Genomic DNA, 50,186 nt, shown 5'->3' with positions numbered 1-50,186 from the left:
CCTTCCATCAGGCGGTCCAGGAGGTCTTTATCAATGCTCATGCGGGGGCTCCTCTTCGAGCAATTTATCACCACACCGCACAAAATTCAGGATAGTCCCAATTCCCGCAGCATCGCATGGCGCTTCTGCTTGAGCGTTACATCGTAATAGGCGGTCATGCCATCAATGCCGGTAACCTCATGGCCCTCGCGCAGCAGGCGCTGGGCAACATGGAAACCGATGAATCCGGCCGTGCCGGTAACAAGAATACGCATTCTATACTCCAGAAAATTGCGGTGGCCTGACATAAGCCACCCCTGTTTGGTCCTGATGGAACAAGACGAGGCTCTCGCGCTCCCTTAACGGGAATCGCGGAGCGCGTAGAAAAGCAGAAGCGAAATGGCCCATGCGATGAACGCGCAGCCCGTCACGGTCAGCGGGGAAAACAGATAAATGGGGAAAGGTTGCCTCGCCCGCCTTGACCGGCCGGACATAGATCAGCACGTACGCATTCTGCTTGGCGGCATTCTGGCGCAGCTCACGCAATGTATTGCGGGCTTCGTCATAATGGATCTGGGCTTCTTTCATCTGGTCAAGCAAGAGGGTGTTGGTGTCAATGACAGAAGCCCACCCGCCCGCCGGAGGCGTGGTCTGATCCGCCGGAGCGCCACTGACGCGCTGCGAAATGGTATTGGCCATGCGTTCGCTCAATTGCAGCACGCCATCGGCCAGCGCATAGGAATCATTGGCGCTAAAGGCATAGGTATTGAGCATGATGATGCCTTTGGTGACATCATATTGCAGGCGCACCTTCTTGTGCCAGTCCGCCACGACATCCTCGATCTTCGCATGCGATGAAAGCCTGCTGAAAAAATCGGCCCGGGGTGATGACAGCATCACGCGCACGTTCACGCCCGTCTGGGTCAGGTCTTCGATAGCGGGCGCGGAATTGAGGTAGCTGAGCAGCCCGTATGACTGCGTGGCCGAGACCGGGCCGGTGGGCGGCCCGAATATGCCAGCCCCGCCCCCTGTTTCGCTCCCGTAGCGGTCTGACGTGCTGCGAATGGCAAATGTTGCCACTGGCAGCAGCCGGTCGTGACGATATAGAGGATCGCCTCCACGACCCGGCGCCAATCCGTACATCATGGTCTGCCCAGTCGTTTCTTCTCGGGCATCAGCGGTGCAATCAGCGCCCACTCCGCATCGCGAAGGTCGCTTGCATACTCCATACTCCAGGTCGTCCCTTTGATACTGCGCGCGGGTGAGTTCAGTCCAGGCCCTCTTGATCTCACCAGGTTCTCGCAAACCCATGAAATCACTCCACTCATTTTCGGTCAGACACTTTAGAGTTGTCGCAACTCGCTACGACAGGCTCAAATCCACATTCCTTGCCGCCATCCCATTCGCATCAATTATTATCATGTTTAACTGACGACACGCCTTAGAATTCTAGACAGATCTTGCCGAAATGCTGGTTGCTTTCCTGATAGCGGAAGGCCGCCACGATATCTTCAAGTGCAAAGCTGCGATCAAGGACCGGACGGATGCCGCTGCCCTCAAAGGCCCGCACCATAGCCTTCTGGTCTGACCGACTGCCCACCAGAACGCCCTGCAGCCGGAACTGCTTGAGCAGCATGGGCACCACTTCCAGTTGCCCCGCCACGCCAGTAAGAATGCCGATGACGGAAATATGGCCCGCCACCCGGATGGCCGCCATCGACTGCGCCAGCGTGGCTGGGCCACCAACCTCGATAATATGATCCACGCCCCTGCCGCCGGTCAGTTCCCATGCGGTGGCACCCCATTGCGGGTTTTCACGATAATTGATCACATGGTCCGCGCCAAGGGCGCGCAGGCGTTCCAGCTTCGCGGCACTTGATGAAGTGGCGATAACCGTCGCCCCCGCCATCTTGGCAAATTGCAGCGCAAAGATCGACACGCCGCCCGTGCCCTGTACCAGCACCGTATCACCGGGCTTTACAGCATCATCAACAAACAGCGCGCGCCATGCCGTCAGCCCTGCCGTGGTCAGCGTCGCCGCCTCGGCATATGACCAGCCGCGTGGCGCATGAGTAAAGGAGGTGGCTGGCGCGGTCACTTCCTCCCGCGCATAGCCATCCACTCCATCGCCCGGCACCGTGGCAAACCCGATCACCTCTGGCGCGCCCCCCAGCCAGGTGGGGAAGAATGTGCTGACAACCCGGTCACCGGGTGCGAATTCGCTCACCCCTGCCCCCACTTCCAACACTTCACCCGCGCCATCGGCCATGGGAATGCGCCGCGCCGCGGGTGCCCACATGCCGCTGACAACCGCATAATCATGATAGTTCAGCGAGGATGCATGCAGCCGGACCCTGATTTCACCCTGTCCCGGCGCGCGGATGGGCTGGTCGGACATGACAACATGATCGAAACCGCCGGGCGGCTGCACAATAACCGTTCTGGGCATCGCGGATATCTCCTCACTACAGTGAAACGCAAAATACCAGATACAGACTACGAATTCCAATATGAGCCCGTTGCAACACGCAGCCCCAGAATGCCTGCCCGAAGTAAGGGGCCGATAAAACCTGTAATCCGAACGCGGCGCGTAAGGGGGTAGTGTCATATCGTTACATACAGGTAACGTAATATTCCCCACCCACATGCTCATTCATGCATATGAAATCCGGAATATCCTTTCCCGCCCCGATAACGGGAACACGCATCCGTGCCATATTTATTTTTGTTTTATAATACCTTAGCTTTTGTTTTCGGCCTTCACTCCGCTTCAGACAGCAGATTGGTCTAAAAATTTCCCAATTATTATACTTTCATAATGAATCGGCATTTTCCTCTCATTTGAGGCGAAACAACGCGATTATGTTCTGGTTGCGGAATGTAAATTGATAGTATGCCCTTCCCGTTCTGTGGGCAGAATGTTGCAGTATCGAAAGCAAGAAACCGTCATCGGTTCGACTTCACTCCGTTTCGAACGACGCGCTCAGGGGATCGCAATGACTGATAATAAATTGTGCTCATTGGTTGGTATCCACACGACCGTCCGTACACATGACCTGTTCCGTTATCCGGCATGGTCACGATCCAGGTTCCTGTTTCTTTCCGTTGCCTCTTTCATGCTGCCTTTCATGAGCGCGGGCGCCGATGCGGCAGAAAACACCAGAACCGCCGCGTCACAACACGCCAAGACAACCACGACAACAGCCAAGCCCGCCCCGGCTGCTGCCGCCGCCGCGCCACCGCAGGCCAAGACGGAATTCATTCATGTTACCCATGGCACGCCAACATCAAACGGGGTGACGAACACCACGCCGGGCGGCGGCCTCATGCCACCACAGACCATTGCAAAGTCCCGTAGCGGGCTGACGCGCGATTTCATTGCAAAACAGAGCCCGACCTCCAACGCGGTTGCCATGATCGCCAGCCTGCCGGGCGTCGTTTATGGTGGCAATGACCCGCTGGGCACCAATGATGACCAGCAGGGACTGACCATTCGCGGCCTGAACCAGCAGGAAATCGGCTATCTGTTCGAAGGCATACCGGCAGCAGCCCCGGTTTACCTTCTGCCCTATACATCTGCTTCATCCGATAACGAAAACATTGAATCCGTTACCCTGACCCAGGGCTCACCGGATACGAAGTCCCCGCTATACAACGCCGTCGGCGGCGAAATGTCCGTGAAAATGCGTGACCCGTCACGCAAAATGGGCGGTCATGTCAATCTCAGCTATGGCTCTTTCAGCCTGCGGCGTGAGTTCGTGCGTTTCGATACCGGCGAGATCGGCCATACCGGCATCCGTGGCTTCGTGTCCTTTTCCGACCGCACGGCCGATGAATGGCGCGGCGTTGGCGCGACAAAGCGTTATCATGTCGATATGAAGTTCCTGAAAGAATGGGGTGACGGCAACCGTGCCTCCCTTGTTTTCGCCTACAACGACGCACAGCAGTACTACCTGCGCGCGCCCACCAAGGCGCAGTGGAACCAGTACGGCGTCAATTTCAATTACAACGACACGCCAGGCGGCAGCTCACCTGCGAATTACTACGGTTTTGAAGAAAACCGCATGAAGAAAATCACCATGGGCGCACCGGTCAATGTCAAGCTGGCCAAGGGCCTGACGCTGGATGTCACCCCCTACTTCACCTATTCCTGGGGTTACGACAACGGCGCTTCGACCCTGAGCCGCAACGGCTCCTATTATGGCAGCCAGCCCGCTGGCACCCTGCAGAACACGGGCGCGCAGACCGGCTCCTCCATCCTTGCCGGGTCGATCGATACCTATACCCTCGCCTATTCCGGCATCAACGCCGCACTGTCATGGACCAAGGGCCACAACACCCTGACGGGCGGTGCATGGTATTCCTACTTCGACCAGTCGGAACCGCAGAGCTACCAGGCCGCCAATGGCGATGGCACGCCATCGGGCCAGTGGGGCAGCAACGCCATCCTGACCCAGAACGGGCAGGTGCTCTCCACCTACAACATCCACCTCATCCAGCAGACCAACGCGCTGTTCATCAACGACACTTACCGCGCGCTGCATGACCGGCTGACCCTGACGGCGGGCTTCAAGGAAGTCATGGTGACGCGCAGCGAAACCAACGCCATCCCCGATGTGACATATGGCACCGGGCAGAGCGTGGCCGAACCCCTGCCGCAGTTCATGGCCAGCTACAAGATCACGCCTCATGACCAGATCTACATCAACGGCACGTCTTCCTTCCGCATGCCCGCCTCGATCATGACCTACGCGGACCGCTACAGCATTTCCAGCGGCCAGCTTTCCACCCGCCACGCCAGGGGCCTGCAGCCTGAGTTCGCCATCGGGGAAGAAATCGGCTACCGCCATACCGGCTTCGTCAACCTGTCGCTTGCCCTGTTCAACTACAACTTCACCCACCGCCAGCTCAGCACGACAACCTATTCCGGCACGCAGGCCATCTCGGAATCCATAGATGCAGGTGGCCAGACCGCGCGCGGCGCCCAGATCGAAATCGGCCTGCGCCCGTGGCATCACTTCAGCCCATACCTCTCCGCGCAGTATGAACATGCCACCATCGACAATAACCTGAAGGCCGCCGCCACCGATGGCACGACGGTCTACATGCCCACGGCAGGCAAGAACGCGGTCAATACACCCGAAGTTACGGTGGCCGTGGGCCTGAATTACGACAATGGCTCCGTCTTTGCCGGGTTCAACATGAACTATATCGGCAAACAGTATTCGACCTTCATGAACGATGAGTCGATCCCCGGCTACGAAACGTTCAACATGAACATGGGCTACCGGTTCAAGTCGTTCTGGTATGCCAAGCACCCGCAGATCCAGCTGAACCTGATCAACATTGGCAATAACGGCTATCTGTCCGGCACCAGCAGCATCAAGACCAACGGGCAGGCCATGGTGGTCAACGGGCATCAGGTCGCTGCCTCCGCGCCGCAGTATTACGTTGGCGGCGGCTTTGCTGGCGTCCTGTCCTTCACCACGGGTTTCTGATCACTACAACAGGCTGAGGAATATCATGAAGCGTTTACCCAAAGCCCTGACGTTCGATGTCGTGGGCACATTGATCGATTTTGAAACCGGCATGATGAACTTCATCCACACCCGGTGTGGTGAAGCCGGTGCGAAAGTGGAGCGCGAAGCCTTCCTGAGCGCTTACCGCGAAATGCGCGCACGCGGCGAAACCCTTAATTTTCCCGATGACCTGATGCCCATCTATGAAACCCTGGCCCCGCGCTTTGGCCTGCCTGAAGGCGCGGAGCAGGTAAAGGCCTTTGCCCAGGCTGCCCATGACTGGCCCGCCTTCCCTGATTCAGTCGATGCCCTGGCCCGCCTGGCCAAGCACTTCAAGCTCGTGGCCATGACCAACACGCAGCGCTGGGCCTTCAAGGGCATGGAAAAGACCCTGGGCATGCCTTTCCATGATTCGGTCACGGTGGATGACGCGCTGTGCGAAAAGCCGGACCCCGAGTTCTTCGCCTTCGCCCGCGGGCGCCTGAGCCGTGATGGCATCGTTAAGAACGAGATCCTGCATGTGGCGCAAAGCCAGTATCATGACATCTCGGTGGGGCGTGACCTTGGCTACACCGTGTGCTGGATCGAGCGCCGCAAGGCCGTGGGCGGGTTTGGCGGCACGATTGCCGTAGCCGAGCTGACCACGCCGGATTACCACTTCTCCACCATGAAAGAACTGGCTGACATGGCGGACCGCAACGAACTGTTCATGATTTACGACTGAGCCAGCCCGCACGCGATCCATAACGGGTCGCGTGCGTGTTTGTAACAGCACCATCATCGAAACCGAGATGTCCGTTGTGGACAGGGCCAAAACGGGGCTGCACCTGTTTATCACCGGCCCGCAGCCCCGGCACGGGGCCCCTGCGCCACCGGCGGCATATCCCGCTTACCCGCACATATCCACCAGCGATCATGAAGGATGGGACCGGCCGCGCAATGCAAGAACAACCACAGACTTCTCCCTGCCTCATCGATGATCTCAAACCCTCGGGCTTCCACCTGCGACTGGCCCTTGTCGCCGGTGGCGGTCCGTTTTGCGATGGGTACATCCTGGGCATCATCGGCATTGCCCTGCCCGTCATGGTCAAGGACTTCCACCTGTCAGGCAACATGACGGGGCTGCTGGGGGCGTCCTCACTGTTCGGCGTGCTGCTCGGCGGCCTGGGTGGCGGCATCATTTCAGATCGCCTGGGCCGCAAGCGGCTCTATACGCTCAACCTGCTCATGTTTGCGATATGCTCGTGCGCGCAGTATTTTGCAGGCAGCCTGTATGCGCTGCTGTTCTGGCGGCTGCTGATCGGCATGGCCATCGGCGCGGATTACCCCATTGCCACCGCTTACGTGACCGAGTTCATGCCCCGTGTCTGGCGTGGCCCCGTGCTGTCGGGGCTGATTACGTTCTGGTGGGTGGGATATATCGTCAGTTTTATTGCGGGCTACCTGCTTTCACTCTACTTCCCCGATAACTGGCGCATCATCCTGGGGTCGAGCCTCGTGCCCTCGGCGCTGCTCATGCTCTTTCGCATCGGCATGCCGGAATCCCCGCGCTGGCTCATGCAGGCCGGCCGCGCGGAAGAGGCCCGGGCGGTTGTGCGCGAACATCTGGGCGCGCATGTCCTGCTTGATGAACCCAAGCCGGGCGACACGCCCAGACTGTCGCTCAGACATCTATTCCAGACCCGTTACCGTGGCGCCCTGGCTTTTGTATGTGCTTTCTGGATCCTGCAAAGCGCGCCCTCCTTTGCCATCCATACCCTGCAGGCCCCGATACTCGAGCAGCTCAGGATGGGGAACTCCCTTCTGGCCTCATGCATTGTAACGAGCTTCACGTTACTGGGCTCCGTTCCTGTCTCTCTGGGGCTAATAAATGTAATGGGCCGACGCAAACTGCTGATCGGTTCATTTGCGTGGGGGGCCATCGCCTTATTTTTTGTGGGTCTCTATCCCCACCCGGCCAACTGGTTTATAATCGTTGCATTCATAATATACTCTGCGGTTGAAGCTGCGGGGAGTGGCCTACAGTTTGTTTACCCCAATGAACTCTTTCCCACCGAAATTCGTGGCACCGCCGTAGGCTTCGCCTCATCGGCCAGCAGGCTCGGGGCTGCGGTGGGCACCGTGCTGCTGCCCATGGGCACAATACAGTTCGGGGTGCACGCCATGATGCTGGTGGCCGCAATGCTTCTGACACTGGGGGCCGCCATTTCATGGCGATGGGCGCCCGAAACCGCTACCCTCAACCTGTCTGAAGCCAGTCAATCGCTTACATCCTGATCGGATACGGAGTCATTTCCAATGAAGCTGACATCTTACTGGCTGGATACCGCACCGGCCTTTACCGGCACCCCGATTGCCGCCCTGCCTGCAAAGGCGGATGTGGTGGTGATCGGCGCCGGGTTTAGCGGCCTCTCCGCCGCGCTGAAACTGGCCAAATCGGGCGCCAGCGTTGTGGTCATTGATGAAGGCCGGGTTATCGGCAAGGCGTCGGGCCGCAATGGTGGCCACGTCAATAACGGTCTGGCTGGCAATTACGGCATGGCGTGCGACAAGCTTGGCGTCGCTACGGCAGCACGGCTGTACAAGGTGCTGAACCGCGCGGTGGATACAGTCGAGCGTATTGTCACTGAAAATGAAATTGACTGCCATTTCCGCCGCTGCGGCAAACTCAAGCTGGCCAGCCGCGAAAGCCACATGGCCAGCCTGCGCGCGGACCAGGCGCGCATCGCCCTTGATGTTGACCCGGATTCCCGCCTGCTGGAAGCCGATGCGCTGGGCACTGAAATCGGCTCATCCAAATTCTCCGGCGGCGTGCTGTATCCGCATAGCGGGCAGATGCATATGGGCAAATTCGGCATCGGCCTGGCCAACAGTGTGCTCAGGGCTGGCGGCCATATCTTTGAAAACACGCCCATGACCGCCCTGCGCCGTGAGGGCCGGATCACCCGCGTTACCACCCCCCATGGCGTGATCGACGCCGGGGCGGTGCTGCTGGCCACTGGCACCAGCCGGCATGCGCCCTCCTATTTCCGCAAGCGCATCATGCCGGTCGGCAGCTTTATCGTAGCAACCGAGCCGCTTGATGACGCCACGGTCAGATCGATCATGCCCGGCCACCGCAATGTAGTCACGACGCAGAACATTCACCATTATTTCCGCATTGCCGCTGATAACCGCCTGATTTTTGGCGGACGGGCCCGTTTTTCCAAATCCCGCGAAAGCACGGATATCTCGAGCGGCGAGATGCTGCGTTCCGCGCTGCAGGCCGTTTTCCCGCAGGTGCCCGATATCCGCATCGATTACTGCTGGGGCGGCGATGTGGACATGACCATAGACCGCCTGCCGCGCGCTGGCGAATGGAACGGTGTTTTCTACACCATGGGTTATAGCGGCCATGGCACGCAGATGTCAGTGCATATGGGGCAGTGCATGGCCGATGTGATTGCGGGCAACCCGCATGCGAACCCGCTGGAAAACATGCCCTGGCCGCGCATTCCCATGTATGGGCTGGCTGAACACTTCCTGCCCGCCATTGGCATGTATTACCGCATCAAGGACAAGCTGATGTAATCGGCCTGGCCTGCCTCAGGCGAATGAATACATGACAGACGTTTCCGGGCACCGCCTTTTTTTCAAAAAGGGCGGTGTTCCGTTAAAATGTTGTCTGACAACAGATCACTGATAAAAAAGTAGGAAAGCTTTCCAGGCCCACCTTACTTCTAAAAAAGGTGATGTCTTCCGAAGTTTTCAAAAAAAGCTTCACAAGAACTGTTGTCATTTCAGAATATGATTGGGCCTGCCTTTTCAAACAGCCGCCAAACTTTCTAAAACAGGCTTCACCCTCAAAGCTTTTTATGAACCGTAGCGTATATGGACGTTACGACCGTTTAATGCCGCAACGTCAGCCATGCCAGTGTGGGTTCAGTATCCCATCGCGCGGTCAACCAGGCCAACCGGCGCTTCGTTATTGAGATAACGGCGAATGTTGTTGATAATCGTCATGCCGCCACTTTCCGCAGGCGTAGAACTGGCAATATGCGGCGTAATCAGCACATCCGGCCGGTCCCATAGCGGATGATCGGCAGGCAGGGGCTCGGGGTCCGTTACATCGAGTATGGCGGCGGCAAGCTGCCCTTCCTCAAGGGCTGCCATCAGGTCATCCATCACCATCTGCCGCCCGCGCCCGCACTGGACCAGGGCAGCGCCACGCGGCAGTTGCGCAAACAGGTCACGGTTCAGTATGCCCGTCGTCTCTACAGTCAGGGGCAACAGGCATACCAGAATATCGGTGGTGGCCAGGAATTCCATTCGTTCCGCTTCACCAGCAAAGCATTTTACGCCATCAATGTCATGGCGGGAACGTGCCCAGCCCTGCGTCACATACCCCATGCCCCGCAGGGACTGCGCCACGGGCACGCCCAGTTGCCCAAGCCCCATCACGCCCACCCGGAACTGCGATGCACTGCGCACGGGGCGCGCCTGCCACACATGCTGGCGCTGCTGGTGGATATAGCGCAGCATGTCACGCTGGATGGCCCGCACGGCAAACTGCACATAGGCCACCATGCCATCGGTCAGGCCGGTTTCAATGGTGCGCACGACCTGGATATGGGGCGGGATCCGGCTCAGGTCGAACTGATCGATGCCCGCGCCAACCGAAAACAGGATTTTCAGGTTGGGGAACTGTTCCAGCAGGTTTTCAGGCGGCACCCAGGTGGCAAGGTATTCCACCTCCGCCGGGTCGCCAATATCAGGCCAGACCCGGAAGGGCACATCGGGCAGGTACCGGGCAAACAGCCTGCCCCACACATCCGCCCGTTCAGCCGTGGATTTGAGAAGCATGGACATGACGCGTTCCTTAACCAAAAGCCTGGCTGCACAGGGCAAAGCGATGCATAGGGTTCTCCACATCATGACTGTCATGGCTATCGGTCACCATGGCAGCGACCGCATCGACCCGCAGCAGGCCGATTTCATCGAGCCAGCGTGACAGGGCGCAGTCCTGGGGAATATCGAGGCGCATGAACTGCCCGGCATGGCTGCCGATCCAATAAGCGATCATGGCCGCCGCGTATTCAAGCGATGTGGCGACAACAGGGCCAACAACCATGCCCCAGCCAAATTTGCGACAGAACGCGTAACCGGCCACCTCTCCGCCTTCATCGACAATCATGCCCTTGCCTGCCGTCAGCAGGGCGGCGATCAGGTCGCGCCGGTCCATGCCGCACGCCTGCGTGTCACACGCCACGAGGGCATCAAGATCATTATGCCCCGCAGGTCGCAGGCGCACCCCCTGTGGCAGGGCGATCAGCGGCTGTGCGGCGGCGTTGCTCTGCCGCTGCTCGACAATGCCACAGGGGCGGAAGCCCATTTTCTCGTATAACGGCACCCCCGTGGGCGTGGCGTTGAGGTGAATGATCGCACCCGGCAGGGCATTGCGGGCCTCGGTCATCAGCCGTCGACCGATCCCGTGGCCGCGCCATGCATCATCAACGATCACCATGCCCAGGGAGGCATGGGTTTTCCCATACCGCCACCACATGATCGTGCCGATGACCTCGCCCGTATCGGTCTCGGCCACCCTGCCTTCCCCCACGGAAAACATGAATTGCCAGTCTTCCAGACGATGCGGCCAGGACAATGCCTTTGACAGGCTGTAACCGGCTTCCAGATCGGCCTCGCGCATGGAGCGGATGCTGATCCGGGTCAGCAGGGCTGCATCAGTCATGGTCATATCCCATTATCATGGTTCTTGGTTTTCCGGGGTTGCGGGCTTCAGGCTTTTGGCCCGCCCATATGAAAGCTTTTGATTTCGAGGAATTCATCAATGCCGGGATGACCGCCCTCACGGCCGAGGCCTGACTGCTTCATGCCACCAAACGGCGCGGATTCCATGGAGATGGCGCCCGTATTGAGGCCAACCATGCCAAATTCAAGCGCCTCGCCCACGCGCCAGGCGCGGTCGAGATCACGGGTAAAGAAATAACTGGCCAGACCGAACGGCGTGGCGTTGGCCATGGCTACCGCATCCGCCTCCACATCAAAACGGAAGATGGGCAGCACCGGCCCGAAGGTTTCCTCGGAGGCGACGCGCATTTCGGTCGTGACATCCGTCAGCACGACGGGGCTTACGAAACAGCCATCAACCTCGATCGGGCTGCTGACATAACGCGCGCCCCTGGCCAGCGCATCCGCAACATGCTCCTTCACCTTGGCAACGGCTGCCGCGTTAATCAGCGGCCCCATGGTCATGCCGTTTGCCAGGCCATTACCCACCTTCAGTTCGGCCACCGCCTGCATGAGGCGTTCGACAAACCGGTCATGAATGGCGTTATGCACGAACACGCGGTTGGCGCAGATGCAGGTCTGCCCGGCATTGCGGAACTTGCTGGTCATCACGCCTTCAACCGCCTGCTCCACATCGGCATCATCAAACACGATGAACGGCGCATTGCCTCCGAGTTCAAGGCTGAGGCGCTTGATGGTCGCAGCGGACTGTTCCATCAGGATGGAGCCGACACGGGTCGAACCGGTAAAGGACAGCTTGCGCACCGTGACATTGGTGCTCAGCTCGATGCCAACCTGATCGGGCATGCCGGTCACGACACTGACCAGCCCTGCAGGCACGCCCGCGCGCTCACCAAGCACGGCAACCGCCAGAGCCGAGAATGGCGTCAGTTCCGATGGCTTGACCACCATGGAGCACCCGGCGGCGAGGGCGGGAGCGCATTTGCGCGTAATCATGGCCAGAGGAAAGTTCCACGGCGTGATTGCTGCCGTAACACCCACCGGCTCCTTCATGACCAGCACATGGCGGCCGGGCGTGGGGGGCGCCAGGATGGCGCCATCAATGCGGCGTGCCTCCTCCGCAAACCATTTGAAGAAGGACGCGGCATACCTGACCTCGCCCTTCGCCTCGGACAGTACCTTGCCCTGCTCGATGGTCATGATGCGGGCCAGGTCATCAACATTTTCCATGACCAGGTCATGCCATGCCATCAGGATGTCTGCCCGCTCGGCTGGCAGGCGCTTTTTCCATTCGGCCTGCGCCACTTCAGCCGCGGCAATGGCCTCAAGCGTCTGCGCCCGTGAACAGGCGGGCACATGGCCCATGACTTCGCCCGTTGCAGGATTGTCCACCGCGATACGGGCGCCATCGGTCGCATCCTGCCACTGGCCTGCAATATAGGCCTGCTGCCGGAACAGCGACGGATCAGAAAGCTGCATGTTAATCATGACATACCTCTTGAGAACTCAGGATTCACAGGAATGCGGGGACGCATCGGACGCGACGCCCCCTGGAAAGGCAAGATCCGGACACGGCCGGTAACACGCAATCCGTGCACCATCGGGCAGTGTGTGCACCGGCACGGGATCCCGGTCGCATTGACCCGGCATCCGCATGTCGCAGCGTGAAAAGAACTGGCACCCGCCGCCTGCGTCATGCTGCGCCACAGGTAACTCGTCCGCGTGCCGCAGGGCCACGGCATCGGCCAGCCAGCCCGCCCGCATTTCCGGTACGGAAGATACCAGCAGGCGCGTATAGGGATGATGCGCACCCACCGCGAGGGACTGGCTGTCGCACTGTTCAACCACATGCCCCGCATACAGCACCGCCACCTGGTCGCATACCGCGCGCACGGCATGCAGGTCATGGGTAATGAAAATATAGGAAATGCCCAGCGTTTCCTGTAATTCCACCATCAGTTCAAGAATGGCCGCAGCCACGACGGGGTCAAGCGCTGCGGTAATTTCATCGCACAGCACCAGATCAGGCCGGGCGGCCAGGGCACGGGCAAAATTGACGCGCTGCTTCTGCCCGCCCGACAGTTCAGCGGGGTAGCGCTCCAGCACGGCATGGGGCAGGCGCACCATGTCGAGCAGGCGCATCGCCTCCGCGCGGGCTTCAGCCCCCTTCATGCCATGAAAGAAGGTCAGCATCCGCTCGATCGTGGCCCCGATACGCCATGCCGGGTTGAGCACCAGATCAGCATTCTGCGCCACGATCTGCAAACGGCGGCGCTGCTCGCGCGTGCGGTCGGCCACGGCGGGTGCAAGTGCTTCGCCCCGGAACATTATCTGCCCCGCGGCCCATGGCTGCAGGCCCGATATGGTGCGCGCGAGCGTGCTTTTGCCACAGCCGGATTCCCCAATGATCCCCAACGTGCTGCCCTGCGGCACCGACAGGCTGACATGATCGAGAATACGCCGCTCCGGCAGGCCCCCGGCCGTGCGGCTGCCATAACCGACAACGACATCGGACAGGTCAAGCACCCTGTCCCTGCGCGCGGGCTCCATCGGCGCACAGGGCGTGGCGCGTGGTGGAATCCGGCATGCGGCCACCAGTTCGCGCGTGTAATCATCCTGCGGGTTGCCCAGAATATCCGCCACCGTGCCGCTTTCACGCACCTGCCCGTGACGTAGCACCACGGCATGATCGGCAATCTGCGCCACGATGGCCAGATCATGCGTTACGTACACGCCCGTAATGCCCCGGTCGGCCAGCACGGTGCGAAACGCGGCCAGGACCTCGATCTGGGTCGTGACATCAAGCGCGGTTGTCGGCTCATCGAAGACAACGATTTCGGGGTCCGTAATCAGCGCCATGGCCGCCATGAGGCGCTGAAGCTGCCCACCGGAGAGCTGATAGGGGTAACGCGCGCCGATCGTTTCAGGCTCGGGCAGCGCCAGTGCGCGGAACAGGTCGACCATCTTGCGTTCCGCCTGCTCGCGCGTCATGGCCCAGTGCACGCGCGCGGGTTCGATCACCTGCTGCGCGATGCTCAGCGCCGGATTGAACGCCGTGCCCGCATTCTGCGCCACGTAGCTGATGGTGCGCCCCCGCATGCTTCGCAATTCATGCGTGGTCATGCTGGTCACGTCATGCCCCGCAACCCTGATCTGGCCGCCGCTGATCGTGCATCCCGACCGAACATACCCCAGCAGCGACAGGGCGATGGTGGTCTTGCCCGAGCCGGATTCCCCGATCAGGGCCAGCATCTGGCCTTCGCGCACCGCCAGGCTGACATCGCGCACGATCGGCACGTCATGCCCGTCGGGGCGATGCCCGACGATATCGAGGTTCCGGACCGAGATCACATGCGCCCTGCTCATCGCCGCGACGTTCCATCGAGCACGAGGTTGATCCCTACCGTCAGCGCCCCGATCACGACTGTAGGCAGGATCACGGCGGCCGATCCATACACCAGCCCCAGCACGTTTTCGCGCACCAGTGAGCCCAGATCGACCAGCGGCGGCTGCACCCCCAGTCCGAGAAAGCTGAGATTGCTGAGCAGCAGCACCGCGTAGATGAACCGCAGCCCGACATCGGCCAGCAGCGGCCCGCGCATGTTGGGCAGGATTTCCTTCCAGATAATGAAGAACGCTCCTTCACCCCGCGCCATGGCAACGGTGATGTAATCCATCCGCGCAATACGCAGCGCCAGCGCGCGGCTGGTGCGGTAGGCACCGGGCGTATAGATGACCCCCATGGTCAGGATCAGCGCCAAGAGCGAATCCCCGAACGCCGCGATGACGAGCAGCGCGCACAGCAGGCTGGGAATGGACAGGATGCCATCCATCAACCGCCCCGCAACCTGTTCCACCCAGGCTGGCATGGCCGTGGTGGCGATGCCCAGCAGGATGCCACAGCTGCATGAAAATGCGGTGGACAGGGTGCATATCAGCACCGTGTAGCGCACGGCATAAAGCAGGCGGCTGCCCAGATCACGCCCCAGGTAATCCGTGCCCAGCCAGTGCCGGTGCGACAGCGGGGCAAACACCTCCGTATCGATGATCTGCCCCGGCGCATAGGGCGCGAAGAACGGCCCGCACACTGCCAGCACCAGCCAGAACCCGAACAGCCCCATGACACGCTGCGCCGGTGTCAGGACAGGCAGGCCCAGAACCCTGTAGCGGGTTGTCGTGCCACTCATGCGCCCCGCCCCTTCGGCACGGAGGCCAGCGCCACGATATCGGCCAGTGTGGTCAGGAACAGGTAGGTCATGCAGAACAGGAGGGTGCAGGCCTGGATGATCGGCACATCACGCGACATGACGGAATCCACCATAAGCTGTGCAAGGCCGGGATAGTTGAAAATGGTCTCGATCACGACCACGCCGCCGAGCAGCGATGACAGGCTGAGTGCTATGGCATTGGCCACCGGGCCAATCGCATTGGGCAGCGCATGGTGCAGCATGATGCGGACGGGCGGCACGCCCTTGATTACCGCCATCTCCATATAAGGGGCAGAAAACACATCGATCATGCAGGCCCGGATCATGCGGATCATCTGCGCCATGGTAATGCTGGCCAGCGTGGCCACCGGCATGGCGAAGGTGAGGAAAAACTGCCCAACGGAATGGATCGACCGGATATCGGACAGCGCCGGCACGACCCGGAACTGCACGGCAAACACAAACACCGACACCGTGGCGATGAGAAAGGCAGGCACAGAGACAATACCCAGCGTCAGCACCGTCATGACACGGTCAAAAACGGTATGGCGCCATGTCGCGCAGGCCAGCCCGAGCACCAGCGCCAGCGGCACGGCAACCAGCGTGGTGGCACCGGCAAGCAGCAGGGAGTTGTAAAGCCGTGGGGCAAGCATTTCGCTGACCGGGCGCCCAGTCAGTAGCGAATTGCCCGCATCCCCCCGCAGCATGCCGCCGCACCAGTGCACGAACCGCAGCCAGAGCGGCTGGTCGAGATGCAGCGCATGCCGCAGGGCCTGCGTGGCATCGGGCGTTGCGTTCTGGCCCAGCAGCATATCCGCCACATCACCCGGCAGGGCTGCGGTGAGAACAAAGATCGCCACCACCACAAACAGCAGCGAACACAATGCCGCCCCGACCCGGCGCAGCACCAGTGTGGCCAGGCGCGCGTTCATGCGGCCCCTCCCGGCGCATCGGCCAGCCAGACGTGACTGAGAAAATCATACCCCATCAACTGCCCCGCCTGGCTTGGTGCAAGCCCCCGCACGCGCGGACTGAACGCATCAAGGCTGGTGGTGAAGGCTGGCAGGCAGATGCCCGCTCCATCATGAATCATCACCTGCATGTCGTGATAGATCTGCCGCCGCGCGCCCTCATCGCGCTGGCTGCGCGCGGCAAGCAGCAGCTGGTCAAAACGCGGGTCGCGCCAGTGCGACTCATTCCACGGCGCGCCCGAGGCGAAGTTGAGGGCAAACGTCATGTCCAGCGACGGGCGGGGATTGGTGTTGCCAAACCCCATCGGGGTCTTCATCCAGTATTCCGTCCAGTAACCATCGGCTGGCATGCGGCGGATGGGCAGGCTCATGCCGGCCTGCTGCGCCGCATATTGCAGCACGACCGCAATATCAACCGAGGCCAGCGCCGCGGGTGAACAGACCAGCGGCACGCCTGCTTCCATCATGCCCGAACGCTTGAGGTAAAAACGCGCGCGGTCGGGATCAAAGGGACGCTGCGGCAGGTCGGCTGCAAAATAACGGTGTTCGGGCGGGATGGGCTGGTCATTGCCCAGCCGGGCGAAACCCAGAAAAACGGAATCACGCACCTGCTCACGATTGAACAGGTATTTCATGCCCGTGACAAAATCCTGCGACCGGCCCGGTCCTTCATCAAGACGGATGGCCAGATCGGTATAGGTGCCGACAGGACTTTCCATGACCCCGAACCCGCGCGCGCGCAGCAGGCGCACGAGGCGCGGATTGACGGAGGCAATGATATCCACATCATTCGACAGCAACGCATTGTGACGCGACATGTCATCGGAAATGCCAATCATGTCGACACTGTCCAGCCAGGGCGCAGGCCCCCGCCAGAAATCCGGATTACGCCGCCCCGATGTACGCACGCCGGGCGTGAATTCCGTACAGATGAAGGGCCCCGTTCCATTGGCCCGCGAAAAATCCGTCGTGCCATCGCGCACGATACTGAAACTGACAATGCCGAGCATGGACGGGAAATCGGCATTCGGCCCATGCAGCGTCACGCGCACTTCCAGCGGACCTACAGCTTTTATGTCCGCCATTTCCTGCGCGATGACACGCTGTTGGGAGCCTGTGGCCGGATCCTTGTGCCGCGCCAGCGAATAGACCACATCCGCCGCATTCAGCGCCGCGCCATCATGAAAGGTCACATCCCGGCGCAAGGTGATGTGCCATGTCTGCAGGTCATCACTCTCTATGCGTTCAGCCAGGGCTGGATGCGGCATCATTTCCGCATCGAGCATGACCAGACCATCATAGAACATATGACCACGGATATAGTCGGTTGCCAGGGCGAAACGCGCCGGGTCCAGCGTATCCGCCGTTGAGGCGGCCAGACCCGCAAAATTCAGGTGCCCGCCCCGGCGGGGCTGCGGGTCCTGCCCGCCTGCGGCCCGGGCCGCGCGCGCGGGCAGGCCTGCGGCAACCAGCCCCGCACCGGCCAGGCGTAGCGCCTGCCGCCGACCAAGCGCGCCTGTCGTACCATAGGGAGCACGACCACCCCGCATCAGGAAAGCGCGCCCTCGGGCTGGCGCGCCTGCCACCACATGCCACCCGGCACGCGGGCGGCCAGCATGTCAGAGCAGTTGCTGGCAAGTGTCATGATCGTGCTTCCCTGCGGTGTGGTGATCCCGGATATGGTGACGCGCGCCCTGCCGGTTTACAGGCCCAGAACGCCCGGAAGGCCGCCGATATCCCTGATTTCGGTATAACCATATTCCGGCGTGGAGGGTTCATGCCCACGGGCCACGAACACCTTGTTACGGATGCCAAGGTCACGCGCGGGCATGAGGTCGTAACGCAGGGAAGACGAGACATGCAGGATGTCTTCCGGCCCGCAGCCGAGCTGATCGAACATGTATTCAAACGCGCGCATGCGCGGCTTGTAGGCCTGCGCGTCTTCTGCCGTGAACACCTTATGGAAAGGCACATCGATATTCGCGACATTGGAATGGATCTGCGAATTCATGGCGTTGGACAGAATGACGAGCGGAAACTCCCTGGCCACGCGGCGCAGCGGCTCGGTTACATCGGGCCACGGGCCCCATGTCGGCACTGCATCGTAAAACTTATTGGCCACGGCAACATCAAACGGAATGTTCCAGCGTTTGCAGGTGCGCTCGATCGCGCCCAGCACGACGTAACGGTACGGCTTCCAGGCGCCAAGCACTTCATCAAGGCGGTAGCCGGCAAAGTCGGCCACGAACTGGTCCATGTGCTCGGGCGCGATGACATCGGCATAGAGCTTGCGGGCCGTCTCACCCATTTCGAAATGGATCAGCGTGCCATAGCAGTCGAAAGTGATGAATTTGGGCTTAAAAAGGGACATGACAGGATAACACCTCATTCCGTAGTGCTCATCAATAAATCATGAAAACGCCACGCGGGAATACTCGTTTATATATAATTTTCAGCATAATGTATCGAATTGGAAACCAACACGAGCAGGGTCTGCTTTCGTACATGCGGACACAGAAAATATGCGATTTCTTTATACCATACATAGGGTTATGGCCGAACCCATATCTGGCCCATGCTACCTGGAACACCCCGCGCCACCATGCGGAAGGCAGATCATGCCAGAATGACCACACAGGGCGATTCACAAAGCAGAATATGCCACGGACTGCCCACCACAGGCGCACTCGGGCAGCATGCGCAGCCCTGCCCGGCTTTATGGATTCGAGGCCCATTACCGAAAAAATGAAGTTATATAAACGAACCATCAGAAAAAAATGAGGAGAGGACACCGCCGCAGCCCCTGCTCATATGCCTCCTCACACAACCGCATAACCTGTCATGCCACAGACGGCAGCACAATAGATAACGGGTCGCAACAATTCATACGGTTACTTTCCGCCTCATAAAAAAAGCGGATGAACCAGTCTGCCTGGTTCATCCGCTCCAGCCGGCATGGCATCATCATGCCAGCACGTTCATGTTCCCGTCATGGGGAAGGATCGACAGCGTCCTGTCAGCGCATGTCGTGCAGGGCCGCGGCAATAGCATCCCCGAACTGTGCCGTGCTGGCCTTGCCACCAATGTCAGGCGTGCGGGGAGCTGCGGGATTGGCCAGAACCGTCTCGATGGCCCTGAGCACCATGCGCCCGGCTTCCGGCTCGCCAAGGTGATCGAGCATCATGGAAGCCGCCCAGATCTGGCCAACGGGATTGGCGATGTTGCGCCCGGCGATGTCGGGAGCAGAGCCATGCACGGGTTCGAACATGGAGGGATAACGCCGCTCGGGATTGATGTTGGCGGACGGCGCCACCGCGATCGTGCCCGTCACCCCCGGTCCGAGATCGGACAGGATATCGCCAAACAGGTTACTGCCAACCACAACATCAAAATATTCAGGCGACAGGACAAAACGCGCGGCCAGAATATCGATATGGTGGCTGTCGATGCGGGTGCCCGGATACTGCGCGGCCATTTTCTCGAACCGTTCATCCCAGAACGGCATGGAATGGAACAGACCGTTGGACTTCGTGGCCGATGAAACATGCGGGCGGTCCAGCTTCTTGGCCAGTTCAAAAGCATACCGGATGATGCGGTCCGTGCCATGCCGGGTGAACACGGCGGTCTGCACCACGCCTTCGGCATCCGTGCCCTCGGCAAAACGGCCGCCGATGCGCGAATATTCGCCCTCGGTGTTTTCACGCACGATCCAGAAATCAATATCACCGGGCTTGCGGTCAGCCAGCGGGCAGCGAATGCCGGGCAACAGGCGGACGGGGCGCAGGTTGACGTACTGGTCAAAATCACGCCGGATGGGAATCAGCATCCCCCACAGCGAAATATGGTCCGGCACGGTCGGATACCCCACCGCACCGAGCAGGATGGCATCATGCTGCGACAGGCGGTCCATGCCATCGGCAGGCATCATGCTGCCGGTCGCGAGATAGGTCTCGCAACTCCAGTCATATTCAGAATACTGGAAACCGATATCGCAGATCCTGCCAATGGTATCGAGCACCTTCAGCGCAGGCGGCATGACTTCCTTGCCAATGCCATCACCGGGCAGGACCGCGATCTTGTATGTCTTCATGATACTTCATCTCTCCGCGTCTGTTGCGCAAGATAATAACGGGCCAGGCGCTCCCAGTAGGTCACGCCGCGACCAATCACGCTGTCATTGAAATCATAATCCGGCGCATGCAGGGCAGCAGACGGGCCATTGCCGATCATGGCATAGGTGCCCGGACGCTGTTCGAGCATGAAGCCGAAATCCTCCGAGGCCAGACTGGGCGGCACATCGGTATCGGCAGGTGGCCAAGCTGTATCCGCATCCATGTCACGCATCACTTCGCCTACAATGCGGGTGGGGGCTGCCGCGTTGACGGTAACGGGATACGGGCTGTGATATTCCACCGCCATTTCAACCCCGCCCGCCTGCGCCATGCCTGCGGCCAGTTCCACCAGTTCTTCACGCAGGCGTTCGAGCGTGGCGCGGTCCAGTGCCCGGATCGTGCCAGCGAGTTCCGCCTGGTCGGGAATGATATTGTCCGTGCTGCCCGCATGGAATGTACAGACAGACACCACGGCTGGCACCAGCGGGTTCGTGCGCCGCGCCACAAGCTGCTGGATGGCCTGCACCAGCGCCGCCCCGGCCAGAACCGGATCGGCTGAAAGATGAGGCTGCGCCGCATGCGCCCCGCGCCCCCTGATGCGGATACGGAACCGCCAGCCCCCCGCCATGATCGGCCCGTTGCGCACCGCGAGCTGCCCCGCCGGCAGGCCGGGCCAGTTATGCAGCCCGAAACACGCTTCGGCCGGAAAGCGCGTGAACAGCCCTTCCTCGATCATCACGCGCGCGCCCGCGCCCCCTTCCTCTCCGGGCTGGAAGACGAAGTGGATCACCCCATGCTCCGGCGGCCGTGCCGCCAGCCGGGCGGCGGCGCCAAGCAGCATGACCGTGTGCCCGTCATGCCCGCAGGCATGCATGCGGCCCGCATGGCGCGAGACATGGCCATGCGTGCTCCGTTCCTGCACCGGCAGCGCATCCATGTCGGCACGCAGTATGATCGATGGGCCGGGCTGGTTGCCATGCAGGCTTGCCACAACCCCGGTCGTGGCAAGGCCACGGACAGGCGTGTAACCAATTTCGGTCAGATATTCATACACCAGATCGGCTGTGCGGACTTCCTCGAAGCGCAGTTCGGGGTGGGCGTGCAGATCCTGCCGCAGGGCGGTCAGTTCGGTAAGGCATGCGGCCCGGCTCATCGCGCGTTATCCCTCAAACGATATCAGCACGCTTTTGTGCCGCAGGTTGGCTTCCACCGCCTGCCGCCCGAGGTCCTTGCCAAGGCCCGAACCGCCAAAGCCGCCGGTGGGAATGACAAAATCAGCTGATCGCCCGTACCGGTTGACCCACACCGTGCCCGCCTTCAGCCGCCTGACCGCCCGCATGGCGCGACCGAGATCAGCGGTATGCACGCCAGCGGCCAGCCCATATTCGGGGTGTTCGGCCAGCATCATGGCCTCCTCTTCCTCCCTGAAGGTCTGCACGGTCAGGACCGGGCCAAAGATTTCCTCGCGCACGGCCACATTCTGCATGGTCACGTTCGTCAGCACCGCGGGCGAGAGGAACACCCCGCCACTATCTGGCAGGAGACGGCGCATGGGCACGGCCTGCTGCGCGCCCGCCGCACAGGCACGGCTGACAATGTCTTCTATCCGCTGTGCCTGGGGGGGGGAAATAATCGGGGCATAGGCCGCATTCCCATCCCATGTGGGGCCGGGGCGGACCTGACCTGCCAGCGTAGCGATGCGCTCAATGAGGGGGGCTGCGACCTTTTCATGCACGATCAGGCGCGAACCGGTCACGCACACCTGCCCGGCATTGCCGGTGAAGGCACGAAAAATGCGGGCGGCCACCGTGTCAACGCAGGTGATGTCCTGATAGACCACCTGCGGGCTCTTGCCACCAAGTTCCAGCGTAACCGGCTTGGGCCCGCTCTGCGCCGCCGCCTGCATGACCGCGATGCCCGTGCGGGTGGAGCCGGTAAAGGTGAGCTTTCCCACCAGCGGGTGCTGCGACAGCGCCGCCCCCACCACGCTGCCCGCACCCTGCACCACATTGAACAGCCCAGCGGGCAGACCCGCCTGCTCGCCAAGCCGGGCCAGCAGCACGGCGGAGAACGGCGTCATTTCCGATGGCTTGAGCACCACGCCATTGCCCGCCACCAGGGCGGGCAGCACTTTCCAGCTCCCCATCACCAGCGGGAAATTCCATGGTGCGATGGCGCCGATCACGCCATAGGGCTCGGCAATCGTCATGCCCAGCAGGTCCGACTGGGTGGCGGCCACATCACCACCCAGCTTGTCGGCATATTCCGCGAAGAAACGCATCCCCTCCGCCGTAAACGGCACATCCCACGCCGTGGTCTCGGCAATGGGGCGGGTGGAGCAGAAGGATTCCAGACGGGCCAGCTCCCCTGCATGTTCTTCCACCAGTTGCGCCCACCGCCGGATCACCCGCGCGCGCTCACGCGGGGCGCAGGTGGCCCAGCCGCTCGTGGCCTGCGCATGGGCCGCACGGCGCACGGCCTGATCGACAATATCCGCGCTCCCTGCGGGGATATGCCCCACCACCGCGCCGCTCGAGGGAGCATGTACCGCAATCTGCTCCCCATCCGCGAGCAACTGGCCACCAATGAAGTGGCCAGCGGGAATATCAGCAAGGGCGGGATCGAAAGACAGTGAGGACGACATGAAACGTTTCCTGAACCAATATGCGTTTTATCCGTAATGCCAGACCGGCCCGGGCGGCGGCGGCCATCAACGGGGCGCGCATGACACGCAGGGCCTGCCCGTCATTGTAAGGCGCAGGCCGGACATTATGTTTCGTACTCCACACAGAAACGGTACTTCCTGCTTTCCTGCCCCTGTTTTTTTTAAACAAATTTCATTCCGGGTGCGTGACTCTTCCGGGTATGTAAGTTCAGGTCACATTCTCATATCATTCGGCATATGCCCCGCCAGCGGACCCAACCCAAGAGAGAACCAATGCCGGCTTTATTCCGACGCGTAGCCGAAAAAGACCGAAAAACCATACACCTGTTCGTGGATGGCCATGAAATCGAAGCACTGGAAGGCGACACAGTGCTTGTGGCCGTGCTGACACGGACCGGGCGACTGCGCCACAACGAATTCGACAACGCGCCCCGGGCGGGTTTCTGCCTGATGGGGGCATGCCAGGACTGCTGGGTGTGGACCGAGGACGGCACGCAGCTGCGCGCATGCTCGACCACGGCGCAGCCCGGCATGCGCATTACCACAACGGAGGTCCCATGGCTGACGAACCTGTAATCGTCATCGGCGCGGGGCCGGCTGGCACGCGCGCGGCGCAACGGCTGGTGCAGGCGGGCCTGCGCCCGGTCGTCATTGATGAAAACGACCGCCAGGGTGGTCAGATCTATCGCCGCCAGCCGGAAAACTTTCACCGCGCGCCCGAAAAGCTGTACGGCACCGAAGCGGCGAAAGCTAGCAGCCTGCACACGGATTTCGACCTGCTGCGCCCCCATATCGACTACCGCCCCGGCACAACCGTATGGGGTGTTTCGAATGAAGGGCTCATGACCGTGCGCGGGCAGGACGTGACCATCGTGCCATTCAGCCGGGTCATTATCACATCGGGGGCGACCGACCGGATCATGCCGGTGCCGGGCTGGACCACGCCAGGGGCCTACAGCCTTGGCGCCGCCCAGATCGCGCTCAAGGCACAGGCCTGCGCCATCGGGCGGAAGCCGGTTTTCATGGGCACGGGCCCGCTGCTTTATCTTGTGGCCTGGCAATACCTGCAGGCGGGCGTAAAACCGGCCGCCGTGCTTGATACCAGTGCGCTTTCCACCCGCATGCGGGGCCTGCGCCGCATGGCCAGCCGGGCGCGGGTCGTAGCCAATGGCGTGCGTTACATGGCCAACCTCGCGCGGGCAGGCGTGCGGCTGCATGCCGGGATCACGCCGCGCGCCATTGAAGGCAGCAACAACCAGGTATCGGGTGTGGTATGGCGCGACAGCCGGGGCAAGCTGCGCCATGCTGCGTGCGATGCGGTGGGCATGGGCTACGGCCTGCGCTCGGAAACGCAGCTGGCCGACCTGCTGAAATGCGAATTCATCTTCGACCCCTGCTTTACCCAGTGGCGCCCGCATGTTGACCGCAACGGCCGCACCAGCCGGCCCGATGTCTATCTGGCAGGCGATGGCGTACTGCTGCGCGGGGCCGATGCAGCCGAGGCCGCAGGCCAGCTTGCAGCCTGCGCCGTGCTGCGCGATGGCGGCCATGTTGTTGCCGATACGGAATTCACGCAACTGCACGAGACACTGACGGTCATGAACCGCTTTGGCCGAGGACTGGCCGAGGCATTCCCCTGGCCTGCGCATCTGGCCCGCGCCCTGCCAGATGACACGGTGGTGTGCCGGTGTGAAAACATAACGGCAGGCGAGATCCGCCGCGCGGCGGGCGAACTCGATGCCCCCGAGATGAACCGCGCCAAGGCCCTCACCCGCCCCGGCATGGGGCGGTGCCAGGGGCGCATGTGCGGCCTCGCCGCAGCCGAGATTCTGGCCGCCGCGCGCAATGTGCCGGTGCGCGAAGTCGGCCGCCTGCGCACGGCGGCCCCCGTCAAGCCCCTCCCCCTTAACTGCACGGTAAGATCATGACCGCCTATCCGACCAACCGCATGCAGGCCGATGTGATTATCGTCGGCGGTGGCTTCATGGGGGCCGCGACGGCTTTTTTCCTGCGCAGGCAGGGGCTGTCAGTCATCCTGCTGGAACGTGACCTGGTGGGGCAGGCGGCAAGTGGCGTCAATTTTGGCAATGTGCGCCGCCAGAGCCGCTATCTGGGCCAGCTCCCACTGGCCAACCGCTCGCGCGATATCTGGCTCAACATGCCCCGCCTGATCGGGGAAGATGCAGAGTTTGTCATGAGCGGGCACATTTTGGTCACCACCAGCGAAAAAGACGGCGACCGGCTGGAAAAATACGCGGTGGACTGCAAGCCCTACGGCCTGGACCTGACCATCATGACCGGGGCGCAGGCGCGTGCGAAGTTCCCCATGGTCGGCCCCGAGATCCGCACCGTTTCCTATTCCCCGCTCGATGGGCATGCCAATCCCCGCCTTGCCGCCCCGGCCTTCGGGCGCGCGGCGCGGCGGGCAGGTGCGCGGGTGATCGAAAACACCGAAGTGTGCGCCATTACCAAATCGGCTGAGGACTTTATTGTCGAGACCCGGAACGGGCAGTCCTTCCAGGCCCCCCTGCTCCAGATTTCGAGCGGGGCATGGGGGCGCGCCATGGCTGCCTCCTTTGGTGAGGATATTCCCTTTGCCGCCAATGGCCCGCAGATGGGGGTGACCGAACCGCTCCCCTACCGCATCGAACCGGTCATCGGCTGCGCCTCGAGCGTGCCGGAGGAGGGTGTCTACCTGCGGCAGGTCAAACGCGGGAATATCGTCTTTGGCGGCGGGCTGCGCAGCGTGGCGGACATCGTGACCAAACGCGCGCCGATAGACCCGCTCAACACCATGCGCCAGATGCCCCACCTTGCCCGGCTGGTGCCACAGATGGCGCGCCTGCGCATTATCCGCACCTGGTCGGGGGTGGAAGGATATGTGGGCGACAACCTGCCCATCATGGGGCCGAGCAGCAGGGTGCCGGGGCTGTTCTTCGCCTTCGGCTTCTGCGGTCATGGCTTCCAGCTTGGTCCCGGCGTGGGCATGACCATGGCGGAACTGATTGCAACCGGGCGCACCGATATTCCGCTGGAGCCCTTCCATATAAAACGGTTCCAGTAACCCGGCCCGGCAATGGCATGGCACGCGCGCGTTCACGCCATTGCCGGTCCTCCTTAACGCGCCTCCCGTCCCGGCGCAGGGTGCATGATAAAGCGCTGGGGGCATGCGATCTTCTTTTCTTATCCGTGCGGACATGCCACCTTCATGCTGCACTGCACATCCACGCCCCGACAGCGGTTTTTATATGGACAAAGGTAATCGGCCAACATGATATCCCAGCCAAAACTGGACCGGATTGACCTGCGTATCCTCGCGCAACTGCAGCGCAACGGACGACTGACCAACGTGGAACTCGCACGCCGGGTGGGCCTGTCGGCCAGTCCGTGCCTGATCAGGGTCAAGCGCCTGGAAAAAGCGGGATATATCGTCAGTTATGGCGCACAGATCAATTTGCAGAAAATAAGCAGCCTGCTCACGGTCTTTACCGAAGTGACACTATCGGACCACCGGCGGGATGATTTTTCCCGTTTTGAGACCTATATCCAGAAGATCTCGTCAGTGGTGGAATGCCACCTGGTCAGTGGTGGCTATGATTATCTGCTGAAGTTCATGACCAAAAGCGTGGATCATTATCAGGAAATCGTGGAAACAATGCTTGATCGCAATATCGGCATTGAAAAGTATTTCAGCTATATCGTTATTAAATCCCCCATCATAAAATCCGCCGTAGCGATTGAAAGCCTGCTGGATAGTAATGATACGTGAATTTCATGCCCCGCCCGCAAGGCAGGACCAGAATACTACCAGAATCAATGCCCTGCCATCAGGATGATGGACTGCACAAATGTCGGAAACGGCATAATCTGCCCTGGGTAGCGGCATTTCCCGTAACATCTTCTGTTGGTCTATGACACAATCAACAGGTCTGTTAAAACTCCATAACATTTGGCCAAGCGCGACATGACCCCAGAAAAACTGATTTCCATCGACCGGGACCACCTGATCCATCCCGTTTCCTCCTGGCGGGATCAGGAAGAGGCTGGTCCCCGCATCCTGCATTCAGGCCATGGCGCCTGGCTCAAGGACATCAACGGCAAGGAACTGCTTGATGGCTTTTCCGGCCTGTGGTGCGTCAATGTCGGATATGGCTGCAAGAGCGTGGTCGAAGCCGCGACCGAGCAGATGGCGCGCCTGCCCTATGCCACGGGGTATTTCGGCTTCGCCAGCGAACCCGCCATTACCCTTGCGGGCCGACTGGCCGCGCGCGCACCGGGCAACCTCAACCGCATCTTCTTCTCGCAGGGCGGGTCGGATGCGGTGGATAGCGCGCTGCGCTTCATCCGCTTCTACCAGCATGCCCGCGGCACGCCCGAGCGCCGCCATGTCATTGGCCTGGCCCGTGGCTATCATGGCTCCACCTATACCGGCGCGGGACTGACGGCGCTGGCGGCTTTCCATCGTGATGCCGATGTGCCCCTGTCGTGGCAACACCACATTCCCAGCCCCTATGCCTATCGCCACCCCGGCGACAATAGCGATGCCGCCGTCACGGCGGCCTCCGTCGCCGCGCTGAAGGCCAAGGTGGCCGAACTCGGCGCGGACAAGGTTGCGGCCTTCTTCTGCGAACCGGTGCAGGGGTCGGGCGGCGTGATCGTGCCGCCCGCGGGCTGGATGAAGGCCATGCGCGAGACCTGCCGTGAACTGGGCATCCTGTTCGTGGCCGATGAGGTCATTACGGGTTTTGGCCGCACAGGCCCGCTATTCGCCTGCGAGCGCGAAAACGTGGTGCCCGACATGATGACGGTCGCCAAGGGCCTGACATCAGGCTATGCCCCGATGGGCGCCGTGTTCATGTCTGAAGATATTTACACCACCATCCGCGACAACACGCCCCCCGGCGTTGCGGTTGGCCATGGCATGACCTATAGCGCGCACCCCGTCAGCGCCGCCATCGGCCTGGCCGTGCTGGACCTGTATGAACAGGGCCTGCTGGCCAATGGCGTCAAGGCGGGCGAGCATCTGGCCCACCGCCTGCATGCGCTGGGCAACCACGCGCTGGTGGGTGATGTGCGCATCAGCGGCATGCTGGCCGGGATTGAACTGGTTACTGACAAGATGACCAAGCACAAGCCGGATGCGAAGCTCAAGATTGCCAGCAAGCTGTCGAGCATCGGTTATGAAAAGGGCGTGCTGTTCCGTGCCTTTGGTGATGACATCATCGGCCTCGCCCCGCCGCTGTGCTGCACCATTGAGGAAGTCGACCTGCTGTGCGACCGCCTGACCGACGTGCTCGATACCGTGCGCGACGATGCGGAAGTGCGCGCTGCCCTCAAGGGCTAGTTACTGCCCCTGAACCGTTATCAGGACCGGGCCGGGATATGTGCATATCCCGGCTTTTTTTATTATGCTGTCCTGATAGAATTTTCTGGATGCCGTCTCTTCTGAAGCTTTCTGAAACAAGCTTCACCAAAAACTTCCTTATGGTCAGACGATAGTACCACTGTGGGCCGGGCGATAATAATCAGCCCTGGCTCCCCCGCTGCCGTACCCTGTAGATCACGACAAACAGCAGGCATGTGCCCAGGCTTGCAACCGCCGTTTCACGCTGCGCGGGGTTGCTGAACATGGCGGCAAAAATCACCACCACTCCGCCCAGGCAGGCAATATTGATGGCTGGAAACAGCGGCAGATGGAAAAACGCTTTTTGCTCATCCCTGCCCGCCCGATGGCGCAAAACGATATAAGCCGTCATGATGAGGGAATACACCACAAGGATCACCGCGCCGCTGCAACTGAGCAGGAACGAAAAGACCGTATCGGGCGCGACAATGGAAGCGAAGGCCACAATACCTCCGGCCACGGAATTGGCCACGATGGCGTTGACGGGTGTATTCCGCCGGCCATGATGCTGAAGTGCTGCCGGGGCATCACCATGGCGTGCCAGTTCCGCCAGAATGCGTGATGTGATGTACAGGCTGGAATTCATGCACGAGATCACCGCCGTCAGCACCACGATACGCATGCCCGCTGCGGCACCCGGAATGTGCATGGCCTGCATGGCCATGACAAAGGGTGAATGCCCCGGCACGATATCACTCCACGGCACGATCATCAGGATCAGGCCGATCGAGAGGCTGTAGAACAACGTCAGCCGTGTGCCCAGGCTCCGGGTTACGTGCGCGACATTGCGGGCAGGCTCTGCCGTTTCCCCCGCCGCCACCGTCGCGATTTCGGAGCCGATCATGGTAAACAGGACAGTGGGCACAATAGAAAGCACCGCAATACTGCCATGTGGCATGAAACCGCCATGCCCCAGCAGGTTACGCGCCACCGGCACGGGCGGCCCCAACAGATGCCCAACATACAGGCTGCCCAGCAGCACGAACAGCACGATACTGACCACCTTGACCATGGACAGCCAGAATTCACATTCGCCAAATATGCGCACCGCCACCAGATTGATGACCATGAGCGTGACAATCAGCCCCGTTGCCAGCAGCCAGACAGGCAGATTGATGCCTTCATGCAGCAGGATGGCGCCAGCAATCGCCTCGCTGCCCAGCACGACCAGCCAGAAAAACCAGTACAGCCAGCCTGCGGTAAACGCGGCTCCATTACCATGGGCCTCACGGATATAAGCCACGAAGGAGCCCCGGCCGGGACGGGCCGTTACCATTTCACCCAACATGCGCATGACCAGCATGACCAGCAGCCCCACCGCCACGAACGCCACCAGCACGGCCGGTCCGGCCGCGGCAATGGCAGCGCTGCTGCCCACAAACAGCCCCGCCCCAATGGCCCCGCCAAGGGCGATCATGATGACATGGCGCTGCCTGAGCGTGGACAGGGTATGATTGGAATAAGAAGGACCAGCCGTATCGCCCATGCCGTGTACCATTCCCTGCAAGGTTGGAAGAATACTGACCATGGTGGATGAATTTTTCTTATCCACCATGACCAGTCCATATCGTTCCCAGCCATTTATAGTACTGGCATATATCTGACCTGTATCGTTTATTAATGTTTCTTTTTAGAAATATTATGCGCGGCAGGTTTCAGCTCAGCCGGGTGCCATTGGGCACACTGCGCTCGATCGATGCCAGCACAACGCCATCAGGCGTTTCAAAACCCGATAGCAGGAACTGCGAGCGGAAGGGACCGATCTGTTTTTCGGGAAAATTGATGATCCCGATCACCTGCCGCCCCACCAGCGTGTCGCGGTCATACAGTCTTGTAAACTGCGCGCTGGTTTTCAGTTCGCCATAGGGGCCGAAATCGGCCCATATCTTATAGGCTGGCTTGCGGGCTTCGGGGAAATCCTCGACACGGACAATGGTGCCCGCAACGATCAGAACCTTTTCAAAATCATTCCAGCTGATTTTTTCCATGAGATGTCATTCTCCATCATGTAACGGGCAAATGGCGCCGATGTTGTTGCATCGTAATGGGATCATGGCGCACCGGTTGCATCAAACCTTATTCCATCATGTCCCAGCGGTGATAGATAACCACCGTCTCCCCGTAACGATAGGACAGTGTCCTGCCATCTCTTGAGAGAGCATAATCCGCCGTGATTTCCACCTTGCCATTTCTTTTGACCACAAGATGGTAATTGTCATCATCGACCTTTGTAAAATACACGACATTGAACGGGATCGCGCCGCCCTGGCTGTGATACTCGATGCCGGGCGTGCCATCGACCTGCGCTGCCCAGTGCCCGGAACTGAACTGTCCCCTGGCATTGAGCGTCATGAAGGAGACCAGAACCTTCCCTCCCTCCGTATAGGAAAAAAACCGCAGCGCCTTGCGCGGTGGCGGGTCGGTGTAATGCGAGGCGGCAATATCGGCTTTCCACGGCCCGAGCAGGGCGGCAGATACCTGCTGGCGTGCATCGGTGCCGTGCCATGCTTCCTCCGCCGCCCGGGCCGTGGGCATCATCGACATCATGGCCACAACCGACAGGCCCATCGTGGCCCCGCGCCAGCGCAAGCGGGAACCGGTGGGGGCAGCTTTCCTGTACATATCCATTTCTGCTCCATGCCACGACAGGAGACAACAACAGGGTCGTCAATCGTGGGTATGACTATATCCTGTTATAATAACCGTAATTATGGGGTACCATTTCTTCTACTGCGCGCCATGCCTGATCGATGGCGGTATTGCACAGATCCTGCCCAGAGGCATCGCTATTGGCGATGGAAATCCGGCCAAACTGGCGGCGAGCAATCTCGCAGGGCTGTTCACCCGTCGGGCTGGGCGGGTCAAACAGCGAATTCTGCGCCATGGCAAAACCATGCGGCCAGCGATTGACGGTAATGCCCAGAATGTCGCGCGCGGCATCAAAACCATAAGGGCCCAGCGCATCGTTCATCTGGGTGCGCACGGCGCGTTCAAAAACCGAGAAGGGTGTCTGGAGCAGGCCCATCCTCACCATCCTGAACTGCTGCTGCATGGTCAGGTTGTCGGGCATGTCGGTGCCCATTATGGCGCGCGTCATGGTTTCGTTATTCAGGATTCCGGAATTGGTCCCGGTCATGAAGATCACGATAACGCCCTTGCCGGGGTCCATATCCGGCTGCCCGTCATCCTGCGCCCACGGCACATCAAGGGCAAAACTGCCAAAGAAGCCGGTTGGCGTATCCACATGCGTCACCCCGGCCTTACGGAAGGCCTCCCAGTTGCGGATCAGGACGGTGGTGATCTGGTTGGCGGCGCGTACGGCCTTGTGCTGGGCGGCTTTCTGTTCCTCGGGCATTTCGGGGCACAGATAGGGAATCATGTTGTTATTACCAGCAAGAATGACATTTCTTGCCATCACGCGGCTGCACCTGCCATCGCGCATGTAATCCACGGCGACCGGGCGCGTTTCGGGTTCAAACAGCCCCACCGGAGCCGCACCGACATGCTGGACACGCACCACAATACTGTTCAGCCGGATGCGGGCCGGAGCCTTCGGGCGGTCAAGCGTATCATAGCGCAGCCGCACCGTTTCCAGCGACTGCCACGTGCCCTGCGGCAGGGATTGCGGCACCAGTTCGCGCACCATGAGCCGCGCCAGATCCGAATTGCCTGCGGGCATATGGAAATCAGCCGCCTCGTCCTCCGGGGCTTCTGGCGAATAGGGCGCGCGCGCCACCCCCAATGTTGAAAAACCCGGCGCATAACGGAAATAGGCAAACCAGGCGCTGGCCGCGGTCTTGCTCAGGCACCACACGCCCGGCAGCCACGGCAGGCTCTCGGGGGCCACCTTCACGTAATCCAGCAGGTACTGCTGATATGTTATGGATTGCAGGCGCGCGATCTTCTGCGCCGTGCTCATGCCCGCCATATAATCGACCGTGCCGTGATAGACTGCGGCAAGATCTTCGCGCACGCGCTGCGGCAGGTGCGCGGCCTTGAGGAACGCGGGCGTTGGCGCGGTAAAACGGACATGCGGGTAAAGCCGCCCATCGCCCCCGCTTTCGCGCGACAGGAAGGTTGCAGGCCGCATGCCCAACGCGGCGAAAGGGCTGGTTTCCCTGCGCCTGACCGTAAAATCGGCGCCAAGGCTTCTGACAAATTCCTTCGCCTGATCCGTCCACTGGTCTGGCGCGACAAAATAGGCCGAGCCCCCGGTGGTCATGAGCGTGCGGCCATCGCTGACAAACTCGTTGCGCCTGGCATGCCCCCCGAAATCATCATGGTTGTCCAGAACCAGAACCCGCGCCGACGGCCCGAAGCGCCGACGGTAGAAACAGGCCGCCGCAAGCCCGCTCAGCCCTCCGCCCACCACAACAAGGTCATAGGTTTCACCGGTCGGGACGGGAGCAGGATAAGCCGCGCCATCACGGCGGCCATGCGCAGCCTCGAACGCACCTGGATGGGCGCCGCGCATGCCCTCGCGCAGGGGGGGATAGGTCGCGGCACCGGCAATCGGGGCAGCAGCCTCGCTGGCGCCTGATCGGGTCATGGCAGCGCCAAGCGCAGTTGCGGCAATGCCATGAATGAGATCACGCCGTGAAATCGCGGCGCCCATGCCCAGCTTTCTGTCACTGCTCTTCATACATGACCTCAACACCAGGGATATCAGGAAATGATGACAGGAAACGGGTTTCAGCCTTCGGCCATTTCTTTTTTGTGCGCCTCGGCCAGTTCCGCCATGGAGTTGAAGCGGAAATCAATTTTCGGCATGCTGCCGGGGTCCATCGTCGCCCCGAACCCGTCCTGCGCGTGGCGGCGGTAGATCCAGCACGATGCCAGCCCCGCCCTGTTGGCGGGCTGATGGTCATGAAACAGGCTTTCCGCCGTGTGCAACACATCTGACGGCCCCAGCCCGAGGTCGGCAAGGTATTCGAGCATGTATTCGAAATTGCGCATGGACGGCTTGTACGACCCGATATCCTCGGCGGTGTAGATACCATCAAAAACGACATTCAGCCGGGCATTACTGCCACTGAAGGAACGCGCATCGACATTGGACAGGATCACCAGCCTGAAATGCTGTTTGAGGTACTGAAGCGCGTCAGTGCTATCGGGGAATGCAGGCCAGTTCGGAACGGACTGTCCGTAATCCTGCGCTTCAGAAATGGTGTGAGGCACGCCCCACTCCTCCGCAAGGCGGCGATAGACACTGGCCAGAATGGCCGGATAGGGGCGGCCCGGGGTCCATTTTTGCTGGCGGGACTCATATTTGGCATGCGCCTGCAAGATGGCATCGCGGCTGAGTGGCGTCCTGAGGCGCGATGTCAGGGGGGTCAGGGCGTTGATGATGCCTGTCTCCCAATCGATCAGGGTGCCGTAACAGTCAAAGGTCAGAACCTTGAAGTCCTTTAATTTCATCATGCGCTCCATCATTGCGAAAATGCATCCTGCCCCCGGCGCAGGCCGAAAACACAAAGTAACATTACCTAAAACCGTGTGCATTTGCGATATGTAATACTATGTACAATGGATTGATGATCTTATTTCATCCAATTCCTTTATGAAGCCAGTTGAAGCACAAGCGTTTCATTAACGATACGATGGCACATCCGGTATGCGCCATTCTATTATATTTCGATATAAAAACGATATTCCATGTCGTACCGGCGCATGAAACGGCAGAATGTAGGGCATCGCGCATACAGCCCACGGCAGGTCACGCCGCGTGCCTGCAGGGCTTGATCCCGTCACCATGATAGCCATTTTCATAACAGAAAACCGTGTCTATGACACAGGCACGGACAAGCCGATCATGACTGGACTGGATCATACCCTATGCCCCGCATCCTGATTGCCGCAGGCGTGCTTCTTGTTGCCGCAGGCCTGTTATGGCCTTTCCTGTCGCGCCTTCCCCTTGGCAGGCTACCGGGTGATATCCTGATACAGCGGCCGAATTTCACTCTTTATATGCCGATTACGAGCGGCCTGCTCATCAGCCTCCTTGCGTCGTGCATCCTGTGGCTCATGCGGCGCTAGAAGCGCGGGCTGAGCGCAGGCGCAATGCCTTTGCCCTTGTTTTCGCCCTACCCGGCCGATGCAGAACGGCGCAAAGCACTGAAAACCATGTGGACTTCAGCATGATATTCCTTGTTCGCAATGATAGGCATGATTCATGAAGGACTTGCCTTCAGATAATGAAATGCCGCCGAATTCCAGCAATCGCGGCAAGGAGTGCTGACATGAAATCATGGCCGGAAGTACTGACATTTGATGTAGTTGGAACCCTGATCGACTTTGAAAGCGGCATGGTGGACTTCATCCGCGCCCATTGCGGCCCGGCGGGGCAGGCCATGGACCGCGAGGCCTTTCTCGCCGCCTATGGCGCGGCACATGACCGCGCGGGCACGCTCCTGTTTCCTGATGATATGGTGCCCGTCTATCACATCCTGGCCGAACAGTTCGACCTGCCGCGCGATAACGGCATTGCCAGAGCCTTTGCACTGGATGCCCGCAACTGGAAGCCCTTCCCCGATACGGTTGCGGCGCTAAAGCGGCTTTCGAAGCACTTCAAACTGGTAGCCATGACAAATTGCCAGCGCTGGGCATTTACAGGGCTGGAAAAGTCACTGGACCATCCGTTCTTTGATACCATAACGGTAGATGACGCCTTATGTGAAAAGCCGGACCCGGAATTCTTTGCCTTTACGCGCGGGCGACTCAGCCGTGACGGTATTGTAAAGGACAAGATCCTGCATGTCGCCCAGAGCCAGTTCCATGATATCGGCATTGCGCGGGAGATGGGCTATTGCGTGTGCTGGATCGAACGCCGGCAGGGACTCGAAGGCTATGGCGCGACTATCGCCGCAGAAGAAGCTACCATGCCCGATTATCATTTTGCCACGTTAGCCGAACTGGCTGACTTCATGGATGAAAACGCCCCCGTAGCCGCCATGGCATAAAAGAGCATCCAGGCGCCGCCTGTATTGAATAAAGGCGGCGCCAGACCCTGAACAGCTACGGGTTTACCGCAGAGTAAAATGCGCGGAAAACAACACCATGGTAGAGAAAAAACATCACGTCATGCGCCTGCCTTCCATGAATGCGCCATGCGCTTTCTGGAAGATTGGCAAGCAGGCCATCCGGGCATTTCCACAATCTGTCATGAGACTGAAGCCCGACGCGGCTGACCCGGACTGACAAAGACAGGGCCGACGTGATGCTGGCACGCAACCCGGACCAAACTTACCCAGGGTCCTGATACGCACTTAAAACGTTCGGATGACCGGCACAGCTTCAATACCGGTCACGACACGCTGTGTTTTTTCAAAGAGAAAGCCGGGCCAGATGTGCGCAGACCAGTTCCGCCAGTTGTACCTGCGGGGCGTTGACATCCAGCACCATGACCACTTCCTCATGCATATCGGGTTCCTCCAGCGTGGCGAACTGGCTGTCGAGCATGGCAACCGGCATGAAGTGGCCGGTACGCTGGTAAAGGCGGGGCATGATGTCCTCCCTGCTGCCTTTGAGATAGACAAAGCAGACATCCGCGCTGTCAGCACCAATCTGCCTGCGGTAGCTGCGCTTGAGCGATGAACACGTCACGATGCCATACTGGCCTGCCTCGCGCCATGACCGTATCCGCCCGGCAATAAGATCAAGCCATGGCTCACGATCCGTATCGGTCAACGGGATGCCGTTGCTCATGCGGGCGATATTGGCGGGGGGATGCAGTTCATCCCCTTCAATAAGGGGCCAGCCCATCCGTTCGGCCATCAATTGGGCAAGCGTACTCTTGCCACAACCCGAAACCCCCATAACAATCAGTACGCACGGTCGTCCTGCCTCACCAAATCTATGTGAGAGTGAAACCGTATCCTGTGCAGTATCATACATGGCGTATCCCACCGAATATCATCATGAGAAAACAGTCAGTTCTGGTCCACCGTAACCAGGAACGAAGCAACGAGTCATCGTTTCTCGGCTGGTCAACATTCCAGATATCGATATTCTGACAAAAACGGAACGCACAAATCAAGTAAAATAGATGACATAAAGCCACTTCCGTTTCATGAATACAATAACATTGGCAATCGTTAAATTTTCAATTCCATTTTTATAAAGTAAACAGGACAAACCCCCAAAAGCAGGAAGGATGCCCGGGCTGAAGGTCAGCAAGGCCGGGCCATCAGCTTTTGCAGACCATAAACGCCTGTTTTACAATATCGTGAAATCCCCTCAACAACAGATACAATCAGGCTATGCCTCTTATACATATAACCTCCAGTCCGGTTACAGAATCTGTATCTGTGATTTGAACCCCACGAACTCCACATTCTTCAGGTTTTTCTGTGCATTCGGGCGGAAATAGATCTGGAAATCCGGAGCAAACACCACACCGCGCATGACATGAATCTGGTAGTTCGCCTCAAATACAGTTTCGTGCCCCTGAATACCCGTAGCATGGTTAGGCGCCGTTTTGGCGGGAACCATACTCAAGTCCAGCATATCCGTATCTGAAACACCGGGAGCAATTTTTACATAGGTCATGACCATGCCAAAAGAATCATAGGGACGGCTTCTGATAAAACCCCGATCCACAAACGCCACATAAGTTTCGTAATTACGCAATGACGTGCGCGGATCATTATAGATCACGCCAGTCATTGCAGTCAGACCGCCTTCGGCATTGGAATAGGAATGGTGAAGGAGCTTCTGGTCGATTTCAAACCATGTACTCCATGTCTGCTGGTGGTTGCGGGCCGTCCTGCCAGAAAGGGCATAAGGTTGACCCTGACTGTCATAATAATTGTCAGGATTGGGGGCGGAAATCACCTGGCCGCCAATCTTGTAATGTCCCGGCAGGTTATGCCTGTGCCCAAACACTGGCTCCCAACCCAGTTCAATCGGCGCAAGCTGCCCTACAATATTGGATGAATTGAAATGAAAACCGGTTCTATGCTGGCTGTTCGCGTAAATTCCACGTTCGGCAAAATAAACACCGGCCTGTATGTAAATGTAGCGCGATGGACGCCCACGGACACGAAAGCCCCACTCTCCAGCCGGATAGGACGTAATATACTGATTATCGATCGCGGCTTTGGGCCGTCCGCAGAAACCGTTGTTCTGAAAATTGCAGAACAGCGAACTGGCACTGAATTCACTCATTTCAGTCAGCCTCCCCCCGGCAATACTGACGCGACCACCCAGCAGGTTTTCTTCCCCATATGCCGTAACCAGATGCACGACAACATTGCCCCCTCCGCCATATATTTCTGATGAGTGCGCAAGCCAGTCTCCCATCATACGGTTGGCGGTCGTGCCATAGCGGCTGGTAAAAAGCGTATGGGTGGCAAACCCTTTCAGGCCGATGATCTTTTCCCAATTGATATGAAGGGCGGTATTCATCTGCCCTGCGTTACTTGATCCCTGCTTGTAATTCGGATAACCGGGCGTCGGCTTTGAAATGGCGGCCGTATATTCATTCGTGTTATCCATTGTCAGTGCAATGCCACGCGCACGCAGCCATGATGTCATGCCGAACGGGTCCGTAAACAGGGCTTCCGGCCGGGAAAACGGGGGAACCACAGGCCCGTTTGACGGGTGGGCCATAAGCGGCGTCGCCACACGTAGCCTGGCGTCACTGGTGGAGTTGTCCTGAAAAGTCTGCGCTGCTGCCTGACCGCACAACATCATCCCCACGATGATGATCAAGGCTTCCGTTCTGAAAACCTGTTTTGGACGGCACAATGTCATAATAACCGTCAAGAACGCACGCATCCATCCTGTTCCATTTTAATTTGTTTTATATAAATAAATACCCATTTTATGAATATTTATTCATGACATTTGGAAATATAGATGCATGAAGCATGCCCTGCCCGCAGGTATGTCTTCAGTATGTGGTGGATACGCCAGGCTACGTGGCGTATCTCACACAAGCAGTACGTCAGTTCAGATCACGGCAGTCAGCAGTGCCTGATCCGCAAAATGGGCAGCAAGATTTTTTACAACCAGATCTCCCATGGCCAGCCGTGTTTCCACCGTTGCGCTGGCACGATGAGGCTGCAGTACCACACGGGTGGAATGACGGAGCGGCGCAGGCACGTCGGGTTCATGCTCGAACACATCCAACGCCGCACCACCGAGTTTTCCCGCGTCAAGCGCCTGTATCAGCGCCTGTTCATCCACAACCGAACCGCGGGCGACATTGACCAGAAAACCATCAGGCCCCAGCGCCTCCATAACCTCAGCGTTGACCAGATGCCGTGATCCCCCGCCACCCGATGCCGCAATGACCAGAATTTCACTGTTCCGCGCCAATGACAGCAGATCAGGCACGAAGGCGTAATCCTTCAGTTCAAAATCCCGCAGGTCGGTATAGGATACAGGCATGGCAAAAGCCTGGGCGCGATGCGCAATCGCACGCCCCACCCGGCCCATGCCTATGATCCCGAGCTTCCTGCCCGTTACCTTGCGCCCGAGCGGCAGGGCCGGTTTATCACCCCACGCCCCATCACGGACATACCGGTCCCCTGCGGGCAGACCGCGCAGAAGCGACAGGACAAGCCCGATGGCCATATCCGCCACATCATCAGTCAGGACACCCGGCGTGGTGGTGACATGGATATTGCGCTCCCTGGCCTGCTTCAGGTTTACGGCATCCGTGCCAATTCCGTTTATGGCTATGATTTCAAGGGCAGGCAGGCTGTCCATGACGGCCTGTGGCACACCGGTGGCGCCACCCGTCGCAATGCCGCGTATATTGGCCGCAATGTCCTTCAGTTGCGCAACCGAGGTAAAGCGATGCACGGTATAGGCCGCATCAAGCTGCCTTTCGATTTCGGGCATCATGGGTTCAATCAGCAGAATTTCGGGTTTCATAATATCAGGTTTCCAGTTCAGGAAAGATGGGCATGCACGCTGCCAATACCGGGAAAGCGGGCCGTGACTGCGGTATCATGCCCAACAAAAATCGTTCCGGTTGTTGAACCGGTTGTGACAACACTGCCAGCGGAGATGCCGATTTTGCGCCTGCTGGCATGGTTGGCCAGCCACACCAGCAGGCGCAGGGGATCACCTGCTGAGTTGCCACCAGCATGATCTGCCACGGTCTGGTTATTGATGGACAGGATCACCTGTTGCGCCACCGGCGTAAACTGACGCCACTGCGCCACGCCATGCCCCACGATCAGGGCGCCGTGGCTCTGCTGGTCCGCCGTATGAAGAAACCTGTGCTGTGAACCGGGCTTTTCAAAACGGCTGTCCAGAATCTCGATGGCTGGATGAATCGTGCCGATGGCGTCAAGCACCTCGTCGCGGGTCCATTCCTCAGCACGCGGTGGCAGGGCGCGATCGAACCGATAGACAAGTTCGGCTTCCACGCCCCGGTGGCGGCAGAGGCCGGCCGGAATGTCAGCGCCATCGCTGAACACGGTGGCGGCGTGGATGGGCGCGCAGAACGGTTCTGAATCAGGGGTTTCCGATCCAACCTTCCATCCTGCGATCGGCCCGAGATGGCGCCTGACCACATCCTGTATGGCATAGGCTTCCTCAATGGAGCGTGGGATCAGGCTGTCGGGCACCTGGGCGGGGGGGGCTGCCGTTCCATTCCGCACGGATTGCAGCAGGTGCGCGACATCGGATGACATAACGGTGCACATGTACATATTTTCCATTACAAAATAAAAAACAACTACAGTATGTCGTGCTGCTCAACGAGATCACGGTCGCGACATTCCGGAATAATAAAAGTCGTGCCGATGGTAATGCCAGCAAGAAACATGACATAGACCGAAATGGGCAGCCATGACATCTGGCCCGGATGCGCCGCATGCGGGGAAAAGGTCGCAACCCACCTGATGATGCACGAACCCACCAGCGGCGTCAGGCCACCGCCGATAACCGCCGAGACTTCACGCGACATCGACACGGCCATATAACGGTGCCGGGCGCCAAACATTTCGGGTAGCATCGCGGCCTGCGTGCCGAACATGCCCCATGTCGTCACACCCAGCGCCACGGACAGGCCGATGACAGCTGGCAGCGGACGCCCGGTGCTGAAGGCATACCATACCGGCAACGCCGTTACGGCCTGCAGGATTGCAAAGGTGCGGTATGTCCTTATCCGCCCGAACCTGTCGCTCAGCATACCTGCCGCGGGCACGGTAAAGCCACCAATGACCGCAGCCGTAATCAGCGATGTGGTTCCCCACAGCCCGGGCAGGCCCATCGTATTGACAAGATAGCTGACCGCCAGCACCTGATAGATGGATGAACCGCCGTTTTCAGCCATTCTTACGCCAATTCCCGCCAGGATCGTGCGCCCTGAACTGCGCAGGAGGGAACCCAGCGACTCACGCTCTTCCGCCACCTCGCGCTGAATGATCTCGAACGTGGGAGATTCCTTGAGCTTCAGCCGCATGTAAAGCGCAACCACCAGGATTACGGCGCTCACCAGAAACGGCAGTCGCCATACCCATGAATGGGTGATGTCCGTTACCCCGAACAGCAGGCTGCAATAGACCAGCGCCGCGATGATCGTGCCGATCTGGATACCCAGGAATGGCAGCGAGGCGTAAAAGCCGCGCTGGCCAGGCGGGGCGTATTCCGTCATCATCACGGCAGCCCCCGCCTGCTCCGCCCCTGCCCCAAGCCCCTGGAGCATCCTGGCCGTAATCAGCAGGATGGGTGCCCATATCCCTATTGTCTGATAGGTGGGAATCAGCCCGATGGCCGTGCTGGCAAGCCCCATCAGGGTTACCGTCATCAGCAGGACCCGCTTGCGGCCGATATGGTCCCCAAGCCGGCCGAAAATGATTCCGCCAACGGGGCGCACCGCAAATCCTACAAAATAGGTGGCAAAGCTGGCGATAAGGCTGGTGAGCGGCGTGGCCGAGGGAAAGAATAGTGGCCCGAAAACCAGTGCCGAGGCCAGGCTGTAGAGTGCGAAGTCATAATATTCCAGCGCACTTCCCAGCGAGCATGTCCATGCGGCGCGACGCAGTTCGCTTACCGTCAGGGCAAGGCGGACCGGGGGAGGCATTATCCGGCCATTTGCGCCGATAGCCCCGAATGCTGCTTGTGTCATGGGATTTCCACTTCGACCTGACGGCCCGTAAGGGCCGATTCACGAATGGCCAGCGCTATGGCCAGGGCAGCAAGGCCATCTTCGCCGGTTGCGGCGGGTTGCCCCGTGCCACGCACCGCATTGCTGAATGCGGCAAGTGCGTAGTGATAGAGATTGTGATGGTGAACCGGTATTTCCCTTTCACCATCGGCATTACGCATGAACAGCCGCCCCGCGGCGCGCTGGCTCATGCAGTCCCGCCCGATCAGGACGCCATGACTGCCATAGAACTCGACCCCACCTTCGGAGAAGGGAACAGTATAGGAGCCATGGATCTGCACCAGCACATCACCGGGAAAGCGCATGACAACCATGATGCCATCCTCCACGCCATCATGGGCAAGGCGACCGCTCTGCGTCATGGCCATGACATGCGTCGGATTGCTCCCGATCAGGAAACGTAGCGTGTCGATGTCATGAATCGTGCTGTCGAGTATCAGCCCGCCCCCGTTGGGGTCGTTGATACGCCACCCCTGCAGGGCCTGAGGCAGGAAATTGGCATGAAAGACCCGCACGGCATTGAGCCGCCCGATCTCCCCCGCTGCCAGAAGCTGCCGGAGTTTCTGGTGCATGGCATTGCAGCGCAGATGGTGGTTGACGCCCAACACCACGCCTGCGTCACGGCAGGCGGTGATCATTTTCCGGGCGTCATCCACACTCAGGGCAACCGGTTTTTCGCACAGGATATTTTTCCCGGCGCTGGCTGCAGCAAGTGTCTGGCTACAATGAAACTGGTTGGCGGTGCTGATATATACGGCATCCACGCTCTCGTCTGACAGGATCGTGCCGATATCCGCCGTATGGGCGGGGATGCCGTTTTCAGTTGCAAACCGGGCACCGCGCTCTTCATTCGAACTCAGCACGTTCAGGATCTGACTTTCTGGCTGCGCACGAATGGCATCGACAATCCACTGCCGGGCAACATTGCTTGCGCCAATAAGAGCCCAACCGATAGGGCTGTTCATCGGATAATCAGGGACAATTGCAGGCCCTCTCCATAATGGACACGCCTGCCCCACAGGGAGCGTGTCTTGTGTCATCAGGTATGGAAAACAACCGAATGTTGGATTTTTATTTATTTTTTATTTCAGAACGTCAGCATCAGGTGACGGTTGACTGAAAACGCTGTCCCATCGGGCCAGTTTTGTCAGGCTGAAAACAAAATCGTGAGCATGAGGCCCGGATCAGACATTTGGGGGCTGAAGGCCATCACCGGGGTCGGTAATGGTGCTGCCCTTTGCTAGCACGCTGATCACAAGCGCAGTCTGCCCTGCATTCCATGCCATATCGAGGAGACTGTAAGGAATTTCTTCGTTGCCCTGTGGCGCCAGCATTTCCATTGCGTAGCGGGTCAGGCGGCTGTACTGCCTTACCGTATATGTCACGCCATGCTCCCGGCCTGGCCTGTGCAATGGATAAAGCACAAACAGCGGGTCATCCGAAAACATGACCGCAGGGGGAAAATCAGGCTCGTACCAATCCACAACCGCATCATAGCGATGGTCGCGGCCCGGCTTCATCGGCACGTCTGCCCCGGCAGGCGCCACGACCAGAACCAGTTGCACCCGGCAACGGGAAGCTGCACCAAGCAGGGCGCTGTCCAGTCCGGCCTTTAGCGATGCACTGTCTGTTTCATGCCCTGTCACAACGACAGCAGCGCCACATTGCACCAGCCGTTCGGCCAGGCGCGGCACATCGGACACTCCAGCCAGCACGACATGCACCGCACCAATACGGATGCAGGCCAGTACTGCAACGATACTTTCCATCATCAATGGCATGTGGATCGCAACCGTGTCACCACGTTGCACGCCCTGATCCAGCAGGGCGTTGGCAAGACGGCAGACTTCCTCATGCAGTACCCGATAGGAAACCCGCCCCTCCGGTCGTGCGCCCGATCCCGGCCAGACCATCGCGGCCTTGTCCGCATGATCGCCCAGATGGCGGTCAATGCACAGGGCGGAGAGATTCAACATGGGGGAAGCATGGTGCGGCAGCGGGTCGACAGGCAGTGGGACCGCGTCCTCGACCGGTTGCATATAATGCTGCCGCGCATGGATGGCTGGCAGAACGAACACGTTGTCATAAACCCTGCTGGTCATGGACCTGTTCCCCGTCGTTTAACTGCTCCGGCACGCTTAACGCGCGATGCAGCTATAAATTAAAAGAGAGGCAACGCGTAATTTACGCGCAAAAACGCAATGACGGGCGCGTGCCCACCTGCCGGACAATCAGCCCGCGCCAGAGCCAAAACCCGAGGCGGCGCGCTGTCCGTTTTACGGCAAATCTGCTGTCTGTACGGGACATTACCCGGTCATGGCATTTCATAAGCGATGCTCTTGTTTGCTTTTGTTACCACGGACTGTGACAAATCCCGGTTGCGGGCGGAAGATGTTTTGCCGTTTAAAGGGGCGAACGCCGCGCCGCGAATTGCAAAGGTTGCGAAGATGAGAAAAGCCGCCACCAAAACCTTCACCGGGTCACGCATCCGTCATCAACGCAACCGTGTGAGCATGACACAGAGCGCGCTCGCATTGCGCCTTGGCATATCGGCCAGTTACCTGAACCAGATCGAACACGACATACGCCCCCTGCCCCTGCCTCTGCTCGGTGCCCTGTGTGACATATTTTCGGTAGGGACGGATTATTTCAGTGATACTGAAGAAACACGTGGCATACAGGCACTGCGTGAAATACTGACCGACCCCGTATTCGATACGAACGCCATCAGGCTGGACAGTATTCAGGCTGCCATGCGTGCAGCACCTGACCTTTGCGCAGAGTTTGTCCGGCTCTATCGTGCCTATCTGCTACGGCAGGAACATACTGCGGCGCCACTGGTTGGCGCGACCACACCATCCCATGATGCCCCTGATCGGGTGGAGCCTTACGAGGCCGTCAATGACTGGGTGCAGTTGCAGCGCAACTATTTTGATGAAGTCGACCGCACGGCCGAACGCCAGTTCGAGATGATGCGACTGAATGAAGGAAGCCCCCGGGAACAGCTTACCCGCTACCTTCTGGACCACCATGGCATACGCACGGAAACCGATCTCAGCCTGGGGCAACGGGGCCTGATGTGGCGGATGGACCGACGGGCCCGCACCATATTCCTTTCCCGCATCCTGCCCGCAGAGAGCAGTACCTTCTGGATGGCGCAGGCGCTGGGGCAGATCGAGCATCAGGCCGTGTTTGCACGTACCATCCGTCGTTCCCGCCTGCGCGAAAGTGAGGCGCGCGGACTGGCGCGCGTGTATCTGACCAATTATTTTGCCGGAGCGCTGCTTCTGCCTTATGAGCGCTTTCGGGTCACCGCACGTGAGGTCCGCCATGACCTGGAACGGTTGCAGCGCCATTTCGGGGTCAGTTTCGAACAGGCATGCCATCGGCTCAGCACCATGCAGCGCCCGGGGAGCGAGGGCATACCCTTTTACTTTCTCAAAACGGATATTGCCGGCAATATCCTCAAGAGTTTCAGTGCAAACCGCTTTACCCAGTCCCGCTTTGGCGGCCCGTGCCCGTTATGGAACATTTTCCGTGCATTCAGCACGCCCCAGCAGGTCCAGGTCCAGCTTTCACAGACTACCGATGGTGCCCTCTATCTCAATATAGCCCGCACTGTCGGGCGCAGCAGCATATCCTACCTTGACCGCCCCCGCCTGACCGCCGTGGTTCTGGGCTGTTCCATTACCGATGCCGAACACCTTGTCTATTCCGCGGGACTGGATCTGAATGATCCGCGGATGATCATTCCCATCGGGCCGGGATGCCGTGCATGCACCCGCGAAGACTGCCATCACCGTGCCCTGCCCATGGTTGGCCACCGGGTTGATATCAACAATGAAGGACGCGGCATCGCCCCCTATCGCACGGCCTTATAAGAACAGGTACCGCCCTTGCCATGCCGCCATGTAACCGCTCCGCCCGGCAGGGTGCAGGTGGTGCGGACGGGATGGTAACAGACATCATCCTTTTCATGTCGGCAACCAGACCCTCTGCTGCCTCGTTAGGGTGAGCACGCGCTTAATCTTTTGCCATGCACTGCCCAGAGCCGTCATGCCGGTTCAACAAAACCCTGTAAATGGCCCGCCATACCCGTGCAGCGGTGGCCCTGTTACAGGCAGGGAGCATCCTGAACGTGTACACTGAAGCAAGTCATATAAACATCGGTTCCTGCCTGACCGAAGCACTGGTTATCCATGCGCCGCATGACCTGAGGCTGGACCCCGCCCCCCTGCCTCAACCCGGCCCCGATGAAGTGCGGGTGAATATGGCCTGGGGCGGCATATGCGGTTCGGACCTGCATTATTTTGCCCATGGGGGTGTCGGGGCATCCGTGCTGCATGCCCCCATGGTTCTTGGGCATGAAGTCTCGGGCACCATTGATGCGCTGGGCTGCGATGTAAAAGGTTTTTCCGCAGGCGAGGCCGTGGCCATTCATCCGGCTCAGCCCTGTGGTCACTGCCCCGAATGCGCGCGCGAACAGCGCAACCTGTGTCGCAATATGCGTTTTCTGGGAAGTGCCGCACGTAATCCCCATACCGATGGCGGCTTCCGTCGGGCGATGACGCTCAAGGCGACACAGCTCCATTCCCTTCCTCCCGGCCTGACGCTCCGCCGGGCCTGCCTTGCCGAACCGTTATCCGTGGCCCTGCATGCCATTGCGCGCGCGGGCGATGTGCGCGGTCGTAGCGTGATGGTGCAGGGGGCCGGACCAATCGGGCTGTTAATCGTGGCGGGACTGGTACATCACGGAGCAAAACGGATTGTGGTAACCGACCTGGAGGATTTTCCACTCCAGTGCGCAACCCGGCTGGGTGCAAGCCGGTGCTACAACACCCGCCATACCGTGGTGGAGGAAGAATTCGATATCCTGTTTGAAGCCACAGGCGTGCCAGCCGCCCTGCCTGCCGCCATAACCCGCACACGCCGCGGCGGCATACTGGTGCAGGTTGGCATGTTCCCGCCGGGAGACATAGATGTGCCGATTGCCCAGATCATCAGCCGTGAACTTGATTTCAGGGGCACGTTCCGGTTCGATACGGAATTCGATGCAGCCCTTGCCTTACTGGCTGAACGGCCTGAAATTGCCGATATTCTGGTCACCCAACAGTTTCCCCTGAGCGACTTTGCCGCAGCCTTTGCGCTGGCGCCAGACCGCAGGCAGGCAGCCAAGATCCTGCTATCCCTGAACAGTTGAAAGGACGATACCCATTTCCGCCTGACCTTACTGGCGGAAATGGGCAAAACGCCCCGCTTCCGTTTACACGGAAGCGGTTATGCCTCCGTCAACCATGAGCACGTGCCCGTTGACAAAGCTTGAGGCATCGGAAGACAGGAAAACAGCCGCGCCGACCAGTTCCTCCACATTCCCCCACCGACCGGCAGGCGTGCGCTGGCACAGCCACTGGGTAAATGCCTGGTCCGCCACAAGCTTTTCATTCATTTCCGTTTTAAAATAGCCTGGCGCAAGCCCGTTGACCTGCAGGCCATGACGCGCCCAGTCGGTTGCCATGCCCTTGGTCAGGTTTTTGACCGCCCCTTTGGTTGCGGTATAAGGCGCGATGCCCGGCCGTGCCAGTTCGCTCTGTACCGAACAGATATTAACGATCTTTCCCCGCCCACGCGGCAGCATATGTCTTGCTACGGCCTGCCCGACGAAGAAAACCGCGTTCAGGTTCGTGGCGATCAGGGCATCCCAGTCCGCCCGGCTGAACTGATCCAGCGGCGCACGGCGCTGGATACCCGCATTGTTGATGAGGATATCAATCGGCCCGCATTCGGCCTCTATCTTTTCAACCCCCGCAATGACGGCATCCTGATCAGTCACATCAAAGGGTGCGATCGCGGCATCCACGCCTTCGCGTTCCAGCATGACGCGGGCAGCCTCCAGCGGTTCGGGATGGCGGCCATTCAGCACAATTTTTGCCCCATGTCGGCCAAGGCCACGCGCCAGGGTCAGGCCAATGCCACGGGAGGCTCCGGTCACAAGCGCCCGCCTTCCGGCAAGTGAAAAAAGGGTATCGTCCTGCATGACAATGTCCGTCTGTATTATCAGAGCTTTGATTATAGCAGGACCACGCGTCAATGCCCTCACACGTCTGCGCGTGCGGCAGGACAATCCTATCGCGGGCCCGTTGCCCTCTTGGAAAGCTACGCGATCATAATGAATAACCTGTCACCCCAATGGATTTGTTCCATACGATCTATCGAGATCACGCAGGGCACCATCAGGATCAGAAGTGCGGCTGCTTTATAGCCTGAAGGAGAGAAATATTCATCCTGCTTAAAAAGTAGATTGGGGAACGCCAGGCAGCACCATCGATTAACGCTCCAGGAAGCCATAAAACCAAGCCACCACGACACCATTCAGCAGTTTTTCAACCTTCTGCCTGCGTCAGGCATTGTGCCTTGCCCGTTTTATAAAAAACTTTCTGTAAAAGACATGTATATCTTCAGTTTTAATGTCTATATTTTCGTCTGTTGTCCTGATGCTGGTCGGGTCGCTGGCCAACCGGATCACGACGGCACAGGGTACGGCCAATACCGTGCTGCATTTCGTGGGTAATACGGACATAACACTTGAACTGGTAACGCTTCTGTTCTTTTACGTGCTGGGGGTGGCGCACTTTCCCCTTGCGCTGCCTCTGGCACAGAGCCTGCTCCAGGGCATCCATTACGAATGTCGGTATGGGCAGTTGACGAGACGCGCCATCCCACAATCACGCGGGCGAATACATCAATGATGAAAGCGACATATACAAAGCCCTGCCATGTGGAAACGTAAGTGAAATCCGAAACCCGCAGCCTGTTGGGAGCTGGCGCATGGAACTGGCGCTGCACCAGATCCTGTGGGCAGGGGCGTTGCGGATCTGGCCGTGTGGTTCTGCCCCCCTTGCCACGAATGACACCTTTCAGTCCCATCTGGCGCATCAGCCGCCCTACCGTGCAGCGGGCGACATCGATGCCTTCGCGTCTGAGTTGGTGCCAGACCTTACGCACTCCATAAACACAAAAATTATCGTTCCATACCCTACGGATTTGATCGCAGAGCCATCTGTCTTTTGCGCTCCGTGCAGAGGGATGTTTCTGTCTGGCCTGATGAGCGTAATAGACAGATGGCGCAATCGGCAGAACCCTGCAGATTGACCCGACACCATATGCCTGCCCGTGCTCATCGATGAAGCGCGTCATGGCCTGAAGCGGCGATCGAGTTCCCCTTCCGCAAAATATGCTGACGCCTTACGCAGGATTTCATTGGCCTGCCGCAGTTCGCGGTTCTCGCGCTCCAGTTGTCTGATCTTCTCCCGATCAGGCAGATCATTTACCGCAGGTGCATTGGCCCGTTCATGCAGACGTGTCCATTTTGACAGCGTGTCAGGATGAATATCCAGCTTTGGTGCTATCATCATCACTGCGGACCAGCGTGACGGATGGTTCTTCTCTTCCTCCAGAACCTTGCGGGCTGCACGGTCACGAAATCAGGCGGAAAACGCTTCGATTTGTTACTCATGAATATTTCTTACCTCACGGGTCTTGCTGTCTCCACACAACCCGGGGCAATTCATCTGGCCGAAGCCGACGCGTTCCGCCCTTCGCTCGGGCTGGCACGGCGCGAGGCGCTGTGGGCCATCAAGGCTCTGCGCGATGAACCGCTGCCGCTGCAGCCCATGCGCGACGGGGCTGAGGTTGTGCGGGACTACAACCGTCTTGGCCTGAGCCTGCGGGATCATCCGCTGACCTTCCTACGCGAGGATCTTCAGGCAAGGGGTATCATGTCCTGTCGGAAAGCATTGTCGGCAAAAGACGGAAAGCGCCTAGCTGTCGCCGGGCTGGTGCTGGTCCGGCAGCGACCAGGCTCCGCCGAAGGCGTGGTGTTCATGACGCTGGAGGACGAGACGGCCAACATGAACGTCATCATCTGGCCGGATCTATTCGACGCCAACCGGCGCGTGGTGCTTGGCGGCCAGATGCTGGCCGTGAAAGGCATGCTGCAGAAAGAAGGCGACGTCGTGCATCTGGTGGCGAAAGAGATCACCGATCTGTCAATATTGCTGGCGGACGTAGGTAATCGCTCCTCTACTGACAACACCCATAACAACGATTCTGACGGTGAGCGCCTCGTCGTCAGATCGCGAAATTTCCACTGATCAATAAGGCTAGAGACAGGCATCACGCTATCGTGACATGGCCTGCTTTAAGCCCAAACTACGCTGCGTTTTCACTCCCATTTGCATCCTATGTGCATCCTGCGGGGAATTTCAGACAACAAAAAACCCGCCGGTGAGGGCAGGTTTTAATGTGTGATATCAATCACTTGAACCATGGTTGCGGGGGCAGGATTTGAACCTGCGGCCTTCAGGTTATGAGCCTGACGAGCTACCGGGCTGCTCCACCCCGCGTTTGTGAGGGAGGACTGGAAGACCTGGCGGCGACCGACTTTCCCGTGCCTTA

General features: G+C 59.4%; 40 protein-coding genes, 1 tRNA gene, 4 pseudogenes and 1 other annotated feature. Of the genes and pseudogenes, 14 read left to right on the top strand and 31 right to left on the bottom strand.

What is annotated here, in order from left to right; all coding sequences use genetic code 11:
• Positions 1-101 precede the first annotated feature (101 nt).
• From CDI09_RS18850 to CDI09_RS12260, 4 genes and pseudogenes are all read right to left on the bottom strand, one after another.
• A pseudogene (locus tag CDI09_RS18850) lies at positions 102-254 on the bottom strand (NAD-dependent epimerase/dehydratase family protein); the annotation flags it as partial.
• 1 nt (position 255) lies between these two features.
• Positions 256-1,059 carry a hypothetical protein gene (locus CDI09_RS12270; RefSeq protein WP_249034023.1) on the bottom strand — a complete coding sequence of 268 codons (804 nt, stop codon included), beginning with the start codon at positions 1,057-1,059 and terminating at the stop codon, positions 256-258.
• Positions 1,017-1,290 (bottom strand): annotated as a pseudogene (locus tag CDI09_RS12265) (transposase); the annotation flags it as partial. The gene CDI09_RS12270 and the pseudogene CDI09_RS12265, both read right to left, overlap by 43 nt.
• A 130-nt stretch (positions 1,291-1,420) precedes the next feature.
• On the bottom strand, positions 1,421-2,428 hold the full coding sequence (locus CDI09_RS12260) for a zinc-dependent alcohol dehydrogenase family protein (RefSeq protein WP_078524739.1): 1,008 nt from the start codon (positions 2,426-2,428) through the stop codon (positions 1,421-1,423).
• 679 nt (positions 2,429-3,107) lie between these two features.
• Here CDI09_RS12260 and CDI09_RS12255 point away from each other — a divergent pair.
• The 4 genes from CDI09_RS12255 (at position 3,108) to CDI09_RS12240 (ending at position 9,068) form a co-directional block, all read left to right on the top strand.
• Complete coding sequence (locus CDI09_RS12255) at positions 3,108-5,477, top strand: TonB-dependent receptor (RefSeq protein WP_236944629.1); 2,370 nt, start codon at positions 3,108-3,110, stop codon at positions 5,475-5,477.
• Between the two features lie 25 nt (positions 5,478-5,502).
• The gene (locus tag CDI09_RS12250; RefSeq protein ID WP_078524743.1) at positions 5,503-6,222 is read left to right on the top strand and encodes an HAD-IA family hydrolase; all 720 of its coding nucleotides are present in this window, start codon (positions 5,503-5,505) and stop codon (positions 6,220-6,222) included.
• A 215-nt stretch (positions 6,223-6,437) separates the two neighbouring features.
• Positions 6,438-7,775, top strand: coding sequence for an MFS transporter (locus CDI09_RS12245; protein WP_078524745.1), 1,338 nt, complete (start codon positions 6,438-6,440; stop codon positions 7,773-7,775).
• 21 nt (positions 7,776-7,796) lie between these two features.
• Positions 7,797-9,068 (top strand): NAD(P)/FAD-dependent oxidoreductase, encoded by a 1,272-nt coding sequence (locus tag CDI09_RS12240; protein ID WP_078524746.1) that lies wholly within the window; start codon positions 7,797-7,799, stop codon positions 9,066-9,068.
• A gap of 351 nt (positions 9,069-9,419) precedes the next feature.
• Here CDI09_RS12240 and CDI09_RS12235 read toward each other — a convergent pair whose 3' ends face one another.
• From CDI09_RS12235 to CDI09_RS12185, 11 genes are all read right to left on the bottom strand, one after another.
• Complete coding sequence (locus CDI09_RS12235; protein WP_078524748.1) at positions 9,420-10,346, bottom strand: 2-hydroxyacid dehydrogenase; 927 nt, start codon at positions 10,344-10,346, stop codon at positions 9,420-9,422.
• 10 nt (positions 10,347-10,356) lie between these two features.
• Positions 10,357-11,226: a GNAT family N-acetyltransferase gene (locus CDI09_RS12230; protein WP_078527750.1), complete on the bottom strand. Its 870-nt coding sequence runs from the start codon at positions 11,224-11,226 to the stop codon at positions 10,357-10,359.
• A gap of 47 nt (positions 11,227-11,273) precedes the next feature.
• Entirely contained in the window at positions 11,274-12,734 is a 1,461-nt protein-coding gene (locus CDI09_RS12225) for an NAD-dependent succinate-semialdehyde dehydrogenase (RefSeq protein ID WP_078524750.1), read from the bottom strand.
• Positions 12,735-12,752: 18 nt separating this feature from the next.
• Positions 12,753-14,612, bottom strand: coding sequence for an ABC transporter ATP-binding protein (locus CDI09_RS12220; protein ID WP_078524751.1), 1,860 nt, complete (start codon positions 14,610-14,612; stop codon positions 12,753-12,755).
• A complete protein-coding gene (locus CDI09_RS12215; protein WP_078524754.1) occupies positions 14,609-15,433 on the bottom strand; it encodes an ABC transporter permease in 825 nt (274 codons plus the stop codon). The genes CDI09_RS12220 and CDI09_RS12215 overlap by 4 nt, the downstream gene beginning before the upstream one ends.
• Positions 15,430-16,386, bottom strand: coding sequence for an ABC transporter permease (locus CDI09_RS12210; RefSeq protein ID WP_078524756.1), 957 nt, complete (start codon positions 16,384-16,386; stop codon positions 15,430-15,432). The genes CDI09_RS12215 and CDI09_RS12210 overlap by 4 nt, the downstream gene beginning before the upstream one ends.
• Positions 16,383-17,975, bottom strand: coding sequence for an ABC transporter substrate-binding protein (locus tag CDI09_RS12205; RefSeq protein WP_078524758.1), 1,593 nt, complete (start codon positions 17,973-17,975; stop codon positions 16,383-16,385). The genes CDI09_RS12210 and CDI09_RS12205 overlap by 4 nt, the downstream gene beginning before the upstream one ends.
• Before the next feature lie 152 nt (positions 17,976-18,127).
• Positions 18,128-18,796: a haloacid dehalogenase type II gene (locus tag CDI09_RS12200; RefSeq protein ID WP_078524760.1), complete on the bottom strand. Its 669-nt coding sequence runs from the start codon at positions 18,794-18,796 to the stop codon at positions 18,128-18,130.
• A 645-nt stretch (positions 18,797-19,441) separates the two neighbouring features.
• Positions 19,442-20,515 carry a tartrate dehydrogenase gene (locus CDI09_RS12195; RefSeq protein WP_078524762.1) on the bottom strand — a complete coding sequence of 358 codons (1,074 nt, stop codon included), beginning with the start codon at positions 20,513-20,515 and terminating at the stop codon, positions 19,442-19,444.
• The gene (locus tag CDI09_RS12190; protein WP_078524764.1) at positions 20,512-21,690 is read right to left on the bottom strand and encodes an amidohydrolase; all 1,179 of its coding nucleotides are present in this window, start codon (positions 21,688-21,690) and stop codon (positions 20,512-20,514) included. The genes CDI09_RS12195 and CDI09_RS12190 overlap by 4 nt, the downstream gene beginning before the upstream one ends.
• 6 nt (positions 21,691-21,696) lie before the next feature.
• Positions 21,697-23,181, bottom strand: a complete 1,485-nt coding sequence (locus CDI09_RS12185; protein WP_078524766.1) for an aldehyde dehydrogenase family protein — start codon at positions 23,179-23,181, stop codon at positions 21,697-21,699.
• A 294-nt stretch (positions 23,182-23,475) separates the two neighbouring features.
• Between CDI09_RS12185 and CDI09_RS12180 the strand changes: the two genes are divergently transcribed.
• The 5 genes from CDI09_RS12180 (at position 23,476) to CDI09_RS12160 (ending at position 28,546) form a co-directional block, all read left to right on the top strand.
• Positions 23,476-23,778 carry a (2Fe-2S)-binding protein gene (locus CDI09_RS12180; RefSeq protein WP_078524768.1) on the top strand — a complete coding sequence of 101 codons (303 nt, stop codon included), beginning with the start codon at positions 23,476-23,478 and terminating at the stop codon, positions 23,776-23,778.
• A complete protein-coding gene (locus tag CDI09_RS12175) occupies positions 23,760-25,130 on the top strand; it encodes an FAD/NAD(P)-dependent oxidoreductase (protein ID WP_078524770.1) in 1,371 nt (456 codons plus the stop codon). The genes CDI09_RS12180 and CDI09_RS12175 overlap by 19 nt, the downstream gene beginning before the upstream one ends.
• Positions 25,127-26,266: an NAD(P)/FAD-dependent oxidoreductase gene (locus CDI09_RS12170; RefSeq protein ID WP_078524771.1), complete on the top strand. Its 1,140-nt coding sequence runs from the start codon at positions 25,127-25,129 to the stop codon at positions 26,264-26,266. Before CDI09_RS12175 ends, CDI09_RS12170 begins: the two co-directional genes overlap by 4 nt.
• Positions 26,267-26,473: 207 nt before the next feature.
• Positions 26,474-26,971 carry an Lrp/AsnC family transcriptional regulator gene (locus tag CDI09_RS12165; RefSeq protein ID WP_078524773.1) on the top strand — a complete coding sequence of 166 codons (498 nt, stop codon included), beginning with the start codon at positions 26,474-26,476 and terminating at the stop codon, positions 26,969-26,971.
• Positions 26,972-27,166: 195 nt separating this feature from the next.
• A complete protein-coding gene (locus CDI09_RS12160; RefSeq protein ID WP_078527752.1) occupies positions 27,167-28,546 on the top strand; it encodes an aminotransferase class III-fold pyridoxal phosphate-dependent enzyme in 1,380 nt (459 codons plus the stop codon).
• A gap of 181 nt (positions 28,547-28,727) precedes the next feature.
• Here CDI09_RS12160 and CDI09_RS12155 read toward each other — a convergent pair whose 3' ends face one another.
• The 5 genes from CDI09_RS12155 to CDI09_RS12135 form a co-directional block, all read right to left on the bottom strand.
• Complete coding sequence (locus tag CDI09_RS12155) at positions 28,728-30,092, bottom strand: amino acid permease (RefSeq protein ID WP_078524775.1); 1,365 nt, start codon at positions 30,090-30,092, stop codon at positions 28,728-28,730.
• A gap of 169 nt (positions 30,093-30,261) precedes the next feature.
• Positions 30,262-30,594 carry a tRNA-binding protein gene (locus tag CDI09_RS12150; RefSeq protein WP_078524777.1) on the bottom strand — a complete coding sequence of 111 codons (333 nt, stop codon included), beginning with the start codon at positions 30,592-30,594 and terminating at the stop codon, positions 30,262-30,264.
• Between the two features lie 88 nt (positions 30,595-30,682).
• Positions 30,683-31,228, bottom strand: a complete 546-nt coding sequence (locus tag CDI09_RS12145; protein ID WP_146220878.1) for a hypothetical protein — start codon at positions 31,226-31,228, stop codon at positions 30,683-30,685.
• Positions 31,229-31,289: 61 nt separating this feature from the next.
• Entirely contained in the window at positions 31,290-33,248 is a 1,959-nt protein-coding gene (locus tag CDI09_RS12140) for an NAD(P)-binding protein (RefSeq protein ID WP_078524781.1), read from the bottom strand.
• Positions 33,249-33,298: 50 nt separating this feature from the next.
• Positions 33,299-34,027, bottom strand: coding sequence for a haloacid dehalogenase type II (locus CDI09_RS12135; protein WP_236944630.1), 729 nt, complete (start codon positions 34,025-34,027; stop codon positions 33,299-33,301).
• A 414-nt stretch (positions 34,028-34,441) separates the two neighbouring features.
• Between CDI09_RS12135 and CDI09_RS12130 the strand changes: the two genes are divergently transcribed.
• Positions 34,442-34,642: a DUF2905 domain-containing protein gene (locus CDI09_RS12130; RefSeq protein ID WP_078524783.1), complete on the top strand. Its 201-nt coding sequence runs from the start codon at positions 34,442-34,444 to the stop codon at positions 34,640-34,642.
• A gap of 203 nt (positions 34,643-34,845) precedes the next feature.
• Positions 34,846-35,565, top strand: coding sequence for an HAD-IA family hydrolase (locus CDI09_RS12125; RefSeq protein ID WP_078524785.1), 720 nt, complete (start codon positions 34,846-34,848; stop codon positions 35,563-35,565).
• Positions 35,566-35,929: 364 nt separating this feature from the next.
• On the opposite strand, the gene CDI09_RS12120 is transcribed toward CDI09_RS12125, so the two are convergent.
• From CDI09_RS12120 to CDI09_RS18210, 8 genes are all read right to left on the bottom strand, one after another.
• Positions 35,930-36,499 carry a gluconokinase gene (locus CDI09_RS12120; protein ID WP_236944631.1) on the bottom strand — a complete coding sequence of 190 codons (570 nt, stop codon included), beginning with the start codon at positions 36,497-36,499 and terminating at the stop codon, positions 35,930-35,932.
• Positions 36,500-36,895: 396 nt separating this feature from the next.
• Entirely contained in the window at positions 36,896-38,371 is a 1,476-nt protein-coding gene (locus tag CDI09_RS12115) for a carbohydrate porin (protein ID WP_236944632.1), read from the bottom strand.
• 186 nt (positions 38,372-38,557) lie between these two features.
• Positions 38,558-39,487: a 2-hydroxyacid dehydrogenase gene (locus tag CDI09_RS12110; RefSeq protein WP_078524791.1), complete on the bottom strand. Its 930-nt coding sequence runs from the start codon at positions 39,485-39,487 to the stop codon at positions 38,558-38,560.
• Positions 39,488-39,504: 17 nt separating this feature from the next.
• A complete protein-coding gene (locus CDI09_RS12105; protein ID WP_078527756.1) occupies positions 39,505-40,266 on the bottom strand; it encodes a 2-keto-4-pentenoate hydratase in 762 nt (253 codons plus the stop codon).
• 32 nt (positions 40,267-40,298) lie between these two features.
• Complete coding sequence (locus tag CDI09_RS12100; RefSeq protein WP_078524793.1) at positions 40,299-41,693, bottom strand: MFS transporter; 1,395 nt, start codon at positions 41,691-41,693, stop codon at positions 40,299-40,301.
• Positions 41,690-42,697 (bottom strand): Gfo/Idh/MocA family protein, encoded by a 1,008-nt coding sequence (locus CDI09_RS12095; protein WP_078524795.1) that lies wholly within the window; start codon positions 42,695-42,697, stop codon positions 41,690-41,692. The genes CDI09_RS12100 and CDI09_RS12095 overlap by 4 nt, the downstream gene beginning before the upstream one ends.
• Before the next feature lie 219 nt (positions 42,698-42,916).
• Positions 42,917-43,834 (bottom strand): AMP-binding protein, encoded by a 918-nt coding sequence (locus tag CDI09_RS12090; RefSeq protein WP_078524797.1) that lies wholly within the window; start codon positions 43,832-43,834, stop codon positions 42,917-42,919.
• A gap of 212 nt (positions 43,835-44,046) precedes the next feature.
• Positions 44,047-44,220: a hypothetical protein gene (locus CDI09_RS18210; RefSeq protein ID WP_170120496.1), complete on the bottom strand. Its 174-nt coding sequence runs from the start codon at positions 44,218-44,220 to the stop codon at positions 44,047-44,049.
• Between CDI09_RS18210 and CDI09_RS12085 the strand changes: the two genes are divergently transcribed.
• Together CDI09_RS12085 and CDI09_RS12080 are read left to right on the top strand one after the other, a co-directional pair.
• A complete protein-coding gene (locus tag CDI09_RS12085; protein WP_078524799.1) occupies positions 44,180-45,613 on the top strand; it encodes a helix-turn-helix transcriptional regulator in 1,434 nt (477 codons plus the stop codon). The genes CDI09_RS18210 and CDI09_RS12085 overlap by 41 nt on opposite strands.
• Before the next feature lie 257 nt (positions 45,614-45,870).
• Complete coding sequence (locus CDI09_RS12080; RefSeq protein WP_205836697.1) at positions 45,871-46,932, top strand: L-idonate 5-dehydrogenase; 1,062 nt, start codon at positions 45,871-45,873, stop codon at positions 46,930-46,932.
• Positions 46,933-46,995: 63 nt separating this feature from the next.
• On the opposite strand, the gene CDI09_RS12075 is transcribed toward CDI09_RS12080, so the two are convergent.
• On the bottom strand, positions 46,996-47,766 hold the full coding sequence (locus CDI09_RS12075) for an SDR family oxidoreductase (RefSeq protein WP_408884498.1): 771 nt from the start codon (positions 47,764-47,766) through the stop codon (positions 46,996-46,998).
• 607 nt (positions 47,767-48,373) lie between these two features.
• Positions 48,374-49,245, bottom strand: a pseudogene (locus CDI09_RS12065) (IS3 family transposase); the annotation flags it as partial.
• Positions 48,852-48,968, bottom strand: a sequence feature (AL1L pseudoknot). It overlaps the preceding pseudogene by 117 nt.
• Positions 49,246-49,297: 52 nt before the next feature.
• Here CDI09_RS12065 and CDI09_RS12055 point away from each other — a divergent pair.
• Positions 49,298-49,882: pseudogene (locus CDI09_RS12055) on the top strand (OB-fold nucleic acid binding domain-containing protein); the annotation flags it as partial.
• A gap of 175 nt (positions 49,883-50,057) precedes the next feature.
• Here the strand turns inward: CDI09_RS12055 and CDI09_RS12050 are convergent.
• Positions 50,058-50,134, bottom strand: a tRNA-Met gene (locus CDI09_RS12050).
• Positions 50,135-50,186 lie beyond the last annotated feature (52 nt).

The organism is Komagataeibacter nataicola, assembly GCF_003207795.1.
Taxonomy (GTDB): domain Bacteria; phylum Pseudomonadota; class Alphaproteobacteria; order Acetobacterales; family Acetobacteraceae; genus Komagataeibacter; species Komagataeibacter nataicola.
The sequence above is the reverse complement of the archived record's forward strand: the minus strand, read 5'-3'. Positions and strand labels throughout refer to the sequence as shown.

Coding starts and splice junctions, on each gene's coding strand:
- CDI09_RS12175 (WP_078524770.1), top strand. CDS start 23,760: ATGGCTGACGAACCTGTAATCGTCATCGGCGCGGGGCCGGCTGGCACG.
- CDI09_RS12075 (WP_408884498.1), bottom strand. CDS start 47,766: ATGCAGGACGATACCCTTTTTTCACTTGCCGGAAGGCGGGCGCTTGTG.
- CDI09_RS12145 (WP_146220878.1), bottom strand. CDS start 31,228: ATGTACAGGAAAGCTGCCCCCACCGGTTCCCGCTTGCGCTGGCGCGGG.
- CDI09_RS12100 (WP_078524793.1), bottom strand. CDS start 41,693: ATGACACAAGCAGCATTCGGGGCTATCGGCGCAAATGGCCGGATAATG.
- CDI09_RS12165 (WP_078524773.1), top strand. CDS start 26,474: ATGATATCCCAGCCAAAACTGGACCGGATTGACCTGCGTATCCTCGCG.
- CDI09_RS12245 (WP_078524745.1), top strand. CDS start 6,438: ATGCAAGAACAACCACAGACTTCTCCCTGCCTCATCGATGATCTCAAA.
- CDI09_RS12240 (WP_078524746.1), top strand. CDS start 7,797: ATGAAGCTGACATCTTACTGGCTGGATACCGCACCGGCCTTTACCGGC.
- CDI09_RS12085 (WP_078524799.1), top strand. CDS start 44,180: ATGAGAAAAGCCGCCACCAAAACCTTCACCGGGTCACGCATCCGTCAT.
- CDI09_RS12235 (WP_078524748.1), bottom strand. CDS start 10,346: ATGTCCATGCTTCTCAAATCCACGGCTGAACGGGCGGATGTGTGGGGC.
- CDI09_RS12110 (WP_078524791.1), bottom strand. CDS start 39,487: ATGAAACCCGAAATTCTGCTGATTGAACCCATGATGCCCGAAATCGAA.
- CDI09_RS12160 (WP_078527752.1), top strand. CDS start 27,167: ATGACCCCAGAAAAACTGATTTCCATCGACCGGGACCACCTGATCCAT.
- CDI09_RS12150 (WP_078524777.1), bottom strand. CDS start 30,594: ATGGAAAAAATCAGCTGGAATGATTTTGAAAAGGTTCTGATCGTTGCG.
- CDI09_RS12260 (WP_078524739.1), bottom strand. CDS start 2,428: ATGCCCAGAACGGTTATTGTGCAGCCGCCCGGCGGTTTCGATCATGTT.
- CDI09_RS12250 (WP_078524743.1), top strand. CDS start 5,503: ATGAAGCGTTTACCCAAAGCCCTGACGTTCGATGTCGTGGGCACATTG.
- CDI09_RS12195 (WP_078524762.1), bottom strand. CDS start 20,515: ATGAAGACATACAAGATCGCGGTCCTGCCCGGTGATGGCATTGGCAAG.
- CDI09_RS12200 (WP_078524760.1), bottom strand. CDS start 18,796: ATGTCCCTTTTTAAGCCCAAATTCATCACTTTCGACTGCTATGGCACG.
- CDI09_RS12225 (WP_078524750.1), bottom strand. CDS start 12,734: ATGATTAACATGCAGCTTTCTGATCCGTCGCTGTTCCGGCAGCAGGCC.
- CDI09_RS12180 (WP_078524768.1), top strand. CDS start 23,476: ATGCCGGCTTTATTCCGACGCGTAGCCGAAAAAGACCGAAAAACCATA.
- CDI09_RS12190 (WP_078524764.1), bottom strand. CDS start 21,690: ATGAGCCGGGCCGCATGCCTTACCGAACTGACCGCCCTGCGGCAGGAT.
- CDI09_RS12205 (WP_078524758.1), bottom strand. CDS start 17,975: ATGCGGGGTGGTCGTGCTCCCTATGGTACGACAGGCGCGCTTGGTCGG.
- CDI09_RS12140 (WP_078524781.1), bottom strand. CDS start 33,248: ATGAAGAGCAGTGACAGAAAGCTGGGCATGGGCGCCGCGATTTCACGG.
- CDI09_RS12125 (WP_078524785.1), top strand. CDS start 34,846: ATGAAATCATGGCCGGAAGTACTGACATTTGATGTAGTTGGAACCCTG.
- CDI09_RS12220 (WP_078524751.1), bottom strand. CDS start 14,612: ATGAGCAGGGCGCATGTGATCTCGGTCCGGAACCTCGATATCGTCGGG.
- CDI09_RS12185 (WP_078524766.1), bottom strand. CDS start 23,181: ATGTCGTCCTCACTGTCTTTCGATCCCGCCCTTGCTGATATTCCCGCT.
- CDI09_RS12095 (WP_078524795.1), bottom strand. CDS start 42,697: ATGAACAGCCCTATCGGTTGGGCTCTTATTGGCGCAAGCAATGTTGCC.
- CDI09_RS12135 (WP_236944630.1), bottom strand. CDS start 34,027: ATGATGAAATTAAAGGACTTCAAGGTTCTGACCTTTGACTGTTACGGC.
- CDI09_RS12215 (WP_078524754.1), bottom strand. CDS start 15,433: ATGAGTGGCACGACAACCCGCTACAGGGTTCTGGGCCTGCCTGTCCTG.
- CDI09_RS12090 (WP_078524797.1), bottom strand. CDS start 43,834: ATGACCAGCAGGGTTTATGACAACGTGTTCGTTCTGCCAGCCATCCAT.
- CDI09_RS12230 (WP_078527750.1), bottom strand. CDS start 11,226: ATGACTGATGCAGCCCTGCTGACCCGGATCAGCATCCGCTCCATGCGC.
- CDI09_RS18210 (WP_170120496.1), bottom strand. CDS start 44,220: ATGCGTGACCCGGTGAAGGTTTTGGTGGCGGCTTTTCTCATCTTCGCA.
- CDI09_RS12210 (WP_078524756.1), bottom strand. CDS start 16,386: ATGAACGCGCGCCTGGCCACACTGGTGCTGCGCCGGGTCGGGGCGGCA.
- CDI09_RS12170 (WP_078524771.1), top strand. CDS start 25,127: ATGACCGCCTATCCGACCAACCGCATGCAGGCCGATGTGATTATCGTC.
- CDI09_RS12130 (WP_078524783.1), top strand. CDS start 34,442: ATGCCCCGCATCCTGATTGCCGCAGGCGTGCTTCTTGTTGCCGCAGGC.
- CDI09_RS12120 (WP_236944631.1), bottom strand. CDS start 36,499: ATGTATGATACTGCACAGGATACGGTTTCACTCTCACATAGATTTGGT.
- CDI09_RS12155 (WP_078524775.1), bottom strand. CDS start 30,092: ATGGGCGATACGGCTGGTCCTTCTTATTCCAATCATACCCTGTCCACG.
- CDI09_RS12105 (WP_078527756.1), bottom strand. CDS start 40,266: ATGTGCACCGTTATGTCATCCGATGTCGCGCACCTGCTGCAATCCGTG.
- CDI09_RS12255 (WP_236944629.1), top strand. CDS start 3,108: ATGAGCGCGGGCGCCGATGCGGCAGAAAACACCAGAACCGCCGCGTCA.